We start from the raw sequence: 41369 nt of genomic DNA on the forward strand, positions 1-41369 counted from the left end.
ATCCTCCTTCCAACACAAAACAAAAGCGAGAATGCACAATTGAATGCATTCTCGCTTTTTTCAGATGTCAAGTCGCTTAAGTTAATGACATTGTCTCATCAATTGCTCGCTCATAGTAAGAATCTTGATTCTTGAAAATCATAACAATAATAGAAATAATTAAGAAAGTGTATATAATGCTCCAAATACTAAAAGTTGAAGGTGCGGGTGTGATTAGAGTTGGATACATATCAGAAACTTCTTTTTGTGAAAGACCGTTGATGACACCAAAAGCACCCATGCCATTTACGATTAATGTGAAAATCAATAAAATTGCGTTGATCCATGATTTTGTTTTAAGTTTCATTTTCTTCTCCTCCATTTGTCACAATTATGATTCAGCTATTGAGCAATATTCTTTTGCTAATTTCACATTTACTTTAGTTATGCTTCTTATGAGATATCAGATTTTTGAACAAAGGCAAGAATAGGTTCAATGTGTTTTTTGTCGACATAATTAGTCGGATGATAAAATCCTTCAAGAATAGCTTTCTGCTCTTCAGTTTTGTTTTTTTTCATTTCCAGGACTTTTCTGAACACGTTTAACATACTTTTAAATAGTCCTTGCACTTTTGAAAAATCAACACCTCCGGGCAGATAAAAAAACTTGTGAAATGCCAACTGTTCTTCCGTAAAATTGTTCCTCTTGATTACCTCAATATCTTCTCGTACATTGTTGTTACCCGCACAGGCAAAAATAATAATGGACTTGTCTTCAAACCATTTCAGGACTTTTTTGATTTGATTCATCTTGCCTATGTATACACCCGTTCCAAAAATTATGTTCTGATATTCGTTGATCTCCTCTTTTTTAAACTCCGAAAATTCTCTGATTTCCCAATGAAGTGCTTCAGCAATCCAAGTCGCATACTGAAAAGTATTTCCATATCTGCTTTTGTATAAAACTATATTCTTCATTTTTTCAGCCCTTTCATTACTTATTTTATCTACTATATAAGTTGTGAATTAAAGGATTGACGTAATCTTTCCGATCAGAATACTTAGGGGCATACCAGAAGGGCGTTCTTTATTTGTGAGAGCGCATCTTGTTAGTGCCTCCTCATCAAATTAAAGCTAGATTCTATACTAGTATTATACCGCATCTGATTAAATAAAAATGTCTATAATGACTAAATTCGGTTAACTTTGGCTAGTCAGTAATTATTGTGCAGCCTTTGCAGAGTCTAAGTAGTCCGCTAAAATTAAAAAACAGCCGGATCTCCGCGAAAAATCGCGGAGTATCCGGCTGTTTTTTAAGCTATTGGAGGTGTTCCTTCAGCGTTTGATACAACTGCATCGATCTGGACTAAAGCATCCATAGGCAGCGCTGCAACCGCAACGGTTGTCCGGGCAGGGATACCGCTTGGGAAAAAGGTTGTATAAACTTCATCTACAGCTGCCATATCAGCATAATTTTTAAGAAGTACGGTTACTTTGACCACATCGTCCATCGCATGATCGATACTTTCTACAATTGCCTTGATATTTTTCAAGCACTGTTCGGCTTGCTCTTTTACGCCACCGACCACCAATTTACCAGATTGTGGGTCCAATGGTAATTGGGCGGATAGATGGTTGTAGTGAGAGAAAGCGACAGTCTGTGTAGACAGTGCATTTTTTGGTGCATTTTCCGTATTTCTTGCTTCTATGATAAGTCCGTGTCTGTCTTCTACTGCTTGCGGAGGTGTACCATCTCCGTGTGACACTACCGCTTCGATTTGTACCAAAGCATCCAGCGGTAATCCTGACGCCGCAACGATTGTCCGGGCTGGGACATAAGCTACGGCTCTGGCGATCGCTGAGTCCGGGAAAAAGGTTGTATAAACTTCATTCACGGCTTCCATATCCGATAGGTCTTTAAGGAAGATATTGATTTTAACGATATCGTCAAAAGGAACATCGATACTTTCCAAAATCGCCTTGATATTCTTTAAGCACTGCCCAGCCTGCTCTTTCACACCACCGGCTACCACGCTGCCAGATTGTGGATCCAGCGGCAATTGCGCGGATAGATGATTGTAGTGAGAAAAAGCTACCGATTGTGCAGATAGCGGACTTCTTGGCGCATTCGACGTATTATTTGTAACCTTGATGAGATCGCCTGCTTGCGGTGCGTTCGGTATGGTGCCTTCACCGTGTGAAACGAGTGCTTCAATCTGCACCAAAGCATCCATAGGCAAAGCTGAAACTGCAACGGTTGTCCGCGCAGGAAGAACATTTGGGAAGAAGCTTGTGCAAACTTCATCTACAGCATCCATATCGGCACTGTTTTTAAGGAAGATAGTGACGGCAACCACGTCATCCATAACATGGTCAACACTTTCCACAATTGCCTTGATATTTTTCATGCACTGTTCGGCTTGCTCTTTTGCACCACCGACGACCAATTTACCCGATTGTGGGTCCAACGGTAATTGCGCGGATAGATGGTTATAGTGAGAGAAAGCTACCGATTGTGTTGATAGAGAACTTTTTGGTGCATTTTCCGTATTTCTTGCCAGTACTGCGTTGTAGCCACTCATTATAATTGTATCCCCTTTTAGATATATTTTTCTTGAGTCAGCAACCGATAAAGCGGTTACCACAGCTTCAACTATAGCAAGCTAGCTTTGTATTGAGTATGTGTACCTTGTGCGTTTTTTGAAGCAATCTGTACAATAGGCACAAAATCAGGAATCCATACAAGCAACAATGAATCGAACTACACTGGAGAACGCAGAAGATTTGAATGGCTAATAAATCCGGCCTGGGCGTAAACAACCACGGCGCATAGCACACTGCCGCCACGCAAAAAAGAAGATCGGCAGCGCCAACCAAATCCATGGTCAGTGCTGCCGATCTTTTTGTATACGTTTCCTTAGAACGGAAAGCTCGTTGCCTTAGTCATTCAGTACAGGGACTGTTTCAGGCATTACTTCTGGCATTGCACCGGCACCATCGTTTGAATCTGATTGTTTCATTTCTGCAATTTTGATTTGAACGCGTTCCATGGCTTCTTTGTCCAATGGATAGAATTTCATGAACGCCAACGCGATGAGTGTACCAACCAAAGGCAACACGGAAATCATGACGATACCGGCGATACGCAATTGTGGCGAAAGTGGTGTGTCAGCAGTTGGATAAGCTTGCGCAAATCCCACAGCGGCCAGGATCCAACCAATCGACATTGGTGCAAAGGAGGATGCCACTGAGTCAGTCAAGGAGAACATGGTGCTCAACATACCGGAAACATAACGTCCGGATACACTTGTTTCGTAGTCGGAGACATCCGCTGCCATTGTCAATGCCAAGCCTGACGGTGTGGAAGTGAAGCCTTTCGCACAAGCAAAAACGACTGTGAAGGCAACTGTCCATAATGACAAGTTAGAGAAGCTCAAATCGCCTGGGTTTGCAAAGAACAGCAAGCCGCCCAACAGCGCCAAGGAAATGACGGCACCTTGCAAGTAACGGACGTAGGAGTAACGCAACCCTCTTTTTTGAGCGATTGTCGCTGCAAAAGTTGTGAACAAAAGGTTAGGCAAAATCAGCACTAACGAGATTGTTCCGGATAGACCAAAGTTACCGAAGATGATACCGAAGAGGATCATCAATACAACTTGATCGCCGAACATTTGCGCATTGAATTTCACAAAAGCTGCCGCCATCGTCAGCATTTGCAAAGGCTTGTTGCCTTTAACGATTTGCCAGTAATCCTTGAACGATGTCTTGGTCGTTTTTTCACCGATACCGAAGAATTGTTTGTTGTCTTTTTGGGCAATACCAATGATCGCCAGAATGCCGAGGATCGCTGAGATGACCATGATTCCCGGAATGAATACTTTGAAGAATTCCGGTGTGAAGCCGCCGTATTTTGGCACCATCAGGTTGGCCACGACGATTTGGCCACCAGTGAACATTAAAGTCGTTACCCAGCCATCAACGATATTGAAGATCGGACGTTGCTTCGGATCGTTTGTCAAAGCAGCTTGACCGGCTTTTGTAACCGTCGCTTGCAAGGAATAACCGATCTTATGCACAACTAATGCTAACAAGAATACCGGAATTTTCATTCCTTCGCCCAAACCATGAATATTGAATAACACCAAGAATGAAAGAACAGTAATAAGATTGCCTAAAACCATAATGGGACGATACTTGCCGAATTTGGTGTCTGTTTTGTCGATCAAAACACCGATAGCTGGGTCAATAACCCCATCAAAGATACGGATGTAACCCATGATTTGACTTACGAATAGTGCGGTCAACCCTACAAGACCTGTGGAATAATAGGTGACAAAACCAAAAGCGAACAAATAAATATTTGTTGATGAGTTATTCAGAGTGAACAACACGATCTGCCATAGTTTTGCGCGGTTGTAATTCGTTTCGCTTAAAGACGCTGAAGCATTCTTTGACATAAAAATCCCCTCCATGATATGAAATTTTGAACTTACGAAGCCGAGTGGTTGTATCGCATTATGGAACTGCGTTTCTTTTACAAGCAAGCGTAATCATTTAAATAAAACTCGGTTGTAAGAACTAAGGAAAGAATACCATCAAATGGTAAACGGTTACAATCTTTTTATTGTTAATACTTTGTGAACGCTGTCATACATTTCTGGATAAGCGCGCCAAGACGGCATTTATTGCTGAGTTGAACACTTCTGTAAGATGGTCTGACGCCATTCGGGACTGCTTTGGTAAGGATTTTTTCAAATCCACTCTTGACACATACACTTTCACATATGCTCTTGGAAAAATGGATGAAAAAAGAGTCTAAATCAAATTTAAAGCCTTCTGCATTCATATTATTAATCAAGAAACGGGCAAGGACGTCCTTGAAGGAGATACCGTACACGTTACCTTAATTGAAAATGCTCCCACCACAAATCACAGGCATGGGTATTGTACAAGTTGAACGAGTAGCCAATCAGTAGTAGTCTTTCTCTCTATAAAAACGATAAATACCCCGTCCTTTTAATCCCCAACATAAATAGCCGGACAATTTGCGTTTCCTGCGCAAGTCATCCGGCTATTTATATCCTATATTTTCAGTCTATGTCTAATCTCAGCGTACGCGTAGCATGTCTGCTGTTTCGGACTACAAAAAAATTTCAAAGCTATTCAAAATAGCTGAGACCAGAATGGTAACGATCGTCATCCCAGAAACAAATCCTACTGCGCCAGGCATATAATTCGGCAGTCGTTTTGCCAGATAGCTTCCTACAGGTGCAGCCATCATTCCAGATAGGACGGCCGCTGCAACGGAAATCCAGATACCTCCACCCATCATCAAAATGATGCCGGGTACCGTACTCACTAAAGGCATAAATGTAGGATACCATCCGTCTTCAGCATATCGCTTACGATACAACAAAATCCCTACTGATGAAGCGATCATTTGTCCCATCAAAATTTCAGGGACGAGTCCAGATCCGTTCGTAATATGATTAATATTGATGAGCCAGTCGGTGATGACACCCACGATGACAAAAATACCAATCAGCTCATTCCCGTAAAACCATGCTTCCGAAAAATCAGCTAAGGTACGACGGATAGACCATAAAAAAGTCTCCGTATCCTCTTGCCTCATCGGTAAATTTGCTCGTTCCAGGGCAATTTTTGCAGTACTTGGCTTCATCCAAGGCAATTGATGACAGATGATCGATACAACAAAACCCACAAAAGCCATAGTCGCGATATTGGAGACCATACCCGGGATATGCAGCGTGGGCATGATGTATTGGTTCATCCAATGGGCAAACGGGAATGTAAATAATGAACTCAAGATAGAAATGGTGAATAATTTTCTCCAGCCCGGTCCATAGACAATCGTTAATGCAGGAGGCGTTCCAACTACTACGATAAATGTGGGCAACCACATGACGTCCTCCGAAAAAAAGCGGACAAAATTAAATACATAGACCGTCAGAAACAATGACAGCACTTGGGACGCAAACACCCAAGGCCATGTTCCCGAACCTGCAGTAATACCGAATCCTTGCCATTTTGAATTCTTTTTATATAGAAGCCATGCCAGGCAAGCACCGATAATCAGAAACAGTGTTGTAAAAATACCCCCATAAAATTCTCCTTCTGTAAAATTCATGAAGAAATAAACAGTCTTATAAAAATAGCTGTCATTGACTCTCGAGACCACATCATTATAGGAGTAAAAATCTGTGCTGTTTCTAATATTCACCAGAGAAAAATATAATATAAAACTTGTCGCAATTTTAACAATAAAGGCCAGTAACGGGCCTGTTTTTATATTTTTGGTGTCCATATATTCTCTCCAAATCAGAACCACTCAAGACGCATCCTGAGCGGTTCCATTTATTTTCAGTGAATTTTTGCTGCTAATGCTACCAAAGCTTCTTTAAAAACATTCATTGGAGGATTTGTCAGACCTGCCCCAATCATGCCAACACCTGGATCTTTATGAGCGATAGCGGTATTGATGATCGGCAACATGCCTGTTTCCATTACTTTCAGCACATCAATCCCTGATGGAATCCCCATGAAATTCAATACCGGAATGGTAATGTTTGGATTTTCTGCGGTCGTAATTTCTTTCATTTCTCTTGAATAATTCAATGCTTCGGCAACTGTCCCCCCAACTAATGGAACAATCGCTGGCGCTGCCGCCATAGCAAATCCCCCAATACCATAGGTTTCAGTGATTGCACTATCCCCCATATCCAATCCAGCATCCGCTTGGGTGTAACCGGCAAACATTGGCCCAATGACTCGTTGTGCTGGGCCTGTGAACCAGTTGTTTCCGCCGATACCGCTGACCCGAATTCCGAACTCCACGCCATTCCGGCACATTGTCGTAACAAGGGTACTGTTCTCAACGTTATGACCTGCATCCAACGCGCACTTGGCTGCCCCCATCCATGTAGGACCCGAGAAGTAATCTGAGCTTGCGATAAATTCAAAAACTTCTTTCATTTGTTCTTTTGTGAAATCCGTTTGTACAATGTAAGGTGTTAAGGCTTGCACGAGCAACGTGGTTCCCGCCACATTACGGTTATGACATTCATCTCCCATATGTAAGGCTTGTGAAAGCATCAAGCGTAGATCAATGCCTTTTGGACATAATTTCATCGCATCATGCAGCATAGGACCCATGACATCCCTCATCCAGACCAAGCGATCGATCACAGTTTGATCATTAGCCCCAAAACGCAACACTTTCGCAAGCTGCTCGCTCAAGTTTGTGTAGGCGATATTACCGTATGTTTCGTTTTTAATGATATGGACGTACATGCTTGCTGATGTCACGCCCGCCATCGAACCTACTGCGTCGTGTTCATGACAAGGCGAGAAGATAATCTCACCCGAACGCGCAACTTTATCTGCTTCTTCCAAATCAGACGCCAAGCCTTCGAAAACAATGGCACCTTGGATCGCTCCTTGCATCGGGCCGCACATGTCTGCGTACGCTATTGGCGGTCCTGCGTGCAGGATGGTATTTTTAGTCATATTCGGCATAACGTTGAGTGCCTTATCATATCCAACTAAAACGGGTTTCGATTGGATAATACGGGAGACGGCCTCTTCATTTGCTTTTTGGATTTTCTCAAGTGTCCCTGGTTCGTTCAACCGATCCAATAATTTCAACAACTCCGCGTCTCCTCCTGCCGGCGGTGCCCAATTTACTTGATGAGATTCAATCCCTTGCTTTTTGAGATCTTCGTTAATAAATTCGATGCCCACGTTGACTGTGTTTACTTTTGACTGAAACAATTCATTTCTCTTTGTCATATTTTTACGCTCCTTTGATGAATGTTTTTGCAGCTTCGCACAATTGATAATTACTATCCACAACGATCACGCCTAATTGTTCAAGCTTTTCCCGTTGTTCGAAGACATCTTGAGGATCCTTTTCGGTCCCTAGAACATACCCAATAATCGCCAATTCTCTGCCATCTTCCTTGGCAATGGCTCTCGCCTCCTTGATCGCATTCTCCAAGGCGCCCACAGGATCTTCATGGGATCCATAACCGAGCTCAAAATCCAAAACAATTGCAGCTACTTCTGGATCATTCGCTTCTTGAATCAGACGAGAGATACGAGACGTTGGGTCGATCATCGGATGCGGTCGTCCTTCAGTAAAGGTATCATCACCGAAGTCAATCAAGGTATTTCCTTGGCTGACATTCAGATCCGTTAACTGCCCTTCTTCAAACTTACTGATATTGCTGTAAACGCTTACCGAACTGTCCATCAGCGCATACAGCAATTCATCGCAGAGCGTTCCCCCACAAAATAGCCCCCTGATATACTTTTGAGACTCTTTTTGATTCTTGGCGATCTGTTGTAGCTCGCTTGCAGTCGGATCCGGGAAAAGCACGGTCTCTTGCGGTTCCATTTGGCTAAATGGAATGACTTTTTCGACCGCATCCAAAGAATTTTTGGCATAAGTCACATGTGATAGGGCGGAATCGGTTTGTTCACTTCCAATAAAGTAAATCACTACCGGCTTAGAAGTGTTTTTTAATTTTTCAAGAATTTTATGTTCCACTTCTTTTGCAGGTGGTTTCGAAATCAATAAGATAGCTTTTGTTTGTTCATCGGTCATAAGCGCGTCAATTCCGTCCAACATCATAATGCCACCGATTTCGCTGGACAAATCACGTCCACCCGTGCCGATCAGTTGGGATACACCGAATCCCTTTTTATGAATTTGTACACTGACTTCTTGACTCCCGGTTCCGGACGCGCCGACAATCCCGATGTCTCCTGCGCGGACTTCATTCGCAAAACATAAACCAACACCGTTGATGATGGCCGTTCCGCAGTCAGGTCCCATCATGAAGAGTCCTTTCTCATGTGCTTTTTGTTTTAATAGCAACTCTTCTTCGATGCTCACATTATCACTAAATAACATAACGTGTTTATCCTGATCTAAGGCTTTATTTACTTCACGATAGGCAAACTTCCCGTTGACTGAAATAACGACAATGTTTGCATCCGGATTTTCATTCAGCGCTGAATCCAGCGTTTTATAGCTCAGGTCTTTGGAGGATGCTTCTTTTTTCTTTTCAAAAAGCGTCTCCACTTCTGCTAAGACTGCTTCAGGATCGGCTTCGTCCACTAAATCCAAAACAATCATTAAATCTCCTGTTGTCACTTCATCCAGATCGGCTGTATACAAGCCTACATTCCGGATGACTTCAATATTCATATCTGTCCCCATGCCGATCATTGCCGCCTTAACGGAGTCCAATTCGTTCGCGCGGGTTGAGATTGTCATTAATGTCACTGAATCAAAATAAGTACTTTTCTTAATTACTGTTTGAATAGCCATATTCAAACTCCTCTCCAAATAATTTTAGTCCAAAAACAATCCCCCATAAAATATCACTGCCGGATGTCGATCCCACCTGTTTCAAATCATGTATTGCTTTCGTTATCCCCTGTTCTTCACCTTTCGATGCAGCAATAAAGATGTTTTGAATGGTTTGCGAGAAGCGTCCCTCCACTGCTTCCCGGATCTCCGCGTAACTTACGGCATTTGTTTTTGATTTCGCACTATCTTTTAGTTGCAAATAAAAAGAAGGAAAAGATTTCTTCGCATATAGACTGGCAAAGAGTCCCGTTATAAAATCATCTCCGGTAGGTGTCAACCCGATACCGAGTCCTAAAATCCGCAATAACTGCTGATAGGCTAATTCTTTTTCATTTCTCAGCCAACAGTTTTTAAATCCATCCATTTCAACTACAATTTTTTCCCTTGCATAATGATCCATTGGGTTGATTACGGGTATTTTTTCACTGGATTGAGCAGTGGCTTGACCTTTTTCGAAAATCCCCAAAAATACAGCGCTTTCATTTTCTGGCAAAAAAATAATCGGCAGACATTCAAATGCAGCTTCCTTTTCAAGTCTATACGTGCGACTTGGATTTTCAGCGATCAATTCGCTAGCTCGGATACCAATGAAATCGTGTTCGAACCATTCCAAACTATCGCAATCAAAAAGAATGGTGAGCGGTGCCCTATCCAGCCTTCGTGTAGCGACGGTCAATAAAATTTCATTATTTATTCCAAAGTTTATGCTGTTCTTAAAGGTGTGCATTCTTTCCAACCGCTGATCCTCTAACCGAATCGGTATTTGTTTATCGAAGGTATGCACTCTGATAACGGTTCCTCCTTTCAATTTATTAACTACTCATAATATAACCCAAATTTTTAAAAATAAAATGGACACTCCTTACAATAAAAAGTGACTTTTTCTGGTTACTTTAACCAACAGCGTCCAATGCCGGGTAAAGCAGAAGCTTTTATCCCGGCATCCGGCGGTTCCGTTTTTTTCAAATCATTTTTATTCGTGTACCTATTTTTTGCTCATCAAGCGGTTCATTTGTTCCTCGAACAAAGGATTTTGAGGCATAATGACTTTGGCTTGGCTGAGTACTTCTATTGCAGCTGCTGTATTCCCAAGACTCTTCAGACTGTTCGCCTTGTGGAACAGATAGTCTACCCGATTGGGCAATTCATCCAACAATTGATCCGTTTCTTCTATGGCTTCCTCATGGCGTCCTAACTTCCTCAAGAAGTTGGTCTTATGGTAGCGAAGAAATTCGCTGTTGGTCGAACGGACTCCCCCGTCCAAATAGTCTAGCGCTTTTTCCGGGTTGTCTCTTTTATTTTCTAAATTTGCTAAATAAAAGGCAAACTGACGGTCCAATGCAAGTCCTTCGGAATAATAAAAAGCGCTGGCGGAATAGTCTTTGATCATTTCAAATGTGTAGCCCAAGAAAAATAATTTTTGAGTATCATCCGGTAACGGAGCGATCTGTTTTAGTGCTTCAAAATACTTCTCTGCCCGCAATAACGCGCGCACATCTGCATAACCATCTGAATACGGCTTCTTTAAAATAGCCAACACCTTCGTCTGGTGAAGTTCCTCTGCGTAATCCAGTGCATTTTTTCCTGAAAAATCTGCTATTGTTACATCTGCTTGTGCCCGCAGCAGTTCAAGAATGATTTCCTGGTATAAAAAGCCACCATCTCCGAGAATAACGGCTTCCAGGAGAGCCGTCCAACCGAGACGATTGACATGATCAACCGGCACCCCCGCACGAATGGCTGCTTGCACTACTTTTAGATAGCCTTTTTCACTGGATGGCAACAGCGCGGTCCCGCCAAACTGATTCGTCTGCGTTACTTGCGGCTGATAAGCGAGCAGCAATTGAAAGACATCTGAAAAACCATTGGCCGCTGCCGCAATGAAGGGCGATAGTTGGTCTCTATTCTTTTGATTGGGACTGAAACCGGCATTCAAGCACGCAGCCGTAAGCAAAAGATCATTTTTTTGCACTGCATGCATGAGCGGGCTTTGCCCATGCTCATCGATACTGTCCAATGGCGTCTTCTTTAAAATGTTTAGTGCTTCTTGTATTTTATGATTATTTGCTGTCATATTTTCCCCTTCTTCCCAATAGACGTACTGTTTATTAAGGATTGTATATTTTGCCTTTGTTTATAAGGATTGTATATTTTGCCTTTGTTTATAAGGATTGTATATTTTGCCTTTGTTTATAAGGATTCTTTCTTGCGATTGCGGAGCTCTAGCAACAGCTTCAGCACTACATGACGCATTCAGTAAAACAAAACTCGCTTCATCGCCGACTTTGGGCCACTGATAGACTGACTCCTGATCAAGAGGCGTCACACCTTCCGTAATGTACGCGAGGCTTTCGCGCAGTTTTCTTTCGGTGGTCTTGCCTGTGTACTCACAAAATTCTTTTACCCGTTCTAGCACATCGCCCGATCCATACGGACCCCATGAGTCATAAAAGCCATCACACCCCATCCCGACAAAAACACCCGCTTCGGTCAGAAGATCGATAGGGATCAGTTTTCTTTGCAGACTGATGGGAACCGTCGTCAAGATTTGAACATTGTTATCCTTCAAACGTTTTGCAAACGCCCGTTGTTTGCTTTCGCCGATACCATTTAACCCAAACGCATGACTAAAACTCGTTTTCCCTCTGTATCCCTGCTGTTCCACCATCCGCAGCCAATGATCCATTGTATAATACCCTAAATGACCAGAATCGTGGAGATGAAAATCCACATCACTTTGGTATTCTTTTGCGATATCCATCGTTAATTGTAAGGACGCTTCGATATTTTTATCGATCCCACCTGGATCCAGCGCGCCCAGCATCGTGGCACCTGATTGTAAGGCTTGCCTCAATAAGTCGGGCACTTCCGCATGCCGTAACAGACCGTGCTGCGGAAAGGCAACAATATCATAGGTGACGTACTCCTTGTATTTGTCTAAGGCTTTTTTGACGCCTTTCAGATTTTCCAAGCGAATAAACGGATCAATATTCACATGTGTCCGAATATGATTCACACCATTTTTCAGATGCCGTTCGATCATGGTTTGTGCACGCTGCTCTATTGTTTTTGCTAGCTCCGTCAATTCTGCTGCTTCCATTTCTAAGCGGTGATCCAGGTTTTTGGAAGGACGGCTTGCTTTCCATTCTAAGGACAGATAAGTCTTATCCAGATGATTGTGTAGCTCCTTAAATGCCGGTAGAGCCAATTTTTGCTTGGCGTCAAAACCTTCTCCGTCGGGTTGCCTGTTCTCGGCAGCACTGATTTCAACAACTTGTCCTTGCTCATCCACTTTCAGATGGAAAAGACCGGTCTCTGTCTGCACTCTGCCGTAAGAATCCATACTTTCTCCCGTTTCCAACCGAACATTCCATATCCAATTCATCCGCGATAGGCTCCTTTCAAGTCAATATCAGTTTTGTGAATAATCGTTCCGTTTGAAATAACAGTAGAGATGGGACATTGGCGTGCAATCAGATGCGCTGAACTGACGGCATCCACCAAAATGGCATTGGCACTATCATCTATTTTGGGCCAGATACGCGCGCCTTTTTCACTCAGGGGCGTTATCCCACCTGTCGCGAATTTTAAAGATTGGCCTATCCGGTACTCATCCACCCAGTGAAACCGTCTGGCAACTTGATTCAGTTTCTGAACAGTATTTCCTGTACCAAATGGGGACCAATGATCGATTAAACTATCATGCCCGAATGCAACTTGAATCCCTTTCTTATCCAAATAAGCAATAGGCAGCGTAATCGGATCGTCTCCCATCGCAATTGTAGTGGTGACGTTTACGTGATTTTCTGCCATTCGTTGCACCAGCGCGTCACGTTCAGCACCTTGGACTCCCGCTAAAGCAAAGGCATGACTGATCGTTACGGGTGCTTGAAAGTGATGCGCTTCGATGGTGTCCACGATGCGATGCATTTCAAAAGCTCCCAGCGTATCCAAATCATGAAGATGGATATCTATGCCTACACCATATTTTTCCGCCAGTTCAAAAGTCTTCTCTAAAACCCCACCGATATCATGATCCATCATAGCCGGATCCACTCCGCCAATATGAGTCACGCCCATCGCGAGCGCTTCTTCCATGACCGTTAAGAAGTCCTCTCCATTTCGCAGCAGCCCATGTTGAGGAAAGGCTACGATTTCATAGGTGATTCTGTCTTTATATTGATCCAGCACTTCTTTGATTATTGCAACGTGCTTCGTTTTCATTTGGGGATCAACATTTACATGCGTGCGAATGTGCGTATGACCATTCGCAATATAATGCTGAATCATATGATGGGCACGGTCTGCTGCGCTTGCCAATTGTGCGGGCAATAACACTTTTTCTTCTTCTAACCGGGTGAATATACCGTTCGCCGCTTCCGAGGGGGCGTGCCACTCGCCACCAAAATAGGTTTTGTCCAGATGCACATGCATTTCTTTTAGCGAAGGCAGCAACAACTGGCCTTGAGCATCCAGAATTTCGGCTCCGTTCGGGTCTATCTGTTCAGCAAACTTAACAAAGCGCCCGTTCTCGATCAAAAGCGCCCCGATTTCTGTTTGGGTGGCTACAACGGTCTCGTTCTCATACAAGTAACCGGCCTCTAATCGTACATTTTGAATCAGCAGCTTCATACGCTCACTCCTTTTTATCTTTGGATTTTATCTTACTGTAACAATACTTTGGCATCATTAGTACAGTTGAATCAACAAAAATTGTCGGTATTCATTTGTATAATATAACCAAATCCATTATACTGTTTGAAAAAATAGAAAGGATACGCATAATGAATATAACCGATTTCCTAGAATTACCAACCTCACACGATTTTAGGTTAGTTGCCGGCGAAAAAGGCAGCGCCAATGACATAACCGGCGTCAACATCATGGATAATCCTTTCGCAGATGATTGGCTCTCTGCGGGTGAACTCATCGTCACTTCTGGATACTTTTTTAAAGAGAGTTTTGAAGCTCAAAAAAAATATTTTACGCGTTTTAAGGAAATGAATATTGCGGGCGTCTGTGTGAAACCACAACTTTTTCTGAAAGAAATATCACCCAATTTAAAGGCACTCTGCAACGATTTAGCTCTCCCTTTGATTGAAATTCCCTATGGTATCGCTTTCTCTAAGATCATCAAAACGGTTATGCAACAAATCGAAGCGACATTAGAGAACGAAAAACAAATAGCCCTTGATATTCACTCCCAATTTTTTGAGACTAGCTTAAATAGTGGCGGCATTGCCTCGATTACCAAAGAATTACGAAAAATAATCGGGAATCCTGTCGTGATAACGGCGAGCAACTGGCAGATTATGGCACATGAAGGATTGAATGGACAGCTTTTGGGAACATTGGATAATCATCAAAATGAATACGTTTTCCCGCATCATCTTTTCAACGATTTGCCTGTTAAAACAGAAAAAATAAAGCATCCTTTTTATCGCAATATCGAGAAGAACAATCAAAAACTACTCTGCTGCATCACGCCCATCTACTTTAACCAGACGCACTATGGCTATGTGATCGTTTATGTAAGCAATCGTCCTCTATTGAATATGGACTATATTGCAATAGAGAGTTGCACGATGTCTTTAGCGTTGGAAATTGTTCATCAAAAAGAAAAAAATCGCATTGAAAATCGTATTTATAGAGACTTTTTATCCGATTTACTCGCTGGCAATTTCAAAACTTTAGAGGAATTAAAACAACTGAACATGACCATAGACTACGAATTGAATTATGCAGCTTGCATCTTCACCATTCATTTTCCTGAAACACAAAACAAGTCTGTTCTGGAACTCCGTCGAGAAGAAGAAACCATGGAACAGATCCTGGGCGCTTGCCAAAGATATACCCAGTCCAATTTTTTGCCCTTCCATCTCTTTAAACGCGGACATCAACTGGTCGGGATTCTGGGTACGGAAAAGAGGTTAGCTACCGGCGCCTCACAATTACAGCAAATCACCATTCTAAAGAAATTGAAGCTGTTTTTGGAAGAACGGTTTTCAAACACACTTCAATCCGCTGTGGTTGTTGGTTCGACTCAACCGCTATTATCTGTGAACCAAAGCTACGATGAGGCCGAAAATATCCTCAAATCTCTTTCCGATGACAGGAATGGGATTTATTTTCTAAATGATTTGTATTTAGAAGCCTTTTTGGTTAAGCAAATATCCGATCCAGATTCTTCGGTATTTATAGATTATTTTTTGCATGACCTCATTGCATATGATCAAGAAAACAACTCGAATTTAGTGGACACGTTGGATGTCTTTTTGAAAAACCATCATAACATTGCCTCTGCCTCTAGGGATTTATTCATTCATCGCAATACGCTCTTGTACCGATTAGATAGGATCAAAGATATTCTCAATTATGACTTCAACGATGCGAATCATACCCTGTCGTTACAATTAGCTTTAAAGCTATATGCAAAATACACATAGCGCGGTGCATCAATTATTCAATATATTTATACACAATATGCTATAATCAAACAGAAACCGTCAACAAAAAAACCAAAGGAGACTATCATCATGAAGAGACAAGCTTATACCGCAAAAGACGTCATGAGTTCAGGCCCTTATTCCCATGCGATAGACGCTGGAGAATATATATACGTATCCGGACAGACTGCCAAGAATTCTTTGACGCTGGAAAAACAGGACTTGACTATTGAAGAACAAACGGAAGAATGTTTCAAGAATATCAACAGAATTTTAAACGAACTGGAACTTACAGAAGCGAACGTCGTAAAGGCAAATGTCTATCTTACGGGTATGAAGCATTTCGAGAGGATGAACGAAGTGTATAAAACAAAATTTACCGAGCCTTATCCTGCCAGGACTTGTGTCGCAGTTTTCGAATTACCGCTCGGTGCGGATGTGGAAATAGAAGTCGTGGCAAAAAGATAACATTCATTCGTTCTTTACGGAGTAAATAAAAATAAAGCAAAAAATACCTCGAATATAATGAATGAAGCCCGCTCGTTTGCTTATTCATTATATTCGAGGTGTTGTTGATTTAATCGTCTATTTTACCGAGTGGTGACTTCTATGTCACTAGTGGGAATTTTGGTTGGTATATCCATTGGTTTTCAAACTTAACTTTTCCAACGCTTCTTTACTGACAATGAAATATTGTCGGCCTCTTTTTTCCAATAATCCTTCTTCACGGAATTTGTTGAGCGTGTATAATAAATGTCGGTAGCTTACTCCCACATATTCCGCTGTCTCCGTAAGTTTTTCTTGAAAATAGCCATTATTTTCAATTTGAAGAATGTATTTTGCTAATCTATTTTTGAGTTCATAATCTTGCATAGCTGTGTAATGATCTGTTCTTTTAAGCAATTTATCACCTAAATACTTTGATAAATGCAGAAGAAAAGCATTATCCTCCAGCAGCTGTTTTTTCGCTGATGCTAACGGAATCACCAAGCACGTACAGTCATTTATAGCCACAACATCTTTTAAATTTTTTTCTACCTCAATTAAAGATAATTCACCGATAAAATCATCTTTCTTTAGAAACTGAATCAGTGCGCGTTTTCCGTTTTCATGCACTAAATAGATCTTTGCCCTCCCATCCAACAATAAAAATAAGCAGCGAATCTCTTCGTCAAAACGCACAATATATTCATTGCAGGAAAATTTGCAAATGTAAGCTTGATGTAACATTGCTTCCGGAAAAATTGCTTGCATGCTTCTATATACATCGACAGATTGTGCAGCATACTCTTTTAGACGAATCTTCTCCAATTTGTCACCTCACTATGATATATCTCCTATTATTATATTCTGATATGCGATATATTACAAAGAAGAGGTGGAGAAGAATGAACAGATATAAACATATCATTTTTGATTTAGATGATACACTACTTGATTTCCAAGACACGGAAGAGCAGGCTTTAAAAGAAATTATCACGTTGTATAAATTGCCTTACAACAAACAGACTATTGCATGTTATAAGGGTATTAATGATAGGTTGTGGTCTCAATTAGAAGAGGGCTTGATTTCTCGCGAGAAAGTTTTAAAAACACGCTTCTCTTTATTTTTGAAAGAATTTCAGATAGATGAGAGCGGATCAAAAGTTGAGGCGATGTACCGCGAGCATTTAAATCAAGGGCATTCAACCATTACCCACGCAACTGAATTATTAAACACGTTAAGTAGGCAGGGATACAAATTATATATTGGAACAAACGGCGTAGGCAGTACGCAAAGAAAAAGATTAGCAGATTCCAAGCTGCAAGGCTATTTTGAAGATATTTTTATATCCGAAGAAATCGGGTATGAGAAACCGAATGCTCTTTTCTTTCAACATATTTTGGATACTTTGAACACAGGGCATAAAGAAGAATTTTTAATGATCGGGGATCGCTTGTCCTCAGATATCAAAGGGGCTCTCAACGTAGGAATGGACTGTGTCTGGTTCAACCGTAAAAAAAATCAACCTGAGCCATTAGCACCTAAGAGCACGTACACCGTATCAAATTTAATGGAAATAGCAGCATTATTAGAAGCATAAGGGTGAGGGGAACTTTGCCAAGGACATACGGATCATAAATGAAGACTGCCTCCCGATACACTTATCGGGAGGCAGTCTTCATTTAATGGTCCATTTTGAATCCAAACTTAGCTTCTGCTGAAATGCCAGGAAAAAAGACGGATAGTCTATTCCACCTTTAAAGCTTTTTCTTTCGCTAAATAGAATGGTCGCAAATACGCAACTGTGTTGGATAAAGGCAGCACATCCGCACTTAGGTTGATGTTCAGCACATTTTTTAAATAGTTCCGTCTGACAGAAATACGTTCCCATAATTCCGGATAGAATTTTTGTATTTCATGCTGCAGATTTTCGTCGGCTATAGCAACGCACTCTTCGGCACTCACTCCTGTATACCCAGGCACCGATGGAATGATATCAATTTGCATAATCATTCCACTTTTCAGTTTCTCAGAAGAATCTGCATAGATTGGGGATGCCATCCATTCTTCATCAGATGTCAGGTGCCCAGGATTCAGGTGCCAATGATACTCATTTTTTGGAAAAACAGCTTCGATAATCTGATACAGTTCATTTCCGGCCATTCCAACTTTTATATTTTCCAGCCAACTTACTACAGCCGCGAAATAAGGTTTTGCTACGGCTTCCAAATAATCTCTTTGCTTTTCCGGAAGTTGCTCTGCTTGCTCAACCACAAACCCGGTTCGACTGGATAAACCACCTTTGAATCCAGTGGTCAAGGACATGGGATCGCCCAATTGAATTTCTTTGTGAGTGGGATATATATTGGCAAATTCAAAACGCTGTCCTGCCGCCGCAATCGTCACAACTGAATTGTACTGTCCATCGGCGTTCAATAGATTTCCGATTTCTGTTTCTTTGCAGCCCGGTTCAATAGCATTCATGGCACGTAACATACAGCGCGACGACAGGTTAGCGCCATATTCGTAATGCGCGATTTCGTTGGCATTATTTGTCGTCCGGGCTCCGTTATCCCCAATCATCACATACGCACCATTAAACAAATCACAACCTGCTGGGATTGTATTTTTGAGGGCATCTACGATAAAGTACGGCACATCAAACAGAGTGGATGGATTGCTTTGTTTAGTTGTAAACATTTTCCAACCAATCACGCCGATCCGTTTCTTTTTGGCGATACCCAAATCAAGGAATATGGATTCGAGTGTTTTTTCATTCTCCATGGGTTGGTTAGGCAATGAAAATTGTGGGTAATGAATCAAATCTGCCGGAACACGTGAATGCGCACATAGCTTTAAATTCTCATTGCCCAGAATCAAGGTAAATTTCTCTGGATTTTCGACAACCAATAGGCCCTCTTCAAAACGGGGAATAAAACCGGTTAAATACTCAAAATTGCCGGCATGTTCCTTATCCGCGTAAATAACCAAAGCTTCAACGTTTTCTTCACTCATTCTCTGCAACAATTTTTCTTTTCGTTCAGTAATCGTTCCAGCATTTAAAAAGGTAGGGGCGACACGCTCGAACACTTGCGGCTCGGGTATACGCTCTAATGTAATTTTTCTGTTCAGCATACTATTCTCCTTTTTCATCTTTGATAATAGCCTCTACGACATTTTTAAATCAACATCCGCATTCTTATTGTTTTGATTGCCTTACAGCGCGGTAACGATAGGCCTTCGTTACCGGCAAGAATTTTACGAAAAAAATAGGCTGATGCCTACCGCCATTCATCTCTCGCCTACTCATTGGGCTGCGTCCTTTTCATTCCTAGAGGTAGGAGTCTTCTGGCCGAAAATGATAAATGGCACTACTCTGTATCCCCGTCGGAAATTGTTTTACTCTTTCAAACAAAGCCCGTGTGAGGCCACCTTTAACGATATCATATTGTTGAGCACTAATTGCTGGCTTTGAAAGGCCTTATTCTGAATTTTTATCTTCAAGATTGAGTAAAAGGAGTTTTTCCGTTAATAAGGTCTCATTTCCTTATTTGTTGTTTTCATTTGATGCTTTTACAGTTGCCTCAACCATATCTCTCAGCATTTTTTGGGGGGCTTTTGCCTTCACTATACCACTAGTGCATCCAACTCCATCAGCTTGCAGCAAAATTGTTCTATAGACATCATCTGCCGTGCTTATTCCAGCTGCTTGCATAACTAACACATTCGGATTAAGACTCTTAACAGCTTCGATTGTTTCTTTAACATAGCTCTCATCACTTGTTTTACCGGTACCAATTAAATCTGAAGGTTCGCACAGAATAATATCGGGATTTAGCATTGTGATTGCCTTTGCCTCTGCAATTGAATCTGCACATACAATTGTTATCATTTCAAGTTCAGCTGCGCGCGTAATTGCTTTAGCTAATCCGTTCAGAGTTAAGGGACGTTCAGCGTGATTTAGAAATACTGCACGTGCACCTGCTTCATAAAGTGATTCGGGTAACACATGACCCATTCCTTTATCCGGATTAATGCCATCTAAATGCTGAGCTGTCACAATAATATTTTTGGAATTTGATGAAACGGCTGCAATATCGGCGAAGGGCGCGGTTACGAAAATTGAAATCGGAAATTCTTCCGCTAGCGCATCTGCTTCTCTAACTAGTTCCAATAAGTTTTCTCCAAACAAATAGGATTTGGGGTTAAAAACAAAGAATGGTGTGTGGATATTAGTTTTTGCCATGATTTTCTCCTTTCATTTATCAAATGCTCGAATTTCCCTAACTAACTTTTCAATATTTTCTTCTTTTGTTGGTACTCTTCGTCAGATAATTCTCCTTTTGCATAACGCTGATTAAGGATTTCAAGTGCCTCATCTCGGCCATTTGAAGTTGTGCCAGCATTATTGCCTCCCTGGACTAGTTTCATCACAACATACACGATGATAACTATTAAAATTACTAGGAGGATAATCATCATGAAAATTCCCCAGCCACCCATCATGTTATATCCGTAATAATTCATCATTTTCCCCGCTCCCCTTCTGCTAATGTTCAGAAATCACTTGTTCCAAATCGCCATGCCAATCATGGTGCCAGACTTCTCCGGTAAGGTCATTGACACTCAACATCCCGATTACTTTGTCGTCTTCCTCGATATGAAAAGTGTAATAACCATAAAACGCGTGCCCCTCACCCTGAACAGAAAAAGTTGCCCCAAACTGGCTCTTCACAAAATCGTCTGCAATTTTGACTGCTTCTGTCCGGTCCACATTTGCCGTATACGTTGTGTTCGTATTGTAGCGTAAGGAGCCTCCCATCATCATGCTATATTTCTCATTCCACATCATGTTGGGACCTGGCTCGGGGTAAATCTGTCCCGTGTAAGGATTGGCCAAGATTTCCATTGCCCCTCTGCCGGTATCTTTCTCTTCCACTGAAACGTAGTAATCCGCATCGGTGAAGACAAAAATATCCGCCACTTGAAGGTTATTCCCATAACCCTTCAAGTAATTTTCCACATCCGACAGGATCTGGTCGGGTGTCAATTTCTCATTACTGCTGTTCTGGTTGCTGTTGACTCTGCCACCCATCATGCCGTTGCTGTAATACCCTTGATTGTAACCGACTGTTCCAACACTTTTTGTGAACATAAACATCCAGATGCTGTACCCAATCAATATGGCAATTGCACCAAACAGAATCACACCCCACACTAATGGATGCTTGTTTTTCATGTACTCGCCTTCTTTCTCCACTAAACCTTTAAAGCGATTCTGGAGCGGTAGTTCGTCTTTTGAAGTTTTGATAAATTATGCTTACAGAAATCCGTGGCATCAACGATCGTCTCTACATTGTTAATTATAGTACCCTTGATTACTAAACACCAATTCGTGCTACTTATGAATACGTTGAGAATTTGTTAACCCTAATATACCGGAGCAATGTGTAGATTTAATGGAGATTTGATTCTTCATACGGTCTACATAATCACCTAGTATGCTATGACTATGAAATCAAAAAAATAATCCGGAAAGAAGGATATAGACTATGCAAATAACTTTATTTTTCATTTTAATACTAATGGTTCCTGTTTTGACGATGGTAATCGTAAGTGCAGTTCGTAAACATAATTCTGCTTTAAGGGCAGATGTAAAAAGATTGCGGGTAGAAAATGGGGACTTGAGAAAAGAGCTTCTAAAACGCGGCATCATCGAATATGTTTAATTGTGATCGAAAAAAACCATAAGAAAAAGCATGCAGACAAAGGTCTCCATGCTTTTTCTTATGGTGCATAAATACGAACATAATGGGAATTTGATTCAGCTTAGATGGTTAAATTCAATTTACGCGCTTCTTTTTTTGTTTCCTTGTGCCAAATATAAAAAAGCGAACCCGTATAGGCGTATTGCAGAATGAATTGCAGTATTTCCGGCTTTGAATACCATCCGAACAGGACATACAGAGGCAAGCCTAGCAGTCCTTCTTTATGGTAAAAAACGGTCTCAGAGAGATCAAAAGCTTTTATGAACAGCGGATTATCGCTGGATAACAGGTTCATCGAGCCAAGCGCGGACAAACCTTCATGAATGCCATAACCAAGCAAAAAGCCGGCTTGCAGGATAAGATAGGCCAAAGTGATGTTGAACAGAATCCTCAAGTTGACTTTCACCAGCGAATGATTGATCAGGACTGCCAAAACCAACGCTGCTGCAATTCCCGCAAACAAGGCTGCGAGTGCGTACTGCCCGGCAAAAGTGAAGATTGCGACCTCTACTCCTTCACGCGCCACCATTATGAAAGCGACGCTGGCAATTCCAAGAGCAGATAGGTTTTGGCTGACACTGGTTTCCACAGTCGAAACCATGTTTCTGCCGTGCTTGATCATCCAGTAAATGAACGTAGTAACCAATATCAACGCAACAAAACTTGCTCCGCTCTCCCATAATTTCGCCACTTGATCCATTCGGTCGATCGCTTTGGACAGAATATAAAGAATGCCCCCGATACCCAGTGAAGCAACAATGCCACTGATTGTCCCGTAGTAAACATATTTTCGCAACTGTTCATTTTTGCTTTTCCTTAAATACTGAAGAATGATGCTGACGATAAGGAATGCTTCGAGGCCTTCCCTGAAACCCATGATAAATGCGGGCAGAAATGTATCCATATTGATTCTCCTTTAAATGTATTAGTCCAGGCCGTATCAACCCACAACTCAATTGAGAATGATTCTCATTTACATCATTATGGGGGCATCTGTTTGACTTGTCAATGAGAAAATTCTAATTTTAATAGATATCGTTCTATCCGAGTCGTTGTCAGAAAAAATGAAAGAAAATGGAGCTGTATGGGAATAGAATTTATAATGAGATAACCCGTCAAAACCATTTTGGTGGGGATGCACTGGCATCGAGGGCTCCTATGTATACATATGTATACGTTTATTTACATATGTGTTATAATAGTTGCATATTAAAGGAGGCGAATTTCCATGGCTACAATCAGAATTGATGATGAACTCAAAAAAGATGCTGACAAAATGTTTGATGAAGTTGGGATGAATACTTCAGTTGCAGTAAAAATATTTCTTACGAGATTTGTCAAAACAGGTAAATTTCCCTTTGAAATTGAATCCTTCGATTATCAACCAAATGAAGAAACAAAAAAAGCATTTGAAGAAACTACTGACATGATAAAGAGATCAGATTTGGAGAATGAGGAAGATTTAAACAGCTACTTCTCAAGAATGAAACGAGAAGCAGATGAGGAAATGCATGCTTAATTTCAAAACAACTTCAAGGTTTGACAAAGACTTAAAAAAATTAATTAAGCAAGGTAAGCCAATAGAAAAATTACAGTCAGCAATGAATTTGCTGATTTAATGAAGAGGAATTAGGAAGCGAGTTCAAACTTCATCCATTAGAACCAAAAAATCAAATACCTAAGCGTTGGGATATCCATATTGGAGGGAAAAATAGCGATTGGGTGTTAATTTTTTACTATGCGCCTTCTCGTAACACTATTATTTTTGAGCGTACAGGCAGTCATGCAGATCTTTTCAAATAGACATAACTCAACTTTTACATCAGAAAAAATAAAGAAGATGACCCGATTGCTTATCGAGATCATCTTCTTTATGTTGCATCTTGCATGCCTTTTTTTCATTAAATTATCCTATAATTATACCAAAAAGAGAATTTATAAAGATGAATGAATTTTCACCAGGAGTGACTTGTTTATTCAAGAAAGCGAAGGGAAAAATGCAAAAGACAAAAAATCAGGCTCAACTATATGCTTTTGTTACAGTGCTGCTGTGGGCATCGGCATTTGTTTTTACAAAAATCGCGCTGACTTACTATACCGCAGAAGCGATAGGCGTTCTTCGTTATGTGATCGCCTCTCTATTATTTATAGCAATCGGAATTTTTTACAAAATTGGATTGCCGGAGAAAAAGGATATCCCTAAATTCCTGCTAGCCGGCGTTTTAGGTTTTGCGCTATATATGATCACCTTCAACCAAGCATCCAAATCGCTGACGGCAGCAACGGGCAGTGTTGTCATCGCATCAGCACCTATCCTGACTGCTCTGTTCGCACGAATCATTTTCAAGGAAAAAATCAAGGTCTTGGGATGGATCGCAATCATCATCGAATTTTTCGGGATTCTGATTTTGACGTTATGGAACGGCATCCTTTCGGTGAACGCAGGCATTTTCTGGATGTTTGGCGCAGCTGTCTGCATCAGCGGCTATAATCTGCTGCAACGTTCTTTACTGAAAAAATATTCTGCCTTACAAGCAACAGCTTACAGCGTTTTGGCTGGAACCCTATTTCTGCTGTGGTTTTTACCGGATGCGACAGTACAATTCGGCAATGCCCCTCTCCAGCAATTGTTGGTGATGGGTTTTCTGGGTGTTTTCCCAAGTGCACTTGCGTATATGTTGTGGTCAAAAGCACTAACGATGGCGCGAAAAACAAGCGATATAACGAATTATATGTTTGTTACTCCTTTATTGGCCGCTTTTATGGGCTTCCTCATAATGGGAGAGATCCCTACCTTGGCGACATACGTTGGTGGGTTGATGATATTTGCAGGATTGTTGTTGTTCAAAAAATCCAATACGTGATTACGCGAAATCATATAGAGCAGAAATGGTATGCAAAAAAGCACAGAAATCAATCTGTGCTTTTTTGCATGCAAGTATTTGTCATTGTCCCGCAAACGCGCCTATTGGAGTTTCAAATCTCTCAAAGCGTGGTAACGATCGGCCCTTCCTTCGTCACAATGATCGTATGCTCGTATTGCGCTACCATGCTTTCTTCTGTAAAGAAGGTCCAGTCGTCATCTTCAACTTGGAAAACTTCCTCTTCGAATGTGGAGATGAAAGGCTCGAAGGCGATGACCATGCCTTCCTTCAGAATTTCGTCATCCCAGCGCGAGTAGTAATTGAAAATATGGTCCGGTGCTTCGTGAATCGCGCGTCCGACACCGTGTCCGGTCAGGTTTTTGATGACCGTCAAACCATGCCGTTTCGCCACATTGTGCACCGCTTTTCCGAGATTGCTTGTTTTTCCGCCCGGTTTTACCTTCGCCAACCCCGCTTCGAATGCTTCTTTGGCAACGTCACACATTTTCTGCAAAACTGGATCGCCCTGCCCGACAACAAAGGAAATGCCGGTATCCGCAAAATAACCGTTTTTGGAACCTGAAACATCAATGTTCACCAGGTCGCCTTCCTCGATGATCCGATCGCTCGGAATCCCGTGCGCCACTTCTTCGTTTACGCTGATGCAGGTGTACCCCGGGAAATCGTATTCTCCTTTTGGTGCCGACACTGCTCCTGCCTTTTCGAAAAGCGCCTTCGCAATATCATCAAGTTCCTTTGTAGTGATTCCCGGTTTCGCGGCTTCGACCATTTCATCACGGATCGCTCCGCAAATGCCGCCGATTTCCTTTAATCCATTAAAATCCTCTTCCGTCTTTGCAATCATCTTATATCCTCACTTCTTAAAGCATTTTTGATTATCATTCCAGTTAGATTTTATCACAAAAGGAACGGATTGTTCCCCAGCGACATAGCTTATTTAGGGAATGTTAATTATTTCTCCAAATTCCCTTACTCTGCGATTTGAGGCAGCAGGTCTTCTGTATCGCTCAGATTATATTCCGTCAGCGAGGAACTGCTGACCATGGTGTAGGACTCCCCAGTCGTAGGCACCGCAGTAGATTCGGAGTGGAAAGCCGTCAGGAAACCTTCTCCGTTGATTTCATAGGTGATGGTGACACCTTGATAGTTGGTCTCCTCAATTTCCTGGAGAAGGGTTTCCATTTCCTCGATGACTAGCTCTTCTTCGTCGTCCTGTTTCAATTCCTCAATGTTCTGCTGGATCGCTTCCACATTTTTCGCTTTTATCCTCTCGACATAAGCGTCGTTCATGGTGAGTGTATATTCCTTGCGGCCTCCTGTATCCTCAACTTGGCTCTCCGCAATATCCGCTTCCACTAGGTCATTCTCAAAGAGCGAACGCAAGAGTTCTTGCAACGCAAATCCAGTTGAAGAAACCTCCACCCAATGCGTTTCCGCTTGCCCGGGTACACTGATTTTCTGATACTGCTTTCCGCCGATTTGAGACGTTTCCGTGGTATTCGTTTCATCGAAGGAAGTCTTCTGATACCACTCATAGTCATACTCCGCTTTTTTCACGAAGGCCCCTTCCGAGCTTTGGTCGAATGGCTTTGCTTCACTATCCAAGGAGTAACGTGTCTCAAAACGAGCATTTTCGAGTTCCGCATTCTTCTGAGCCGCATTCCCGATTGACTCCACGACACTCATGGTGGAAGTGGAATCGCCACACCCACTCAATAGCAGAATACTTGAAAGGAAAAATATTGTTGTTACGATTGGCTTTTTCATCATTTCCCAGCACCATCCTATCCGGTTAGAATATCTATTGTTGATAAAAATTAGATTCTTTAGTGGGTTATTTCTTTTTGAAGTGCACAAATTTTTTCATGATCCATTTTGAACAGAAAAATCCTATCGCCGTAGATCCGAATAGCAACAGCAGCGAAGGAAGTAGCTTGTTGAGTCCCTCGCCATAGAAGTAATCGTGAAAGATCTGCATGCCTGCGAATAGTATCGCGGCGGAAATGACACTGCCAATCACATAATAGCTGATTGTGTTTAGGGAACTGGTCTTATGATGCATCCGCTCATCGGGATTGTTCATGCTTCCTCCCGAATGCGTAAGGTTCGGGCCATCAAACTTATTGTTTGCTCCTTGGCCAATATTGACCCTCGAATAAATGGAACTGTCCACATTGCTTTTGTCATCGTACTTTTTCTGATTGTCTCGCGTACTCATTCATCCACCCGCTTTCTTTTATTGCTATCTCTTTTTTAAGAAATAACGGACGATCCAACCTAGAATTGCGATAATAGCTAGTGCGCTTATTAACGTCCACCCAGCATCGAAAACTTCAATCATGGCCCTTACTCCTCTCTGAGAATAATTTTATCAGTCGAATAAATCGTCCCTTCAGAAACGTATCCCATTATCCAATCATCAAATTCAAAAGAATAGTCATAACAATAATCTAACGGACTCTCCTTCACTGTAAAATAAATGACATAGCCGCTTCGGGCACTCTTGTAATCTTTCCGAATTTTTTGTATCTGAATATCTTCTTCCGCAATCCCTTCTTTTCCCTCCAGCAACTCATAGAGATTTTTTTGCGCGATGTAGCTTTTCAAAGGAAACTCATACGCATAGAACCCTGTTACCAATACGATCAGGGAGCCGAGTACAAACCATCCAGTTTTCAGCCTTTTGATTTCAACCATCTCCTTTGCATAAGTGTTGCTACTCTGGTGCACTCAGTGTCCATTCGCATCAAAAAAAATCATCATACATATTGGAGCAATAACGTTGCGAATAGGAAGATTGCTGTAAAAACATAGAGATTCCAGCGCCGGCCCTTGTTCTTTTTCGATTCCTCAACACCGAGTACGCACATGAACAAGCCCAAAAAGAATAACGTGATGTTCTGGTAGGTAAAATCTTTTGTCCACAGGCTATACACACTCAGGATAAGCACCCCTGCGCCAAAAGTGATTTTCAAATTTTTTGTGTTTTGCATGCAGTTCTCCTCTCTGAGTCAGGTACCTTTCCAGCGCACAGGAATTCATACAATACAAACCGATTCATTTTAGCCACCACTCCTCAAAAAGCTACCTAATCATTCCCTGAAAATTGCAGAACTTAATTTTTACCTAGAATTACTTCTACTTCCTCCCTGACTTCGAGAGAATCTTTTTCGTATATAAATTCAACATAAATTGTTTCTCCCACTTCAATCTTCTCAATTTTCAGCACGGGACCAATTAATTCTCCTTCAAGCGGCGATGTTCTAGTGTCGAGGACACCATACTGATTTTCTCCAACATTAAGGGAGTAAATCAGATTCTTCTTGCTGTCATAGATTCTTATGCCTGCACCACTGACTACTTCCGCTTCGTTCTCCAATGTTTCAATTCCGTAAAGTTGAAAAGTGGGTTGCACATAAGCTTCGGTCCCGTTTGAAACCAAAACAAAATTTTCCAGCGCAACATCTTTGGTACGAGCATCAAATGAAAAAACTTCTAGTTTCTCATTACTTGAGCACGCGGCCAGCAACGCCATACTTATGACAGTTAACAATATTTTCTTCATTAGTTGCCTCCGGGATTCTGATTGCTTACATGATACTTTGCCTTTTATAATAGAGCGTTTTTATATTTGGTCGTGGTGGATGCGGCATTTTTTCAAGGACTTGTATCATCTCTTTGATAAGAAATGCCGCTATTCGTCAGCACTCCCATTTCCTCTACACTTAAAACATCTTTTGTTTTGTATATTTTCTTGTCTATACAAACGATAGGTAAGATATCCACTCCATGGGTTTCTATTAAATTCCAAACATCTTTATTTTCTTTAAATTCTTCTTGCGAATGTTTTAAAGAATACAGAAAATAATTATTGGAATCTTTAAATAAGTCTTTGTACATGCTTAGCGAACGCATTATTTCAATAGCTACTTCCACTTTTTCAGACTGTGCGTTCATTTTGTCAAACACATAATATTCAATATTCATAATGAATCCCCCAATGCAACTCTGCCAACACGAATGGTATCCGTCTTTTATTTTCGGATGAGGTTATCCAAGCATCCGGAAGAAAATAAATCAATTATAATGCAATAAATGACTATAGAAGCACTACCGATTATCTTCAACATATCTATGATACCGCTAATCCATTTTTTTCGCGAGAATTTCATCATGTATCCCCCTTAAAATTATAAGCAATTTGCTGACTCTTTGACTTTTCCACTACACCGTCGACCGAAATATGCAAAATGTAACTAGGTTGATGCGTTGCGGAAAAGACTTGAAAACCATTAATATCAATGCTTTCAGCTGATTTTTATGAAATCATAGTTAGGCGTCCCGGAAATACAGGTTACTTTTGAGGCTACCTATTAGGTGTTATGCTAAGCTATTTATATACCAAATAATAAAAATAGGAGCTGACATAACAATATGGATTATAAAAAAAAATTAATGCAACCGTTCTACGACTTTCCAGGTGTAAACATCATGAATTCGTACAAAAAATTTTATCAGAACCATCCGTATCTTAATGTCCTAATAAGTTTGTCTATAGCAAGTCTAATAGGAATTGCTATAGAATACATCATTAACAGAGATTTCATTGGTTCAGGGTTCTATACAGCATTATTTTTAATGTTGCTTCAATTGTTAAGAGTTAGACGTGAACAAAAGAATCTCAAATAAAGGAAAGACCATGAAAAAAATCTACTTGTTTGTGCATATAGCGGTACTCCTGCTCTTCCTTCTGTATTTCGTTATAACACCTCGTCAACCATTGCCTTTCTCAAATAGGGTCCATCTATTTCTAATAATAAGCAGCGCGGCTATAGTATTGGGGGCAATCAAACAAAATAACCGGATCAGTATGTTTTGTGGTGTCAGTGTTTTTGCGCTTATATGCGTGAGTTGGATTGTGCAAATCATGAATTAGCTTTTTACCATATAAAACAGGGGAACTTCCTTTTTGGGGAGCTTCCCTGTTTTTTCATATTGCATTTTTGTCATTCCCCAAAAATATTTGTCCGTGTTCGCTTTACAAATACAAACATACGTTCGTATAATAGAGACGTAGAGATTGGAGACGATTTTTATGTATGAAACGGAATTGGTTTTTGATTATGCGAAGGAACCCAGTCGCGACATTCTCTGCATCGACTGCAAATCCTTCTATGCGAGCGTGGAATGCGTGCGGCGCGGGCTGCATCCACTCGAAACGAAATTGGTTGTCATGAGCTATCCGTCCACCGATCCAAAAGAGCGCGGCAGCGGGCTGATCCTGGCTTCCTCCCCGGCTGCGAAAAAGGCCTTCGGGATTTCGAACATCAGCCGGGCCAGGGACTTGCCCTTCCCCTATCCGCCGGGCTTGGTGATTGCACCGCCGCAGATGCGGCTGTACATGCAGAAAAACACGGAAATCAACAACATCTACAAGAAGTATGCGGACGAAGCGAACCACCACGTCTATTCGGTCGACGAGAGTTTCGTCGACATCACCGGCGCCCAGAAACTTTTCGGGAAAAACTCAGCTTACGAAATGGCCAAACTCATTCAGGCCGACGTATTGCAGACGACCGGCATCTACACTACGATCGGCATCGGCGATAATCCTTTGCTGGCTAAGCTGGCGCTCGACAATGCAGCCAAACACCAACCGGATATGATTGCGGAATGGCGCTATCCGGATATTCCCGAAACTGTCTGGAAAATTCCCGATATGACGGATTTTTGGGGCATCGGCAAACGGACCCAGTTGCGGCTCAACCAATTGGGCATCTTCTCGATTTATGACCTGGCGCACACCAACTACTATGATTTGAAAAGCCGGCTCGGCGTCATGGGTGCACAGCTTTACGCCCACAGCTGGGGAATCGACCGCAGTTTTTTGGGCCAAAGCGTTAAAGTCGGCTCCAAATCGATCGGCAATTCACAGGTTCTCAACAAGGACTATGTGGTGCGCTCGGAAATCGAGATCGTCCTGATCGAGATGGCCGACCAGGTGGCGACGCGCCTGCGCAAATCCGGAGCCAAGAGCCAGCTTATCAGCTTGAGCATCGGCTACAGCATCAACTATATCGACCAATTGGGCCGGACCGGCTTCCATCAGCAGTTGAAAATCCCGCCCACCAATGCATCCAGTGAGCTCGTGGCCCATATTCTGATGCTTTTTGGACAGCACTATAAAGACCAATCGATCCGGAACGTCGGCGTGGGCGCTGGGAATCTGATCTACACGGATTTTCTGCAACTGGACCTGTTCCAGAATCCTGATGAACAAGTTAATGAGCAAAAAAAGGACCTGATTGTCGATTCGATCCGCAAAAAATACGGGTTCCGCTCCCTCGTGCGGGCAGTCAGCCTGTTGGAAGGCGGCCGCGCGATAGCGCGCAGCTCATTGGTGGGAGGACACGCGGGCGGCATGGCCGGATTGGAGGAAGGTGAAGACAATGCTGAACGAACCAAGAGAACGGACAGATAAGGTATTTGAGGACTACAACGACTACCATGACCGCGGCATGATCAAATGGGTAACGGCCTACGCGATGGATGAACTTGTGAAATCCATCTCTGCAGGAAAAGCGGAAGCCATGAAGGATATCCCGACACTTCCCCAGATGAGCCTTACCGAAATCGATGCATCCTTGGCGGAAGCCTTAAAAAAAAATCGCCGCGTATCGGTCCAATTGAACCAAAAGGACCGCTTCGGGCGCCAAACCGAGTCCATCGAAGGCTTTTTCAAGGGCTACTGCGGTGAGGATGAAATCCTGATCGGCGAAGAATGGATTGCGCTCGACCGCATCCGGAATGTGCACGTCCTGTACGAGGACAAATGGTCCAGCGTGGCGGTATTCAGGCAAAATCGAAACTGATTCAAAAGGAGAGCGGCACGCGAACGGCCGTAACAGTGCGATTGTTGTTTTTTTTGATGCAAAGGCTTATACTCAAATCAAAAGAGAACGCTTTCTTTTTCTTGAGAAGGAGGACATCATCATGACTTATACCATCCATACTAGCGTCCATTCCATTGAGGAGTGCAAACGGGCGGTTGAGGAACTGCATAAAAAGGGCTACACGAAGGAACAGATCACCTTGGTGACGAACAACGCCTATCAGGAAGCCATTTTGGAGAATTGGGATCTTCGCGGTGCGGACGGTGCGATTTTCTCAAGCCATTCGTTATTGGAGAAGGTTCACTATCTTTTTAACCTGAAGCAATACGAAGATTTCCAGAATAGGACCGGTACTTTCCCCGACGGCAGAGACTTTCTTGCAGACCGCATCGCTGCCATCGAAAACGGCAGCATCGTCATCATCACAAAGGAATCGTACGAATAAAAACTTCCTACTCGACCCCATCAAGCAGCTCTCTAAACCATGAAAAATGAAAGGACTGATGTGATATGCCAAAATTTGTGGCAGGTTCGTACGCAACCATCGAAGCTGTGGAGGAAGCCATCAAGGGCTTGATCGAAAAAGGGCACAAGCAAACAGATTTCCTTCTGGTTACCAACTCTCAGGATAAAAAAGAGCGACTGGCAAAAGATACCGGCATTGAAGTCATCACCGAAACCGGACACGATGAGAACTTTGATTGGAAAGAACTCGCCCCACTCTATCCATCCTTCGATGAGGAAGCACTATACGAACCATCCCCTCAGCATCCTTATACGCAGATGACACCGGAACAGGAAGAAGAACAGGAGCGCAAGATGCAAGGATACTTCTCCGAATTGGAGGAAGGGAATATCTTGATCATCGTTGACGATTCGGAGCAGTAGCGCCCCGATTAACGAAAGAAAACAAAATCAACGCAAAAAAAGAAGCAGGAGAACCGTTGGACGGTTTTTCCTGCTTCTTTGTATAAGTTATAATAACTTACAGCACATGGCGATACCTACTTATAGCTGCTTCCTTCCGGATCTGACTCAATTCATAAGATCGCCATTGCCATAAGGCCTTTCGGCATTTCTTATCATACCATAGCCAAAAATAAAAAGCTAGTCTTTGTTTTCAGCCTGCATGTGTTCGCGGAGATGCTTCCGGCTGTTTTTCTTGCGTTCTTTGCGCAACGCTCGGAAAAAATCCTGCAGCATTGTCCGGCACTCTTCCTCCAGAACGCCCCTCTCCACCTCGGTCTGGTGGTTGAAACGCTCGTCCTGGAGCAGATTCATCAAAGTGCCTGCTGTCCCGCCTTTCAGGTCGGATGCGCCGTAATAGACTTTCTTGATCCGCGACAACAGAATGGCGCCGCAGCACATCGGGCACGGCTCAAGCGTCACATAAAGCTCCGCTTCCTCGAGCCGCCAATTCTTCTTGAACGCATTGGCTTGCCGGATCGCCGTCATTTCCGCATGTGTCGTTGCATCATTCGTCACTTCGCGTTCATTGTGGCCGCGCCCGATGATCTCACCTTTCCAGACGATCACCGCTCCGATCGGCACTTCCCCGATTGCTGCAGCCTTTTCCGCCTCCTTGATGGCTTCCCGCATATACTCTTCCTTCAACTCATCCATCTTCCGCTACCTCGTCCCTTTTGATTCCTTTAATCATAGCATATTTCCGATTTTTTTCGCAAATTGGATATATTAGTGCTAGAATAAAATGAAAAGCCTCCCATGATGAAGGCAGCCATCCAAAAACGAGGTGACAGTTTGAACCCAAACGAACTCCAACAACTATTTCCCGAAGCTAAAATCACGGCTGCTCCCAGCCTTGGACCGGACTATTTCACCTTGCCTTACAAAAAACAGTGGGTGCATATCCCGGAACATACCTTGAGCGGCCGGGAAAAAGTTCTCCTGAAAAATCTGCTCAGCAGGGACGCTACGCCCTCCGAAATCCCGAATAATCCTTGGGCCCGGTTTCTGTTGGGCCACTCAAGCGAAATTCCGCCCGGCTTGGCGCAGACTCAGCTGCTCCAATTCAGCCTCTCCTACCGGGAAGAGGAAGCGGGATCTTTCGACCAGACACTCTGGCTCGATGCCTTCAGCCAAACCTTGCCGCTAGTCCGCGAATGCTTCTTTCTCGATGACAAAAATGGGCTCTTTATTCTGGACAGCCCGGAACCCTACTGCATCGACGAGGAATTGGCGGCGGTGCTCGATATTCTGGATGATGACTTCAGCCTGCGTACTGCTTTGTATCTGGGACAACGTTGGCCTGTCGATTCCGGCTTGCCGCTACTTTTCGAGGAAGAGCGGAAAATCTTCGCGGTCAGCCGCACGATCGCGAAAGGCAACAAAATCACGACCCTTGCAGCCATCGCGCTACCTTACTTCCTATCCGGATCCGGCAGCAAAAGTCTGGTACTGCTGGCCTTGCAGACCACGATTGGTTCCGTCGACGGCACACACGAGCTGATTGCGGCCATGTGGCGGAATCAAGGCAATCTATCGAAAGCGGCAGCAGATCTTTACCTGCACCGCAACACGCTCCAGTACCGGATCGATCGCTTTTTCGATGCGACCGGCCTGGCTCTGAAGAACATGGATGATCTGGCTTTGGCTTATCTCGCGGTTACTGCAACAACAGAATCTCATAGTACCTAAAACGGGATCGCCCCAACTAGGGCGGTCCCTTTCTGCATGTGAAAATATACCCCGGTTGTCCGCTTCTTCCGGCTTATCGGACGAATCGCTGTACATTTGCGCTCTACTTGTCCGATTCTTACGGGTTATCGGACAACTCGCTGTATATTTGCGCTCTGCTTGTCCAATTCTTCCGGGTTATCGGACAACTCGCTGTACATTTGCGCTCTGCTTGTCCGATTCTTCCGGGTTATCGGACAACTCGTTGAACATTTGCGCTCCACTTGTCCGATTCTTTCCGGTTATCGGACAACTCGCTGAACTTTTGCTCTCCGGTTGTCCGATTCTTCCGGGTTATCCGACAACCTCCAGAACATTTGCGCTCTGCTTGTCCGATTCTTTCCGCTTATCGGACAACTCCCTGTACATCTGCTCTCTGCTTGTCCGATTCTTCCGGGTTATCCGACAACCTCCAGAACATTTGCGCTCTGCTTGTCCGATTCTTCCGGGTTATCGGACATTCTGCAACAAGCACACCAAAAACAAGGATTGTCTCATTTTCAGATGAGGCAATCCTTGTTTTGAAATTCTTATCTATGCAGCTTGTCGCCTACGGTGTCTTTTACATCGCCAGCTTTGTCCTTTAAATCAGAGAATAGGTCCATTGCTGATTCTTTCCAATCGCCTGCTCTGTCAACAACGCGCAAGAATCCGTCGATTTCATCATCAGTCAAATCCTCGATTGCCTTCAAAAATTTTTGGCTACCTTTCAGATGGTCCTTCACGAAACTCTTCATGCGTTGACGGTTCAAATAAGAGCCGATTTTGTCCACTGCTTCTTCCTCGTATGCCAAGGCTGTTGCAATTGCCGCAATCGCTGCTGTAGCACCCAAACCGATCAACAATGCCTTTTTAGAATTTTTCATTATCTTTGTTCCCTCCTCTAACTTCTGTAACTATATATTAGCACAAACGGTAGCGATAGCCGAACAATAACCCTGTCTTCCAAAGGAGGACCTGCTGCTCTTAAGAATTTACCGGCACTTTTTTGTCTTTGTTTTCTGCCTTGGCGGGCTTCACAGAGATCCGGATACTGCCTTTTTGGGCACCAATCGTGACGGTATCACCGAATTTGATCAAGCCGCTCAGCATTTCTTCACTCAATTTGTCTTCGATCTCTTTTTGGATCGCGCGTCTGATCGGACGTGCACCGTACTCCGGATCGAAACCGGCTTTTGCGATGACATCGATGGCTGCAGGCGTGATGCGCACATGGATATCAAGATCTTTCAAGCGTTTCACGATGCCGTTCGCCATCAATTTGACGATTTCATGCAACTCGTCTTTCTCCAAGGAATGGAAGACGATTGTTTCGTCGATACGGTTCAGGAACTCCGGACGGAAACTGTTCTTCAGCTCTTCGCGGATGCGTTTCTCCATCGCTTTATAGTCATGCTTGAGGTCTTTCGCCGCGAATCCGACCGATTTTTCATCACGCAAAGCCGTTGCACCCAAGTTGGAAGTCATGATCAAAATCGTGTTGCGGAAATCGACCTTCCGTCCTTTGGAATCGGTCAAATGACCGTCATCTAGCACCTGCAGGAGGATATTAAAGACATCCGGATGGGCTTTTTCAATCTCGTCGAGAAGAATGACCGAGTAGGGTTTTTGTCTGATTTTTTCCGTCAACTGGCCGCCTTCATCATAACCAACATAGCCGGGAGGAGAGCCGATCAAACGACTGGTACTGTATTTCTCCATGTATTCGGACATATCCAAGCGAACCAAGGCATCCTCTGTCCCGAACATCGCTTCAGCCAGTGTTTTCACCAACTCTGTTTTCCCGACACCGGTAGGACCCAAGAAAAGGAACGAACCGATTGGACGGTTCGGGTCCTTCAACCCGGAACGTGCACGTCTGATGGCGCGGGCCACTGCACTTACCGCCTCGGATTGGCCGATGACGCGTTCATGCAGCACTTTTTCCAGCCTCATCAAACGGTCGCTTTCCTTCTGCTCCATCTGGTTGACCGGGATTCCGGTCCACAAAGCCACCACTTCGGCTACGTCGTTTTCTGTCACTTTCAGATCGTAGTGCGTGATCGTTTGGGCTTGTTGTTCCACCATTTTTTGGAATTTCTGCTTCTTCGTCATTTCGCGTTTGCGGATGCGGGCAGCTTTGTCGAAGTCCTGATTCAGGATGGCTTCTTCTTTGTCTTTCGACAACTTCGCGATTTCCAACTCAAGTTTCCCGATCGGCGTATCCCCGTGTGTGACATCCAAACGGACTTTTGCCGCGGATTCATCAATCAGATCGATGGCTTTGTCGGGCAATCTTCTGGAAGTGATGTAGCGCACAGATAACTGGACAGCTGCTTTCAGCGCCTCATCAGTGATTTCCACGCCATGGTGCTCCTCATAACGGGAACGCAAGCCACGCATGATTTCAACCGATTCCTCCGGTGTGGGCTCATCGATATGGATAGGCGCGAAACGTCTTTCCAACGCCGCATCTTTTTCGATATATTTTTGGTACTCATCCAAGGTGGTGGCACCGATTGTCTGCAGTTCGCCCCTTGCTAATGCCGGTTTCAGGATATTGGAGGCATCGATCGCCCCTTCTGCTCCGCCTGCACCAATTAAGGTGTGCAACTCATCGATAAAGAGGATGACATTTCCGTCATTGTAGATTTCGTCGATGATTTTTTTCATTCTTTCCTCGAATTCACCGCGGTATTTCGTACCTGCCACCAGTGAACCCATATCCAACATCATGATGCGTTTGTTCGCCAACGTATCCGGAACATCGCCGGCTACAATTTTCTGTGCCAAACCTTCCACGATGGCGGTCTTGCCGACACCCGGTTCCCCTACCAAAACAGGATTGTTCTTCGTTCTGCGGGAAACGATCTGCATGATGCGGCGGACTTCCTTGTCGCGTCCTACGATCGGATCCATCCGGTTTTCCCGTGCCAAGTCAGTCAGATTGCGGGCCAAGGAATCCAACGTCGGCGTTCCCTCTTCCACTTTCTCCGTCTTTTTGGCTGAACGCATATCCGGTTTTGTCGGTTGTTTGATGCCCAGTTTCTCATAGAGGGACTTACGCAGCAAATTCGGATCGATCTGCAGATTTTTGATGATTTTGACTGCCAAAATTTCTTCTTTCAACAAGCCCAATAAAAGGTGTTCGGTTCCTACCAATGGAACCCCCAATTTGTGCGCTTCGTTTGTCGCATACATAATGACTTTTTTTGCCCGAGGAGAAAATGGCAACGGCGCGTTGAAGTCCTCCGCATTCATTTGGCCGAAACCGGTCAGATGGACAATCTCTTCGCGGACTCCTTCCTCATCAATATCGTATCCACGCAACACTTTTCCGGCAATGCCTTCTTGTTCTCTGACTAGTCCGAGAAGCATGTGCTCCGTTCCGATGGATTGATGCTTAAATTTGTGCGCTTCTTCTGTTGCCAACAACAATACTTGGCTGGCTTTTTCTGTAAATAATTCATCCATTTTTAACGCCTCCTCTACGGGCTATCTATTCAAAGCGCAAACTGTTCATGAAATTTCTCAACAGCAGGGCTCGTATTCTTTCTTCATGTTCGCCTGTGTATGGGGCAAGTGACTTATCCAATACCGACAACATCAGGTTTCCTTCGCGTTTCGTAATGATACCGCGACTGTATAGATTTTGGGTTACCGCAAACGCATCCTTCTGGTTGATGCTTTCGCCTACGATAGCGATCAGCTTATCCAACAATTCCGCTTGATCCAGGATTTTCACCTTCATGATGCGTATATAGCCGCCCCCGCCGCGTTTGCTTTCGACCGAGTAGCCTTGCTGTTCCGTAAAACGGGTATTAATGACATAGTTGATTTGTGAAGGTACACAATGAAAACGATCTGCCATTTCATTCCTTCTGATTTCAATCTGCTCTTCTGCATTCAGAATCTTTTTGATATACGCTTCGATGATATCTGACATGTTCTGACCATGCATGGAATGGACGCCTCCCTTCCCCTGACTAATTTTGACTATTATATGTTTATATTATGCTATTCCTACATAACTGTCAAATGGGGACTGCTCGGCACTCAAGTGCCTGAGCTTCTGGGAACGGAACGGACTTAACCGATTGGAAGCCAACCGGCCAGAGGTTATTCCTATGGACCAAAGCGTGTCCCACACTCTTGCCGTTTAACGTTCGGCCAACGCTTTGTTGAGGATGTTAATGGCCGCATTCACGTCCCGATCGATGTTTTTGGTGTGACAATGCGGGCAAGCGAACGTGCGGATCCGCAACGGCTTTTTGCCGGTGTTCTCGCCGCAATGCGAACAGATCTGGCTCGTATAGGCAGGGTTGACCAGCACCAATTCCTTGCCGTACCAGTCGCATTTGTACGCCAGCATGGACTTGATTTTCACCCAGGCTGCGTCCGCGATGGAACGGGAAAGATGGTGGTTTTGCAGAAGATTTTTGGTTTTCAGATCCTCTAGGACAATCAGGTCAAAGTGCCGCACCAAATCGGTCGTGTACTTCTGCAGGTGGTATTCGCGTTGATTAGCAATTTTGCGATTGAGTTTGGCCACCATCTGTTTGGCTTTTTGGACGTTTTTGAATTCCGAAAGATCCAGTTCGACCCCGGCCGTCTCGGCTTCCTTGATTTTGATCAAAGCCTGCGTGCGCCGGTGCGCCAACTTACGTTCCCAGCTGCGGCGTTTTTTTGCCAAGGAACGTTCAAAGTTCTTGTTTTCCAGCTTGAATCCGTCGGACTGGATCGCCAAATGGGTGATGCCCAGGTCGATGCCGACTTCTTTGTTGGTTTTGGGCAACAGAACAGGTTCGTGTTCCACTTGGATCGTCGCGGAATAGGCGCCGGTCGGCTCCTTACGGATAACAGCGTTCTTGATTTGACCGCGGATCCGTTCAAGGCCGTAGGCCCTGACCAAACCGAGTTTCGGCAGCTTGATGTAATGGTTATCCGCGACTTGGATGTTTTGGTTGATGCATTTGGATTTGTAACTGTTGTGCGGACGTTTACGGCTTTCGAAGTTCGGGTGTTTGTTTTGGCCAGTGAAGAAGCGCTGATACGCCTGATCTAAATCGGCGCAGGCATATTCCAGACACGTGCTTTCGGCCTGTTTCAGGAACGGAAATTCGAGTTTCAACACTTTGATGAGGTAGTTCATGCCGAATTTATTGACGTATTGACCGCCGTTTTTGTAGCGTGCCTGCTGCATATCCAGCATCTTGTTTTTGATGAACCGACGAAGTTGGATATTGATGTCGATCTGGTCCTTTTGGGCCTGATTCGGCAGCAACTTCATTTTGATGCCTTTAAGTTTCATTGTCTTTCGCCTCCTTTATCCGCTGGTCGTCAATATACTTGGCTATTGCCTGTTCGTTGCTTGTGCCGATACTTTCAACAAAATAACTTGGCGCCCAAAGGTGCCGATTGCCTTCGGCCAGCCAGTAAGAATTTTTCAGTTCTGGGTGCAACTGGAACAGTTTTCTTGCGCTGATCCCTTTCAGCCAACGGACGATATTTGTAACGGACAATTTCGGCGGCGCAGACACCAGCAAGTGGACATGGTCATCGAGATCGATTTCCATGTGTTGGATTTCAAATCCATATTCGCTCGCTATTTCCGACAGAATCTGTTTGAGGTCAGAATCGACTTTTCCGAACAGGACCGGATTGCGGTATTTGGTTTGCCAAATGATATGATAGTCCAAACGAAAGACAGAAGTCCGACCATGCGTGAAACGATTTTTGTCAGTCATGTTATCACCTCTGACTACATTATACCCATCTACCATATGTAAGCACCAAAAAATATGAACCAAAAAAAGGCTTTCATCTCGGCATTAAAATGCCGGGTTTTTCGCCCAATTAATCAGAAAGGGCTATCCGAGGACGTTTGCGGCAAACTAGTCAAGAAAGCTGAAACCCATCCAGACTGCCTGCTACTCCCTCTACAACAGCGTATTCCCCAAACATTTCCAACAGAATTATTTGGAATGTTCCTCATTATATACTTAAAGGGAAAAAACGGCAATATATCCAGAGAAACAAAATAGACGCAGAAACCATCGGAATGATTTCTGCGTCTATTTTTATTTATCGGGAAGACAGGATTCGAACCTGCGACCCCTTGGTCCCAAACCAAGTGCTCTACCAAGCTGAGCTACTTCCCGGTCATAATTATGTGAAAAATGCACCCAACAGGAGTCGAACCTGTAACCGCTTGATTCGTAGTCAAGTACTCTATCCAATTGAGCTATGGGTGCGTAAGTGCCGAGAATCGGAATCGAACCGATACGGTGATCACTCACCGCAGGATTTTAAGTCCTGTGCGTCTGCCAGTTCCGCCACCCCGGCTAAACGAGAGTCTTTAAAATAAAAAAAAGCGGAAGACGGGGTTCGAACCCGCGACCCCCACCTTGGCAAGGTGATGTTCTACCACTGAACTACTTCCGCATTTTTGGATGCCGGCTAAAGGATTTGAACCCTCGACCCTCTGATTACAAATCAGATGCTCTACCAACTGAGCTAAGCCGGCGTCTCGTAATATTCAATTGTTCCATCATTATCGCAAGAATGATGAATGAGTTATGCAGGGCTCGAACCTGCGACCCTCTGATTAAAAGTCAGATGCTCTACCAACTGAGCTAATAACTCATGGATGGAGGTTGACGGGATCGAACCGCCGACATTCTGCTTGTAAGGCAGACGCTCTCCCAGCTGAGCTAAACCTCCATGATACAAATGCGCGGCAACGTCCTACTCTCACAAAGGGAAACCCTTCACTACAATCGGCGCTAAGAAGCTTAACTTCTGTGTTCGAGATGGGAACAGGTGTGACCTTCTTGCCATC

The 41369-nt window shown here is 43.4% G+C and carries 42 protein-coding genes, 7 tRNA genes, 1 rRNA gene and 1 other RNA gene; 12 read left to right on the plus strand and 39 right to left on the minus strand.

All coding sequences use genetic code 11. From position 1 onward, the window contains the following. Nucleotides 1–76: 76 nt before the first annotated feature. The 11 genes from C8U37_RS12520 to C8U37_RS12570 form a co-directional block, all read right to left on the minus strand. Nucleotides 77–346 (minus strand): hypothetical protein, encoded by a 270-nt coding sequence (locus C8U37_RS12520; RefSeq protein ID WP_108033558.1) that lies wholly within the window; start codon nucleotides 344–346, stop codon nucleotides 77–79. A gap of 86 nt (nucleotides 347–432) precedes the next feature. After that, on the minus strand, nucleotides 433–957 hold the full coding sequence (locus tag C8U37_RS12525; protein ID WP_108033559.1) for a flavodoxin domain-containing protein: 525 nt from the start codon (nucleotides 955–957) through the stop codon (nucleotides 433–435). A gap of 335 nt (nucleotides 958–1292) precedes the next feature. Next, entirely contained in the window at nucleotides 1293–2561 is a 1269-nt protein-coding gene (locus C8U37_RS12530) for a RidA family protein (protein WP_108033560.1), read from the minus strand. Between the two features lie 357 nt (nucleotides 2562–2918). Beyond that, a complete protein-coding gene (locus C8U37_RS12535; RefSeq protein ID WP_108033561.1) occupies nucleotides 2919–4436 on the minus strand; it encodes an MFS transporter in 1518 nt (505 codons plus the stop codon). A 683-nt stretch (nucleotides 4437–5119) separates the two neighbouring features. Next, nucleotides 5120–6304, minus strand: coding sequence for a hypothetical protein (locus C8U37_RS12540; RefSeq protein ID WP_108033562.1), 1185 nt, complete (start codon nucleotides 6302–6304; stop codon nucleotides 5120–5122). 56 nt (nucleotides 6305–6360) lie between these two features. Then, the gene (locus C8U37_RS12545) at nucleotides 6361–7788 is read right to left on the minus strand and encodes a YlbE family protein (protein WP_108033563.1); all 1428 of its coding nucleotides are present in this window, start codon (nucleotides 7786–7788) and stop codon (nucleotides 6361–6363) included. Nucleotides 7789–7792: 4 nt separating this feature from the next. Beyond that, nucleotides 7793–9334, minus strand: a complete 1542-nt coding sequence (fdrA, locus tag C8U37_RS12550) for an acyl-CoA synthetase FdrA (protein WP_108033564.1) — start codon at nucleotides 9332–9334, stop codon at nucleotides 7793–7795. Further along, nucleotides 9312–10160: an oxamate carbamoyltransferase subunit AllH family protein gene (locus C8U37_RS14710; RefSeq protein WP_245879842.1), complete on the minus strand. Its 849-nt coding sequence runs from the start codon at nucleotides 10158–10160 to the stop codon at nucleotides 9312–9314. Before C8U37_RS14710 ends, fdrA begins: the two co-directional genes overlap by 23 nt. A 201-nt stretch (nucleotides 10161–10361) precedes the next feature. Then, nucleotides 10362–11450 carry an ankyrin repeat domain-containing protein gene (locus C8U37_RS12560; protein WP_108033565.1) on the minus strand — a complete coding sequence of 363 codons (1089 nt, stop codon included), beginning with the start codon at nucleotides 11448–11450 and terminating at the stop codon, nucleotides 10362–10364. Nucleotides 11451–11510: 60 nt separating this feature from the next. Beyond that, a complete protein-coding gene (locus tag C8U37_RS12565) occupies nucleotides 11511–12737 on the minus strand; it encodes an amidohydrolase (protein ID WP_245879843.1) in 1227 nt (408 codons plus the stop codon). A gap of 20 nt (nucleotides 12738–12757) precedes the next feature. Then, nucleotides 12758–14008, minus strand: coding sequence for an amidohydrolase (locus C8U37_RS12570; RefSeq protein ID WP_108033567.1), 1251 nt, complete (start codon nucleotides 14006–14008; stop codon nucleotides 12758–12760). A gap of 152 nt (nucleotides 14009–14160) precedes the next feature. Here C8U37_RS12570 and C8U37_RS12575 point away from each other — a divergent pair, with 152 nt between their 5' ends. Then, entirely contained in the window at nucleotides 14161–15822 is a 1662-nt protein-coding gene (locus tag C8U37_RS12575) for a PucR family transcriptional regulator (protein WP_108033568.1), read from the plus strand. Between the two features lie 90 nt (nucleotides 15823–15912). Beyond that, nucleotides 15913–16290, plus strand: a complete 378-nt coding sequence (locus C8U37_RS12580) for a RidA family protein (RefSeq protein ID WP_108033569.1) — start codon at nucleotides 15913–15915, stop codon at nucleotides 16288–16290. 147 nt (nucleotides 16291–16437) lie between these two features. Here C8U37_RS12580 and yeiL read toward each other — a convergent pair whose 3' ends face one another. After that, nucleotides 16438–17133 carry a transcriptional regulator YeiL gene (gene yeiL, locus C8U37_RS12585; protein WP_146161836.1) on the minus strand — a complete coding sequence of 232 codons (696 nt, stop codon included), beginning with the start codon at nucleotides 17131–17133 and terminating at the stop codon, nucleotides 16438–16440. 77 nt (nucleotides 17134–17210) lie between these two features. Between yeiL and C8U37_RS12590 the strand changes: the two genes are divergently transcribed. Next, nucleotides 17211–17906, plus strand: a complete 696-nt coding sequence (locus C8U37_RS12590) for a YjjG family noncanonical pyrimidine nucleotidase (protein ID WP_170100290.1) — start codon at nucleotides 17211–17213, stop codon at nucleotides 17904–17906. A 146-nt stretch (nucleotides 17907–18052) separates the two neighbouring features. On the opposite strand, the gene C8U37_RS12595 is transcribed toward C8U37_RS12590, so the two are convergent. The 4 genes from C8U37_RS12595 to C8U37_RS12610 form a co-directional block, all read right to left on the minus strand. Then, complete coding sequence (locus C8U37_RS12595) at nucleotides 18053–19438, minus strand: M24 family metallopeptidase (RefSeq protein WP_425445668.1); 1386 nt, start codon at nucleotides 19436–19438, stop codon at nucleotides 18053–18055. 415 nt (nucleotides 19439–19853) lie between these two features. Next, nucleotides 19854–20552: a triose-phosphate isomerase gene (locus C8U37_RS12600; RefSeq protein WP_108033573.1), complete on the minus strand. Its 699-nt coding sequence runs from the start codon at nucleotides 20550–20552 to the stop codon at nucleotides 19854–19856. A gap of 41 nt (nucleotides 20553–20593) precedes the next feature. Next, nucleotides 20594–20836 (minus strand): SHOCT domain-containing protein, encoded by a 243-nt coding sequence (locus C8U37_RS12605; protein ID WP_108033574.1) that lies wholly within the window; start codon nucleotides 20834–20836, stop codon nucleotides 20594–20596. Between the two features lie 19 nt (nucleotides 20837–20855). After that, complete coding sequence (locus tag C8U37_RS12610; protein ID WP_108033575.1) at nucleotides 20856–21545, minus strand: hypothetical protein; 690 nt, start codon at nucleotides 21543–21545, stop codon at nucleotides 20856–20858. Nucleotides 21546–21858: 313 nt separating this feature from the next. On the opposite strand from C8U37_RS12610, the gene C8U37_RS14510 reads away from it, so the two are divergent. Continuing rightward, nucleotides 21859–22035 carry a hypothetical protein gene (locus C8U37_RS14510; RefSeq protein ID WP_170100291.1) on the plus strand — a complete coding sequence of 59 codons (177 nt, stop codon included), beginning with the start codon at nucleotides 21859–21861 and terminating at the stop codon, nucleotides 22033–22035. 100 nt (nucleotides 22036–22135) lie between these two features. Here the strand turns inward: C8U37_RS14510 and C8U37_RS12615 are convergent, their stop codons facing one another. Then, nucleotides 22136–22978, minus strand: a complete 843-nt coding sequence (locus C8U37_RS12615) for an FTR1 family iron permease (RefSeq protein WP_211306248.1) — start codon at nucleotides 22976–22978, stop codon at nucleotides 22136–22138. A gap of 324 nt (nucleotides 22979–23302) precedes the next feature. Between C8U37_RS12615 and C8U37_RS12620 the strand changes: the two genes are divergently transcribed. The 3 genes from C8U37_RS12620 (at nucleotide 23303) to C8U37_RS12630 (ending at nucleotide 24938) form a co-directional block, all read left to right on the plus strand. Continuing rightward, entirely contained in the window at nucleotides 23303–23593 is a 291-nt protein-coding gene (locus tag C8U37_RS12620) for a type II toxin-antitoxin system RelB/DinJ family antitoxin (protein WP_108033576.1), read from the plus strand. A gap of 155 nt (nucleotides 23594–23748) precedes the next feature. Beyond that, on the plus strand, nucleotides 23749–23877 hold the full coding sequence (locus C8U37_RS14860) for a type II toxin-antitoxin system YafQ family toxin (RefSeq protein WP_425445669.1): 129 nt from the start codon (nucleotides 23749–23751) through the stop codon (nucleotides 23875–23877). 194 nt (nucleotides 23878–24071) lie between these two features. After that, on the plus strand, nucleotides 24072–24938 hold the full coding sequence (locus C8U37_RS12630; protein WP_108033599.1) for a DMT family transporter: 867 nt from the start codon (nucleotides 24072–24074) through the stop codon (nucleotides 24936–24938). A 121-nt stretch (nucleotides 24939–25059) separates the two neighbouring features. Here C8U37_RS12630 and map read toward each other — a convergent pair whose 3' ends face one another. The 7 genes from map to C8U37_RS12665 all read right to left on the minus strand — a co-directional run bounded on the left by map (nucleotide 25060) and on the right by C8U37_RS12665 (nucleotide 28946). Continuing rightward, entirely contained in the window at nucleotides 25060–25803 is a 744-nt protein-coding gene (map, locus tag C8U37_RS12635; protein WP_108033578.1) for a type I methionyl aminopeptidase, read from the minus strand. Nucleotides 25804–25928: 125 nt separating this feature from the next. Next, nucleotides 25929–26729 carry a hypothetical protein gene (locus tag C8U37_RS12640; protein ID WP_108033579.1) on the minus strand — a complete coding sequence of 267 codons (801 nt, stop codon included), beginning with the start codon at nucleotides 26727–26729 and terminating at the stop codon, nucleotides 25929–25931. Nucleotides 26730–26793: 64 nt separating this feature from the next. After that, entirely contained in the window at nucleotides 26794–27177 is a 384-nt protein-coding gene (locus C8U37_RS12645) for a hypothetical protein (protein ID WP_108033580.1), read from the minus strand. A 128-nt stretch (nucleotides 27178–27305) separates the two neighbouring features. Further along, nucleotides 27306–27656 carry a DUF3139 domain-containing protein gene (locus C8U37_RS12650; RefSeq protein WP_108033581.1) on the minus strand — a complete coding sequence of 117 codons (351 nt, stop codon included), beginning with the start codon at nucleotides 27654–27656 and terminating at the stop codon, nucleotides 27306–27308. A gap of 62 nt (nucleotides 27657–27718) precedes the next feature. Further along, on the minus strand, nucleotides 27719–27952 hold the full coding sequence (locus C8U37_RS12655) for a hypothetical protein (RefSeq protein WP_108033582.1): 234 nt from the start codon (nucleotides 27950–27952) through the stop codon (nucleotides 27719–27721). Nucleotides 27953–28074: 122 nt separating this feature from the next. After that, nucleotides 28075–28524, minus strand: coding sequence for a hypothetical protein (locus C8U37_RS12660; RefSeq protein WP_108033583.1), 450 nt, complete (start codon nucleotides 28522–28524; stop codon nucleotides 28075–28077). Nucleotides 28525–28616: 92 nt separating this feature from the next. After that, nucleotides 28617–28946, minus strand: a complete 330-nt coding sequence (locus C8U37_RS12665; RefSeq protein WP_108033584.1) for an arsenic metallochaperone ArsD family protein — start codon at nucleotides 28944–28946, stop codon at nucleotides 28617–28619. A gap of 1108 nt (nucleotides 28947–30054) precedes the next feature. On the opposite strand from C8U37_RS12665, the gene C8U37_RS12680 reads away from it, so the two are divergent. The 4 genes from C8U37_RS12680 to C8U37_RS12695 all read left to right on the plus strand — a co-directional run bounded on the left by C8U37_RS12680 (nucleotide 30055) and on the right by C8U37_RS12695 (nucleotide 32740). Then, a complete protein-coding gene (locus tag C8U37_RS12680; protein ID WP_108033586.1) occupies nucleotides 30055–31440 on the plus strand; it encodes a Y-family DNA polymerase in 1386 nt (461 codons plus the stop codon). Continuing rightward, nucleotides 31409–31831 carry a hypothetical protein gene (locus C8U37_RS12685; protein WP_108033587.1) on the plus strand — a complete coding sequence of 141 codons (423 nt, stop codon included), beginning with the start codon at nucleotides 31409–31411 and terminating at the stop codon, nucleotides 31829–31831. Before C8U37_RS12680 ends, C8U37_RS12685 begins: the two co-directional genes overlap by 32 nt. Nucleotides 31832–31952: 121 nt before the next feature. Beyond that, nucleotides 31953–32297, plus strand: a complete 345-nt coding sequence (locus tag C8U37_RS12690; RefSeq protein ID WP_108033588.1) for a hypothetical protein — start codon at nucleotides 31953–31955, stop codon at nucleotides 32295–32297. Between the two features lie 65 nt (nucleotides 32298–32362). Next, a complete protein-coding gene (locus C8U37_RS12695) occupies nucleotides 32363–32740 on the plus strand; it encodes a general stress protein (RefSeq protein ID WP_108033589.1) in 378 nt (125 codons plus the stop codon). 91 nt (nucleotides 32741–32831) lie between these two features. Here C8U37_RS12695 and ffs read toward each other — a convergent pair. Together ffs and tadA are read right to left on the minus strand one after the other, a co-directional pair. Then, nucleotides 32832–32918, minus strand: an RNA gene (gene ffs / locus C8U37_RS12700) — signal recognition particle sRNA small type. A 41-nt stretch (nucleotides 32919–32959) separates the two neighbouring features. Beyond that, nucleotides 32960–33475, minus strand: a complete 516-nt coding sequence (gene tadA, locus C8U37_RS12705; protein WP_108033590.1) for a tRNA adenosine(34) deaminase TadA — start codon at nucleotides 33473–33475, stop codon at nucleotides 32960–32962. A gap of 138 nt (nucleotides 33476–33613) precedes the next feature. On the opposite strand from tadA, the gene C8U37_RS12710 reads away from it, so the two are divergent. Beyond that, nucleotides 33614–34510, plus strand: coding sequence for a helix-turn-helix domain-containing protein (locus C8U37_RS12710; RefSeq protein ID WP_170100292.1), 897 nt, complete (start codon nucleotides 33614–33616; stop codon nucleotides 34508–34510). Between the two features lie 569 nt (nucleotides 34511–35079). Here the strand turns inward: C8U37_RS12710 and C8U37_RS12715 are convergent. From C8U37_RS12715 to rrf, 13 genes are all read right to left on the minus strand, one after another. After that, nucleotides 35080–35415 (minus strand): hypothetical protein, encoded by a 336-nt coding sequence (locus C8U37_RS12715; protein WP_108033592.1) that lies wholly within the window; start codon nucleotides 35413–35415, stop codon nucleotides 35080–35082. Nucleotides 35416–35515: 100 nt separating this feature from the next. Continuing rightward, on the minus strand, nucleotides 35516–38002 hold the full coding sequence (locus C8U37_RS12720) for an ATP-dependent Clp protease ATP-binding subunit (protein WP_108033593.1): 2487 nt from the start codon (nucleotides 38000–38002) through the stop codon (nucleotides 35516–35518). Nucleotides 38003–38027: 25 nt separating this feature from the next. Continuing rightward, entirely contained in the window at nucleotides 38028–38489 is a 462-nt protein-coding gene (locus tag C8U37_RS12725) for a CtsR family transcriptional regulator (protein WP_108033594.1), read from the minus strand. 198 nt (nucleotides 38490–38687) lie between these two features. Then, a complete protein-coding gene (locus C8U37_RS12730; RefSeq protein ID WP_108033595.1) occupies nucleotides 38688–39839 on the minus strand; it encodes an RNA-guided endonuclease InsQ/TnpB family protein in 1152 nt (383 codons plus the stop codon). Then, entirely contained in the window at nucleotides 39829–40275 is a 447-nt protein-coding gene (gene tnpA, locus C8U37_RS12735; protein WP_108033596.1) for an IS200/IS605 family transposase, read from the minus strand. Before tnpA ends, C8U37_RS12730 begins: the two co-directional genes overlap by 11 nt. A gap of 340 nt (nucleotides 40276–40615) precedes the next feature. Beyond that, nucleotides 40616–40689: transfer RNA gene (locus C8U37_RS12740), tRNA-Pro, on the minus strand. Nucleotides 40690–40708: 19 nt separating this feature from the next. After that, a tRNA-Arg gene (locus C8U37_RS12745) sits at nucleotides 40709–40782 on the minus strand. A gap of 5 nt (nucleotides 40783–40787) precedes the next feature. Next, a tRNA-Leu gene (locus tag C8U37_RS12750) sits at nucleotides 40788–40873 on the minus strand. Between the two features lie 27 nt (nucleotides 40874–40900). Beyond that, nucleotides 40901–40972: transfer RNA gene (locus C8U37_RS12755), tRNA-Gly, on the minus strand. Between the two features lie 9 nt (nucleotides 40973–40981). Further along, a tRNA-Thr gene (locus C8U37_RS12760) sits at nucleotides 40982–41054 on the minus strand. 46 nt (nucleotides 41055–41100) lie between these two features. Then, a tRNA-Lys gene (locus tag C8U37_RS12765) sits at nucleotides 41101–41173 on the minus strand. Between the two features lie 5 nt (nucleotides 41174–41178). Further along, nucleotides 41179–41251: transfer RNA gene (locus tag C8U37_RS12770), tRNA-Val, on the minus strand. Nucleotides 41252–41262: 11 nt separating this feature from the next. Beyond that, a 5S ribosomal RNA gene (gene rrf, locus C8U37_RS12775) occupies nucleotides 41263–41369 on the minus strand; the annotation flags it as partial.

It is taken from the genome of Trichococcus patagoniensis (assembly GCF_003051085.1).
GTDB lineage: Bacteria > Bacillota > Bacilli > Lactobacillales > Aerococcaceae > Trichococcus > Trichococcus patagoniensis.

Bases quoted from the DNA above. Each gene is read 5' to 3' on its own strand.
- C8U37_RS12520 (WP_108033558.1), bottom strand. From the start codon at position 346: ATGAAACTTAAAACAAAATCATGGATCAACGCAATTTTATTGATTTTC.
- C8U37_RS12525 (WP_108033559.1), bottom strand. From the start codon at position 957: ATGAAGAATATAGTTTTATACAAAAGCAGATATGGAAATACTTTTCAG.
- C8U37_RS12530 (WP_108033560.1), bottom strand. From the start codon at position 2,561: ATGAGTGGCTACAACGCAGTACTGGCAAGAAATACGGAAAATGCACCA.
- C8U37_RS12535 (WP_108033561.1), bottom strand. From the start codon at position 4,436: ATGTCAAAGAATGCTTCAGCGTCTTTAAGCGAAACGAATTACAACCGC.
- C8U37_RS12540 (WP_108033562.1), bottom strand. From the start codon at position 6,304: ATGGACACCAAAAATATAAAAACAGGCCCGTTACTGGCCTTTATTGTT.
- C8U37_RS12545 (WP_108033563.1), bottom strand. From the start codon at position 7,788: ATGACAAAGAGAAATGAATTGTTTCAGTCAAAAGTAAACACAGTCAAC.
- fdrA (WP_108033564.1), bottom strand. From the start codon at position 9,334: ATGGCTATTCAAACAGTAATTAAGAAAAGTACTTATTTTGATTCAGTG.
- C8U37_RS12560 (WP_108033565.1), bottom strand. From the start codon at position 11,450: ATGACAGCAAATAATCATAAAATACAAGAAGCACTAAACATTTTAAAG.
- C8U37_RS12570 (WP_108033567.1), bottom strand. From the start codon at position 14,008: ATGAAGCTGCTGATTCAAAATGTACGATTAGAGGCCGGTTACTTGTAT.
- C8U37_RS12575 (WP_108033568.1), top strand. From the start codon at position 14,161: ATGAATATAACCGATTTCCTAGAATTACCAACCTCACACGATTTTAGG.
- C8U37_RS12580 (WP_108033569.1), top strand. From the start codon at position 15,913: ATGAAGAGACAAGCTTATACCGCAAAAGACGTCATGAGTTCAGGCCCT.
- C8U37_RS12590 (WP_170100290.1), top strand. From the start codon at position 17,211: ATGAACAGATATAAACATATCATTTTTGATTTAGATGATACACTACTT.
- C8U37_RS12600 (WP_108033573.1), bottom strand. From the start codon at position 20,552: ATGGCAAAAACTAATATCCACACACCATTCTTTGTTTTTAACCCCAAA.
- C8U37_RS12605 (WP_108033574.1), bottom strand. From the start codon at position 20,836: ATGATGAATTATTACGGATATAACATGATGGGTGGCTGGGGAATTTTC.
- C8U37_RS12610 (WP_108033575.1), bottom strand. From the start codon at position 21,545: ATGAAAAACAAGCATCCATTAGTGTGGGGTGTGATTCTGTTTGGTGCA.
- C8U37_RS14510 (WP_170100291.1), top strand. From the start codon at position 21,859: ATGCAAATAACTTTATTTTTCATTTTAATACTAATGGTTCCTGTTTTG.
- C8U37_RS12615 (WP_211306248.1), bottom strand. From the start codon at position 22,978: ATGGATACATTTCTGCCCGCATTTATCATGGGTTTCAGGGAAGGCCTC.
- C8U37_RS12620 (WP_108033576.1), top strand. From the start codon at position 23,303: ATGGCTACAATCAGAATTGATGATGAACTCAAAAAAGATGCTGACAAA.
- C8U37_RS12630 (WP_108033599.1), top strand. From the start codon at position 24,072: ATGCAAAAGACAAAAAATCAGGCTCAACTATATGCTTTTGTTACAGTG.
- map (WP_108033578.1), bottom strand. From the start codon at position 25,803: ATGATTGCAAAGACGGAAGAGGATTTTAATGGATTAAAGGAAATCGGC.
- C8U37_RS12640 (WP_108033579.1), bottom strand. From the start codon at position 26,729: ATGATGAAAAAGCCAATCGTAACAACAATATTTTTCCTTTCAAGTATT.
- C8U37_RS12645 (WP_108033580.1), bottom strand. From the start codon at position 27,177: ATGAGTACGCGAGACAATCAGAAAAAGTACGATGACAAAAGCAATGTG.
- C8U37_RS12650 (WP_108033581.1), bottom strand. From the start codon at position 27,656: ATGGTTGAAATCAAAAGGCTGAAAACTGGATGGTTTGTACTCGGCTCC.
- C8U37_RS12655 (WP_108033582.1), bottom strand. From the start codon at position 27,952: ATGCAAAACACAAAAAATTTGAAAATCACTTTTGGCGCAGGGGTGCTT.
- C8U37_RS12660 (WP_108033583.1), bottom strand. From the start codon at position 28,524: ATGAAGAAAATATTGTTAACTGTCATAAGTATGGCGTTGCTGGCCGCG.
- C8U37_RS12665 (WP_108033584.1), bottom strand. From the start codon at position 28,946: ATGAATATTGAATATTATGTGTTTGACAAAATGAACGCACAGTCTGAA.
- C8U37_RS12680 (WP_108033586.1), top strand. From the start codon at position 30,055: ATGTATGAAACGGAATTGGTTTTTGATTATGCGAAGGAACCCAGTCGC.
- C8U37_RS12685 (WP_108033587.1), top strand. From the start codon at position 31,409: ATGCTGAACGAACCAAGAGAACGGACAGATAAGGTATTTGAGGACTAC.
- C8U37_RS12690 (WP_108033588.1), top strand. From the start codon at position 31,953: ATGACTTATACCATCCATACTAGCGTCCATTCCATTGAGGAGTGCAAA.
- C8U37_RS12695 (WP_108033589.1), top strand. From the start codon at position 32,363: ATGCCAAAATTTGTGGCAGGTTCGTACGCAACCATCGAAGCTGTGGAG.
- tadA (WP_108033590.1), bottom strand. From the start codon at position 33,475: ATGGATGAGTTGAAGGAAGAGTATATGCGGGAAGCCATCAAGGAGGCG.
- C8U37_RS12715 (WP_108033592.1), bottom strand. From the start codon at position 35,415: ATGAAAAATTCTAAAAAGGCATTGTTGATCGGTTTGGGTGCTACAGCA.
- C8U37_RS12720 (WP_108033593.1), bottom strand. From the start codon at position 38,002: ATGGATGAATTATTTACAGAAAAAGCCAGCCAAGTATTGTTGTTGGCA.
- C8U37_RS12725 (WP_108033594.1), bottom strand. From the start codon at position 38,489: ATGCATGGTCAGAACATGTCAGATATCATCGAAGCGTATATCAAAAAG.
- C8U37_RS12730 (WP_108033595.1), bottom strand. From the start codon at position 39,839: ATGAAACTTAAAGGCATCAAAATGAAGTTGCTGCCGAATCAGGCCCAA.
- tnpA (WP_108033596.1), bottom strand. From the start codon at position 40,275: ATGACTGACAAAAATCGTTTCACGCATGGTCGGACTTCTGTCTTTCGT.